Genomic DNA, 57,671 nt, shown 5'->3' with positions numbered 1-57,671 from the left:
CGTCGACCGGGCCGGTGCCCTCGCCGGACTCGTCGTCGATCCGCGGGACGTCGACGTCGGAGGACCCGGCGCCCAGCGCGGGCGGGAACCACAGGTCGAACAGCGCGTCGAAGGTGTCGCGCTGCCCGGAGCGGCGCAGCAGCGCCGCGGCGAGCCCTTCCCGCAGCTGGTCGCGGTGCAGAAGGTCCAGGGCGCCGAGCACGCGGGCCGCGTCGACGGTCTCCCCCGGGCCGACCGCGACGTGGTGGCGGCGCAGTGCGGAGACGAAGTCGACGAGGTGCCCGGGCAGGCCGTGCTCCGGGGCGAGCGCGGCGGCGGGCGGGATCGTCACCCGTCCATCATGCGCGACGCGCGCGTGATCAGCGAGAGTGGTCGGCCAGCCCGCCACTGTCGGAACATGCGCCGACGCTCCGGCCGAGCCGCCGAGCCACGACCGGAGCGCCGGGGTGCACCGCGGTCCCACACCGCGGGAGCTTCCGCCTAGAAGGCGGGGTCGATCGGCACCGGCTGCGGGGTGAAGGGGCGGTCGCCCTCGACCAGGCGCAGAGCGCCACCCAGACCGCCGGGGCCGTTGGCGTAGTCGAGCATCTTCCGCAGGTCGCTGATGCCGTTCGTGCCGGGCGCCGGGGCCAGGTTCAGGGTCGAGAGCACACCGAGGGCGCGGCCGTCGGCGGTCAGGTAGCCCGAGCCCGAGTCACCGGGCACGCCCGGCGGGACGGTGATCACGGTGTGCGTCCAGCCGCCACCCGCGGTGCCGGTGGAGGTGCCGGTCTTGGGCCGCAGTGCACGCACGCCCTGGCGCAGCGAGGAGTTGCCGTAGCCGTAGACGACCCCGCCGGTGGCGACGCCGTCGGCCACCCCGGTCGGGCCGCCGTAGAACGGCACCGCGGGGCTCGTGCGCGCGGCGTCGTCCGGGGCGAGCTCGACCAGCGCGAAGTCGTTGAACAGGCAGGTGTCCGGGTCGGTCTCGCCCCGCTCCTGCATGCTCAGCCACGAGGAGTACGCGAGCCGGCCCGGTGCGGTGGCGCCCTCGACCTCGACCGGGGTGCCGAGCGGCAACGAGTCCGCCTCGCACCCGTCCACGTCGGTGGAGCTGCCGGTGCCCGCACAGTGTGCGGCCTGCCCGAGGTAGGTCGCGGACCCGTCGGTGAACACGAAGTTCGCGGTGCACTGGGCCCCTTCGGGCCCGGTGCGGGTCATGACACCCGGGTGCACGTCGATGTCCGGTGCCCCGTCCTGCGCCGACGCGGTGCCGGCGGTGGCGAGCCCGACCGCGAGCGCGGCACCGGCGGCCAGTCCGGCGCGCAGGAGACGGCGGGCGGTACGGGACGGTTCCGGGAGGGCGGTCATCGGTGGGCCTCCGGTCGCTGGGGAGCGTGTATCCGGCACAACTCGCGCCACCCGTCCCGGTTACGCCCGGCAGGCCGATCGATCCGATCTTCACTCCATAGGGGCGAAGACCTTGACGGCCGATCAGCGGTACGGGACTGGACCGTTCAGCGCAGGTGCACCGTTCAGTTCAGCCGGAGCTCGGCAGCGGCCTTGTCGGCGTCGGAGCGGTGCTTCAGGACGACACCGAGGGTGGCGCGGACGGCGTCGTCGTCGAGGGTGTCGAGGCCGAGCGCGAGCAGGGTCCGGCCCCAGTCGATCGTCTCGGCGACGCTCGGGGCCTTGCGCAGCTCCATCGCCCGCAGCACCCGCACGGTGCGCACCAGGGCGTCGGTGAGCTGCTCGGTCAGCTCCGGGACCCGGGTGAGCACGATCCGGCGCTCCAGGTCGGCGTCGGGGAAGTCCAGGTGCAGGAACAGGCAGCGGCGCTTGAGCGCCTCGGACAGCTCACGGGTGGAGTTCGAGGTCAGCAGCACGAACGGGCGCCGGTTCGCGGTGACGGTGCCCAGCTCGGGGATGGAGACCTGGAAGTCGGACAGGACCTCCAGCAGGAGGCCCTCGACCTCGACGTCGGCCTTGTCGATCTCGTCGATCAGCAGCACGGTCGGGTCGGTGCGCCGGATCGCGGTGAGCAGCGGACGCGGGAGCAGGAACTCCTCGGAGAACACGTCGTCGCGGGTGGCGTCCCAGTCCGCGCCGTCCTCGCCGCGCTGCCCGGCGGTGATCCGCAGCAGCTGCTTGGCGTGGTTCCACTCGTAGAGCGCCCGGGCCTCGTCGATGCCCTCGTAACACTGCAGGCGCACGAGCCCGGACCCCGTCGCCGCGGCGACGGCCTTGGCCAGCTCGGTCTTCCCGACCCCGGCGGGGCCCTCGACCAACAGCGGCTTGCCGAGCCGGTCGGCGAGGAACACCGTCGTCGCGACGGCGGTCGAGGCCAGGTAGCCGGCGTCGGCGAGCCGGGCGGTCACGTCCGCCACGGAGCCGAAGACCGGGCGGTGGGCAGGGCTGTCGGACGACACGCGATCATCCTGCACGCCCGGACCGCCACGCGTCGGACGGGTGGCCCGGCTCACACCCCGGCGGCCCGCGTCGGATCGTTGTCGGGGGTCGGGTCCACCATGGGTGCCGTGACCACCGCATCGAGCACCGACCTGCGCGAGCGCGCGGAGACCGTCCTGCAGCAGCTGGCCGGGCCGCAGGCCCGGCTGCGCGAGGACCAGTGGACCGCGATCGAGGCGCTGGTCGCCCAGCACCGCCGGGCCCTGGTCGTGCAGCGCACCGGCTGGGGCAAGTCCGCGGTCTACTTCGTGGCCACCGCGCTGCTGCGTGCCCACGGCGCCGGCCCGACGGTGATCGTGTCGCCGCTGCTGGCGCTCATGCGCAACCAGATCGACGCCGCGATCCGCTCCGGGATCGTGGCGGTCACGGTGAACTCGGCGAACGCCGACGAGTGGGACGCGGTCTACGCCGACATCGCGAACGGGGACGTCGACGTGCTGCTCGTGTCCCCCGAGCGGCTCAACAACCCCGACTTCCGCGACCGGGTGCTGCCGAAGCTGGCGGCGAGCGCCGGGATGCTGGTGGTCGACGAGGCGCACTGCGTGTCCGACTGGGGCCACGACTTCCGGCCGGACTACCGGCGGCTGCGCACGCTGATCGCCGAGCTGCCGTCGGGGATCCCGGTGCTGGCGACGACCGCGACGGCGAACGACCGGGTCGTCACCGACGTGTCCGAGCAGCTGGGGATCGGCCGGGAGGATCGGAACGGTGACCAGCAGGACACGCTGGTCCTGCGGGGGTCGCTGGACCGCGAGTCGCTCCGCCTGGCGGTGGTCCGGCTGCCGTCCCCGGCCCGGCGACTGGCGTGGCTCGCGGCGAAGCTCGACGAGATGCCGGGCGCCGGCATCATCTACACCCTCACCGTCCAGGCGGCGGACGACGTGGCCGAGTTCCTGCGCGAACGCGGGATCGCGGTGCGCTCCTACTCCGGGCGCACCGATCCCGAGGACCGCTTGGCCGCCGAGTCCGACCTGATGGAGAACCGGGTGAAGGCCCTGGTCGCGACCTCGGCCCTGGGCATGGGCTTCGACAAGCCCGACCTGGGGTTCGTCGTGCACCTCGGGGCGCCCGCCTCGCCGGTCGCCTACTACCAGCAGATCGGCCGCGCCGGTCGCGCGCTGGACCGGGCCGAGGTGGTGCTGCTGCCCGGCCGCGAGGACCGGGACATCTGGGCCTACTTCGCGTCGCTGGCGTTCCCGCCCGAGCCCCTGGTCCGCCAGACCCTCGCCGTGCTGTCGGACCGGCCCCAGTCCACCGCGTCGATCGAGACCCGCGTCGACCTGTCCCGCACCCGGCTGGAGATGCTGCTCAAGGTCCTCGACGCCGACGGCGCCGCGAAGCGCGTCAAGGGCGGCTGGATCGCCACCGGCCGGGAGTGGGTCTACGACACCGAGCGCCACGAGCGCGTGAACGCCGCCCGCCGTGCCGAGCAGCAGGCGATGCTCGACTACATCGCGACGACCGAGTGCCGGCTGGTGTTCCTGCGCCGCCAGCTCGACGACCCGGACCCGACGCCGTGCGGGCGCTGCGACACCTGCACCGGCACCGTCTGGTCCGACGAGGTGTCCGCCGACGGCGAGCAGGCCGCCACCGAGCGCCTGGCCCGGCCCGGGATCGAGGTGGCACCACGGAAGATGTGGCCGTCCGGGATGAAGGACATCGGGGTCCCGCTGTCGGGGAAGATCGCCGTGGGCGAGCAGGCCGCCACCGGCCGGGCGATCGGACGGCTGTCCGACATCGGGTGGGGCACGCGGCTGCGCGAGCTGGTCACCGGCGGCGACGACCCGGTTCCGGCCGACGTGCTCGACGCACTGGTCCGGGTGCTCGCCGGGTGGGGCTGGGAGCAGCGACCGGTGGGTGTGGTCGGGATCGGCTCGCGGACCCGCCCGCACCAGCTCGACCACCTCGCCCGACGGATCGCCGAGATCGGCAGGCTGCCGCTGCTCGGCACCCTCTCCCCCGTCGGCGAGCGTCCCGCGGCGGCGGAGAACTCGGCCCGGCGGCTGGCCGCGGTGTGGGAGGGGCTCGACGCCGCCACCGTGCCGGACCTGTCCGGGATCGACGGGCCGGTGCTGCTGGTCGACGACGTCGTCGACTCGGGCTGGACGATGACCGTCGCCGCGCGGGCGCTGCGGCGGGCCGGGGCGCCGGAGGTGCTGCCGCTCGTGCTGGCCGTCGCCGGGTGAGGTCTCCCGTGGAGGACGACGCCCACCGTCCCAGCCCTACCCGTCGGTAGGCTCGGGGCATGAACCCGCCCGACTTCGCACTCAAGGCCATGAACGCGGGCCATCGGCTGCTGATCCGGCTGACCGGCGGGAAGATCGGCCACTCGGCGATGGGGATGCCCGTCGTCGAGCTGACCACCCGTGGCCGACGCTCCGGTGAGCCGCGCACGGTGCTGCTCACGGCCCCGCTCCACGGCGACGGGAAGTACGTCGTCGTCGCCTCCCGGGGCGGCGACGACCGCCACCCCGCCTGGTTCCTCAACCTGCGTGCCGACCCGGACGTCGAGGTCGCCGTCCAGGGCGGCCCACGGGTGCCGATGCGCGCCCGGATCGCCGACCCGGCCGAGCGGGCGACGCTGTGGCCGCGGGTCACGGAGCGGTACCGCAACTACGCCGGCTACCAGCGCAGCACCAGCCGGGAGATCCCGCTGGTCCACCTGGAGCCGCGCGGCTGACCGGCCGCGCATCATCAGGGCAGATGATTCCGGGGGTCCGGATCACCTTCGTAGGGTCGGCACATGCCCGGTCCTGCCGTGCCCGTGGAGGCCGTCCCCCCGCAGGCGGCCCCACTGCAGCTCTCGGTCCTCGGCGGTGTGCGGGCGCGTCGTGACGGCGAGGACCTGGCTCTCGGTGGGCCGCGCCCGCGGGCCCTGCTCGCCGCACTCGTCGTCGCCGCCGGGCGTCCGGCCACCGAGGACCTGCTGATCGACGCCGTGTGGGACGGGGAGCCCGCCCCGGCCGCGAAGCAGGCGCTGCACACCTACGTCGCCCGGCTGCGGGCCGTCCTGGAGCCCGGACGTACGGCCCGCGGGGCCGCGACGGTGCTGGTCCGCGGCAGCGGCGGCTACTCCCTGGCCGTGCGACCCGAGCAGGTCGACGTGTGGGCGATGCGGGAGCTGGCCGCCCGCGGTGCCACCGCGCTGGCGCAGCGACGACCGCACGAGGCGGTGTCGGTGCTGGACCTCGCGCTCGCCACCGGCGACGGCACCCCCTTCGGCGACCTCGCCGACCGTGCCTTCCTCACGGCCGAGGTGGCCGCGCTGACCGAGCTGCGCGCCGGGATCCGCGAGGATCGGGCCGCCGCCGCACTCGCCACCGGCGAGGACCTGACGCTGCTCGACGAGCTGGCCGCGCTCACCACCGAGTTCCCGCTGCGCGAGCGCGCGTGGGAGCTGCGGGCCCGCGCGCTCTACCGGGCCGGGCGCCAGGCCGACGCGCTGGCCGTCCTGCGGACCGCGCGGGACCTGCTCGCCGAGGAGCTCGGCGTCGACCCGGGGCCCGGCCTCGCCGCGACCGAGCGGGCGGTGCTGGCCCAGGACCCCGGCCTGCTGCACCGGGCGCCCGCCGCCGACGCGCCGGCGCCCGCCGCCGGGGCCGCCCGCAGGCCGTTGCCGTCGCCGACGACGGCGCTGCTCGGACGCGACGACGACCTCGACCGGCTGCGCGCGGCCCTGGACGCCCACCGGCTGGTCACCGTCGTCGGGCCGGGCGGGGTCGGCAAGACCCGCCTCGCGCTGGCCCTCGCCGCCGACGCGGGCGGCCCGGTGTGGTGGGCCGAGCTCGCCGACCTCGCCCCGGGGATCCCCGGCGCGCTCCTCGCCCCGGTCGTCGCGGAGGCCGCCGGCGTGCTCACCGCGCAGGGCGCCGGCCAGCTCGCCGCGGCCCTGGCCGACACCTCCGGCCTGCTGGTGCTCGACAATTGCGAGCACGTCCTCGACGCGGTCGCCGAGCTGCTCACGACGCTGCTGCCCGCCTGCCCCGGGGTGCGGGTGGTCACGACCAGCCGCGAGCCCGTCGACCTGCCGGGGGAACAGCTGCGGGAACTCGCGCCGCTGTCCCCCGCCGCGGCCGAGCAGCTGTTCCTGGACCGCGCGTCGGCCGCGGCACCCGGCGCCACACCGACCGGCGACGACCGGGCGCTCGTCGCCGAGGTCTGCGCCCGGCTCGACCGGCTCCCGCTGGCCGTCGAGCTGGCCGCCGCACGCAGCCGCACCCTGTCGGTCGGGGAGATCGCGGACGCCCTCGACGACCGGTTCTCCCTGCTCGTGGGGGCCGGCCGGGGCACCCCCGCCCGGCACCGCAGCCTGGAGCGCACGATCGCGCTGTCGGTCGACGACCTCGGCCCGGCCGACCGTCGACTGTTCGCCACGCTGTCGGTGTTCACCGGCGGGTTCGACGCGGCCGCGGCCGCCGCCGTCGCCGGGGCGCCGGTCCGCGACGGGCTGGCCACCCTCGTCGCGAAGTCCCTGGTCGGCGTCGCCGCCGGTGCGCCGGGACCGCGCCGGTTCGCGCTGCTGGAGACCCTGCGGGCCTTCGGCGACACCCTGCTCGACGACGCCGGGCGGGCCGCTGCCCGCATCGCGCACCGGCGCTGGGTCCTCGACATCGTGACCGAGGCCGACGCCGCGTGGCTCGGCCACGACGCGGCCCGCTGGTTCGGGCGGGTCCGCGCCGAGCAGCCGAACGTCCGGGCCACCTTCGGCACCGCGCTGGCCGACGGCGGCACCGCCGCCGTCGACGACGCGCTGCGCCTGGCCGGGGCGCTGGGCTGGTACTGGTACCGCTTCGGCCGGATCGCCGAGGGCATCGGATGGGTCACCGCGGCGCTGGCGGCGGCCGGGCCGGACGCCGACCCGGAGGCCGTCGGGCTGGCGCACGTCGCCTCCGGACCCCTGCGCTACCTGGCCGGGGACCCGGCGGGCGCGGCCGCCGACGTCGCGGCCGGGCTGGAGCGGATGGACCCGGCCCGGCACCCGACCAAGGTCGCCCGCGGGCTCGCGTTCCGCGCCTACCTGGCGGCGGCGACCGACCCGGCGGCCGCGCAGGCCCTGCTGGGCGAGGCGCTCGCGGTGTCGCGCGCCGCCGGGGACGGCCCCGGTGAGTCCGAGACGCTGATGGCCGCCGGGCACCTCGCGCGGCTCGGCGGGGACACCGCGACGGCGCTGGACGTGCTGCGGTCGGCGGTGGCCGTCGCGCGGCGGGCCGGGCACGGGTTCGCCGACGGGTCCTCGCGCTGGCACCTGGTGAAGACCCTGCTCGACCGCGGTGACGCGGCCGCCGCCCTGGACGAGGCGGAGTCGCTGGTGCGGTTCCTCGGCGGCGAGCCCGACGTGACGTCCTGGCTGGTCGCGACGCACACCCTCGCAGGCGCGCTGGGGCAGTCCGGGGACGGCGTACGGGGTGCCCGGCTGCTCGGGGCGGTGTCCGCGATCGGCGGCGAGGTCGGCTACCGGCCCGAGGAGATGGACCCGCAGGACTCCGAGCGCGACGTCGCCCTGGTCCGGGTCGCGCTCGGCAGGTCCGCCGAGCGGTACGCGACCGCGTTCACCGAGGGCGTCGCGGGTGGGCGGGCGACGGTCGCCGCGGTCCTCGACGAGCTCGGCGACGGCGACGGCGCCGCCCGGGCCGTGGGCCGCAGCGCCTGAGCCGGCCCCGAGGACGAGGCCGCCCTCTCCCCCGGAGCCCGCCGCGGGGGCCGCCTGGCGCACCCCTGCAAGGCCGCTGCAAGTGAACTGCCAGTGGTCCACCGCAGAGTTCGGCGGTGTTCGCCCCACCGGCCACCCGGGCCGCCGGGGCCACCACCCGAGGAGACACCGTGAACGCCGCCCTGCGCACCCTCGCCCGGCTCGGCCTCGCCGACGCCGCGACGACCACCGTCCTGTTCGGCACCACGGCCTGCAGCCTCGCCTCCGTCCCGGCGGACAGCGTCGAGCAGCAGATCGTCAGCACGCTGGGCGCACAGGGCGTCGCCATCGACAACGGGAGGGCCGACTGCGCCGGCGACCTCGACGCGACCGTCGGAGCCACCCGGACCTGCGAGTTCCACTCCGGCGGCCAGCCGGTGGGTGCGGTCGTCACGGTCACCGCGGTCGACGGCGACGACGTGTCCTTCGACATCACCACCGAGCCCCGCCCGGTGCCGAGGGCGCTGCTGCAGGACACCGTCGGCTCGCTCGTCGCGCAGAACGCCGGCGTCCCGATCGACGCCACCACCTGCGACGGCGACCTCGCCCCCACCACCGGCCAGGCCGTGGGCTGCCGGGTCACCTCCGGCCAGGACTCGATCGACGTCCGCGCCACCGTGACCGAGATCCAGGGTGGCCTGGTCAACTTCGACGTCGAGCAGGTCTGAGCCGTGCGCTCACCCGGTCGGCCCACGCCGGGGCCCGCTCAGCCCCCGGCGTGGGCCGGACCCCAGCGCAGGGTCAGCCGGGTACCCGCACCGTCCACCAGCACCTCGCCCGGCCCGGCCCCGGGCGCTCCGGCGGCGCCGGTGGCGCTGTCGGCGCCGTCCCGGGGATCGGCGAGCGACGGGACGACCGCCTCGATGCGCAGGTCCGCCGCGTGCGGCCGGCCCGCGTCGACCCACCCCGCGATCAGCCCGGCCAGCCGCTCGGCGGCGAGGTCACCGTCCGGCCCGCAGGCCCGCACCGTCGCCTCCGGGGCCGCCAGCAGCACCGCGCACCCGTCGCCGGCGACCAGGCCCAGCGTCGCGCGGACGCCACCGAGGTCGAACAACGCCGGCGCGGCCCCGCCCTCGTCCGGGCCGAACAGCCGCACCACCCCCCGGGTCGGCGACCGCGGCCCACAGCCCGAGCCCGTCCCACAGGTCCGCCACCGTGCCCGCCGCGGCGACGGGCCGGTCGGTGCCCTCGCCGGTGGTCGCGCGGGCCAGTGCCCGCGGGTCCGGGTCGTCGGCGTCGTCGGAGCCGCAGGCGGGCTGCACCCGCCACCGTCCGTCGGGCAGCGAGACCTCGGCCCCCTGGTCCGCGCCCTCCCCGCGCAGCCGGACGAACGCGCAGCTGCGCACCGAGCTCGACCGCAGCCGTCCCGGGGCAGTGTGGACGAACGCCACCGACAGCTGGCTGCCGCGGACTGTGAGCGGCAGGAGCAGCCGTCCGCCGGGCGCGAGCTGGGCGACCCACTCCGGCCGGACGCCGGTGGAGCCGACCGTCAGCTCGATGCGGTCGTAGGGCGCCCCGGGCGAGTACCCGAGCGCCCCGTCCCCGGCGACGACGTCGACGCCGTCGAACCCGGCGGTGTCCAGGTTCGCCCGGGCCCCGGCGACCAGGTCGTCGTCGATGTCGAGGGTGGTCACGGCTCCGTCCGGGCCGACCAGCTCCGCCAGCAGCGCCGCGTTCCAGCCGGCCCCCGCACCGACCTCCAGCACCCGGTGCCCCGGCGCGGCCCCCAGCTGTTCCAGCATGATCGCGACCATCGACGGCTGGGAGACCGAGCTGACCGTCACGCCGTCGTCGACCTTGATCGGGACGGCGACGTCGGCGTAGGCCTCGCCGGGGTCGAGGGCGGGCAGGAACAGGTGGCGCGGCACCGTCTCCAGTGCCGCGCGGACCGCGGGGGTGCGCACCCGGCCGGCGCTGACCAGGGACGCGACCAGCGCGGAACGGGCGCGGTCGGCCGACATGCGGGCATTGTGCCCCTGCCGCCGCCTAGAGCAGAACGAGGTCGTCCGCGTGGACGAGTTCGCGCCGCTGTTCGGGGGGCAGCTCGCGGCTCCGGCGGCCGATCATGTGCGGCAGCTCGGTCGCGTCGTAGGACACCACGCCGCGGGCGATCGGGCGGCCGTACGGGGCGCGGAGCTCGACCACGTCCCCCGCGACGAAGTCGCCGGAGACCCCGTGGACACCCGCCGCGAGCAGCGAGCGACGCCGCTTCCGGACGGCCTCGACCGCGCCGTCGTCGAGGTCGAGGGCCCCCCGGACGTCGGCGGCGTGCCGCAGCCAGAACCGGCGGGCGCTCATCCGGGTACCGGCGGCGCGGAACACGGTGCCGGCCTTCGGCCCGTCGTCGGTGCAGGCCAGGGCGTCGGCGATCCGGTCGGCGGCGGTCAGGAGCACCGGGATCCCGGCGGCCGACGCCATCGCGGCCGCCTCGACCTTGGTGGCCATGCCGCCGGTGCCCAGCCCTGACCCGGGACGGGTCACGCTGACCCCGGCGAGCTCGGCCGGGTCGTCGACCTCGGGGATCAGCGACGTGCCGGGGTCGCGCGGGTGGCCGTCGTAGAGGCCGTCGACGTCGGAGAGCAGCACGAGCGCGTCGGCGCCGACGATGTGCGCGACGAGTGCGGCGAGCCGGTCGTTGTCGCCCACCCGGATCTCGGCGGTGGCGACGGTGTCGTTCTCGTTGACCACCGGCAGCGACCCGAGCTGCAGCAGCCGCTCCAGCGTGCGCTGGGCGTTGCGGTAGTTCGAGCGGCGGATCATGTCGTCGGCGGTGAGCAGGACCTGCCCGATGCCCTGCCCGTGCCGGGCGAACGACGCCGAGTAGGCGTGGGCGAGCAGCAGCTGCCCGACCGACGCGGCGGCCTGCTGGGTCGCGAGGTCCCGCGGCCGCCTGCGCAGCTGCAGCGGCGCGAGCCCGGCCGCGATCGCCCCCGAGGAGACGAGCACCACCTGCGTGCCGGCGGCGCGGCGCCCCATCAGGGCGTCGACCAGCGCGTCGAGCCGGGCCGGGTCGAGCCCGCCGGTCAGGCTCGTCAGCGACGACGACCCGACCTTCACCACGATCCGCTTCGCGGCACCCAGCGTGGCGCGCGTGCTCACGCCGGTCTCACTCCTCGATCTCGTGGTCCGACGAGTAGCGGGCGCCCGCGGCGAGCTCGGCGTCGGACAGGTGCGCCCGGCGCGCCACCCGGGCGCGCTTGCGCTCGGCGGCGCCGACCCGCTCGTTGCCCTCCAGCCGGATGTCGGTGCCGCGCCCGGTGAGCAGGGCGGCGACGCCGGCCGGGGTGGACGGCTCCCAGTCGAAGGTGACCTGGCCGATGGTGACCGGGCAGCCGGGGACGGCTCCGGCCTTGGCCAGCGCCTCCTCCACGCCGAGCCGGGCGAGCCGGTCGGCGAGGTAGCCGACGGCCTCGTCGTTCTCGAACGCGGTCTGGCGGATCCACCGCTCGGGGCGTTCCCCGCGCACGATGAACCCGCCGTCGAGCTCCGGGTCGGGTGTGATGGTGAAGCCGGTGTCGTCGACGGCGCGCGGGCGCAGCACGATCCGGCTCGGCTCGGCCTCCGGGCGCGCGGCGCGGGCCGCGGCGACCCGCTCGGCCATCGCGAAGCTCAGCTCCCGCAGCCCGGCGCGGGACGCGGTGGAGATCGCGTACACCGGCCAGCCGAAGCGCTCGGTCAGGTCGTCGCGGACCATGTCGACCAGGTCGGCGGCGTCCGGGACGTCGATCTTGTTGAGCGCGACCAGACGCGGCCGCTGGTCGATCCGCTCCCCCAGCGCGCTGGTGCCGAGCGCCTCGGCGTAGTGCGCCAGCTCGGTCTCCAGCGCCTCGATGTCGGACACCGGGTCGCGCTCGGTCTCGAAGGTCGCGCAGTCCACGACGTGCACCAGCACCGAGCAGCGCTCGATGTGACGCAGGAACTCCAGACCGAGGCCACGGCCCTCGGCGGCGCCGGGGATGAGGCCAGGGACGTCGGCGACGGTGAAGGTGTCGTCGCCGGCACTGACCACGCCGAGCTGCGGCACGAGGGTGGTGAACGGGTAGTCGGCGATCTTCGGACGGGCCGCGGACAGCGCCGCGACCAGCGAGGACTTGCCCGCGCTGGGGAACCCGACGAGGCCGACGTCGGCGAGGCTGCGCAGCTCCAGGGTCAGTTCGACCTCGTCGCCGGGCTCGCCGAGCAGCGCGAACCCGGGGGCCTTGCGGGCGGCGGAGGCCAGCGCGGCGTTGCCGAGCCCGCCCCGTCCGCCCTCGGCGGCGACGAACCGGGTGCCGACGCCGACCAGATCGGCGACGACCTCGCCATCGGCGTCGAGCACGACGGTGCCGTCGGGCACCCGCAGCTCCAGGTCCGGGGCGTTGGCGCCCTGCTTGAACGCCCCCTGCCCCTGGGTGCCGTTCTTCGCCTCCGCGCGGGGGCGGTGGTGGTAGTCGAGCAGCGTGTGCACGCCCGCGTCGACGACGAGCACGACCGAGCCGCCCCGGCCGCCGTTGCCGCCGTCGGGGCCGCCGAGCGGCTTGAACTTCTCGCGGTGTAGCGAGGCGCAGCCGTTGCCCCCGGCACCCGCGGTCGCGTGCAGCACGACGCGGTCCACGAACCGGGACATGACGGTGCTCCTGTCGGTGTCGTACCGCGGCGGGGCCGCGGTGGGTGGTGACACGACGAACGGCGGGCCCCCGTTACCGGGGTGACCCGCCGTCGGCGTCGCTGTGCTGGCGGGTCGCTCAGACCTCGGCCGGCACGATGTTCACGGTCTTGCGGCCGCGCTTGGAACCGAACTCGACGGTCCCGGCGGCGAGGGCGAACAGCGTGTCGTCCTTGCCGCGCCCGACGTTGACACCCGGGTGGGTGGCGGTGCCGCGCTGACGGATGAGGATCTCGCCGGCCTTGACCGACTGGCCGCCGAAACGCTTCACACCCAGGTACTGGGCGTTGGAGTCGCGACCGTTACGGGAGCTGGACGCACCCTTCTTGTGTGCCATGACCCGGGCTCCTTACTTGCCGATCGCGGTGACCTGGACCTTCGTCAGGGGCTGACGGTGCCCCTGACGCTTGTGGTACCCGGTCTTGTTCTTGAACTTGTGGATCCGGATCTTCGGACCCTTGGTGTGCTCGACGACGGTGGCCGTCACCGCGGAGGTGAGGCCGCTGGCGTCGGTGGTCACCTGGTCGCCGTCGACGAGCAGCACGGCGGGCAGAATGATCTCGGCGCCGGGCTCACCGTCGAGCTTCTCGACGGTGACCACGTCGTCGACGGCCACCTTGTACTGCTTGCCGCCGGTCTTGACGATCGCGTACATCGCTGACGCACGACTCCTGAACATCGGGGGCGCATCTGGTGCGCTCGGGCTGTGACAGCTCGCGCCGGTCCCGGCGCGCACACCACGGCCCCCGTGCCGAACACTGTCGTGTGCAGAGGCGTGGCTTCTGTCGGTCAAGGTTACGCGACCCCGTCGGAGCGCTCTCCGGCGGGGTCACTGTCACCCTCCGTCCTGGGGCGGACCCGCCGGGCGGGAGGCCGCCCGGCGCGAACGGCGGGTACGGGTGACCACCGCGGCGGGCTCCGGCTGCGCGGCGACGGCCGGGACGGCCGCCGTTCCCGCGTCGGCCGGTGTCGCCGTGGCGGCCTGCGGAGTGGACTCCTCCGGCGTGGAGGCGGTCGTGATGACCACCGGCTCACCACCGCGGACCGGGCCGGCGGACCGGCTGGCCCGGCGACGGCGCGGTGCGGGTGCCTCGGGCTCCGGGGCGGACCCCGTCGCCGTCGGCTCCGGGGCCACGTCCCGGGCCGGGGCCGCGGCCTGCGGGGCACCGGTGGGTTCGGCGACCACGGGGGCCGCCGAACCGGTCAGTTCCCCGCGCGGCTCGGCGACGACGGTCTCGTCGTCGGCCGGTGCGGGTGCGGGCGCGGCGTCGACGGTGGTGGTGTCGGCCGTGGCCGGCACGGAGACCCCGGTGGCTCCGGCGGCCGCGCCGTCGTCGCCCTTCGGGGTGCTTCCCGCGGCGACGGCCGCGACCGCCGCGGCGGCGTCGACGCGCCCGGTGTCGCCGGAGTCGTCCCGGGCACGGTCCCGGTCCCCGACGCGCCCGTCCGGACGGTCGGAGCCGTTGCGGTGGCCGGAGCCGTTGCGGTCGGCCTCCTGGCGCGCGGTGTCGTGGCGCGCGGTGTCCTGGCGACCCGGGTCCTGGCGGCCGGAGCCACCGTCACCCGGTTCGCCCTGGCCGGAGTCCCCGTTGCCGTTGCCGCCCCGACGCCGCTTGCGGCGTCCGCCGCCCTCGGAGTCGGCGTGGCCACCGTTCCCGGAGCCGCTGCCGTGCCCGTTGCCCGAGCCGTTCCCGTTCCCGTTGCCGTTCCCGGAGCCGTGCCCGTTCCCGGAACCGTTGCCGTGCTGGGCGCCGTTGCCGGAGCGGCCGTGCTGGTGGTCCGGCCCGGTGTCGGTCGAGACGATGACGCCCCGCCCGCGGCAGTGCTCGCAGGTGGTGGAGAAGTGCTCCAGCAGCCCGCCGCCGACCCGCTTGCGGGTCATCTGGACCAGGCCGAGCGAGGTCACCTCGGCGACCTGGTGACGGGTGCGGTCCCGGGCGAGGCACTCGGTGAGGCGGCGCAGGACCAGGTCCCGGTTCGCCTCGAGCACCATGTCGATGAAGTCGACGACGATGATCCCGCCGATGTCGCGCAGCCGCAGCTGGCGGACGACCTCCTCGGCCGCCTCCAGGTTGTTGCGGGTGACGGTCTCCTCGAGGTTGCCGCCGGAGCCGGTGAACTTGCCGGTGTTGACGTCGACGACGGTCATCGCCTCGGTCCGGTCGATCACCAGCGTGCCGCCCGAGGGCAGCCAGACCTTGCGGTCCAGCGCCTTGAGCAGCTGCTCGTCGATCCGGTACTCGGTGAAGACGTCGGACGGCCCGGTGTGGCGGTGCATCCGGTCGGCGAGCTCGGGCGCGACGTGCTCGACGTAGCCGGACACGGTGTCCCAGGCGTCGGCGCCGGACACGATCAGCTTCGAGAAGTCCTCGTTGAACTGGTCGCGCACGACCTTGACCAGCATGTCCGGCTCCTCGTAGAGGAGCGTCGGCGCCTTGGGCGCGCCGGGGCCGGTCTTGTTCGCCTTCTCCTTGACGACCTCCCACTGCGCCTGCAGCCGGCGGACGTCGCGTTCCAGTGCCTCGTGCGAGACGCCCTCGGAGGCGGTCCGGATGATCACACCGGCGTCGGCCGGGACGATCTCCTTCAGCATCTCCTTGAGGCGCTTGCGCTCGGTGTCGGGCAGCTTGCGGGAGATCCCCGCGGCGCCACCGGAGGGGACGTAGACCAGGAAGCGACCGGCGAGGGAGATCTGCGTGGTCAGCCGGGCACCCTTGTGACCGACCGGGTCCTTGGTGACCTGCACCAGGACCTGGTCGCCCGAGGAGAGCGCCTGCTCGATCTTGCGCGCCTTGCCGTTGAGTCCGGCGGCGTCCCAGTCGACCTCGCCGGCGTAGAGCACGGCGTTGCGGCCGCGCCCGATGTCGACGAACGCCGCCTCCATCGACGGCAGCACGTTCTGCACGCGGCCGAGGTAGACGTTGCCGACCATCGAGCTGCCGGAGTTGCCACCGGTGATGAAGTGCTCGACCAGGATGCCGTCCTCGAGCACGCCGATCTCGGTGCGGTCGGCGCGCTGACGGATCACCATCTGGCGGTCGACCGACTCGCGCCGGGCCAGGAACTCCGACTCGGACAGGATCGGCGGGCGGCGACGGCCCGCGTCGCGGCCGTCCCGGCGGCGCTGGCGCTTGGCCTCGAGCCGCGTGGAGCCGCGCACGCCCTGGACCTGGTCGTCGGAGGACGATCCGGAGTCCTGGCGGGACTCGCTGCGGGCCTCGCGGACCCGGGTGACGGTGTTGGGCGGGTCGTCCTCGGAACGGTCCTCGACCTCGGAGCCCCCGCGACGACGACGGCGCCGCCGCCGGCGCGAGCCGCCCGAGGACTGGTCCTCGGAGTCGTCCGAGTCGTCCGAGGAGTCGGAGTCCTCGGAGCCGGCCCCGGTGGACCCGGAGTCCGCCCCGGAGTCCTCGGAGCCGGGGTCCTCGGAGTCGTCGGAGTCGTCGCCGCCGTCCTCGCTGAAGTCCTCGCCGCCCTTACCGCGGCCACGGCCACGGCGGCCCCGGCGGCGACGACGGCGGTTGCCGTTCTCGTCGTCACCGTCGTCGTCGGAGTCGGGCCGGTCCTCGGCCCGGTCGTTGGCCCGGTCGTCGGCGGGGTCCCCGGCCGGGACGTCGACACGGGCCGGGTCGCCGGTGCTGTCGGTGCCGGCACTGTCGGTGCCGGTCGTGCCGTCGGTAGCGGCGGCGTCGGCCGGGGCGGCATCGCGGTCCTTGCGGCGACGGCCCTTCCGTCCCTTGCGAGGGGCGCCGTCGCCGGGGCCGTCCTCGGCCTGCTCGGCCGCGGTGTCGCGGCCCGCGGGCTCCGGGGTCGCGGCGGGAGCGGCACCCGGGGCGGCCGGGGCCTGGAACATCGGGACCGCGAAGACCGGGGCGAGCGCCGGTGCGGCCGCGCCACGAGCCCGGGCGGCGCCGGTCGTGAACGGGTCGGCGGGGGCCGCGGCGACCTCCGGGCCGGCGTCGGTGCCGCTGTCGGTGTCGCTGTCTCTGTCGGTGGCGCTGCCGGCACCGAGGTCGAGTGCGGCGAGCACCTCGGTGACCACCGGGTCGGGCGCGTCGGTGACGGCCGGCTCCGGGGCGCGGTCGGCCGACGCCGCGGCGGGCTCGGTGCCCGGACGCAGGGCGGCGACGACCTGTTCGGCCGTCGCCCGGGTGATGCTGGACTGGACGCTGCGGACCTCCTGGCCGAGCCCGGACAGGGCGGCGAGGACGTCTCGGCTCGCGGTCCCCAGCAGCTTGGCCAGGGCGTGGACCCGCATCTTCTCCGGCAGCTCGGAGAGCCCGCCGGTGTCACCGGCGGGCGTGTCGTTCACGGACATTCAGCTCCTTCGCCCCCGGGCGCCTCGCGTCGGAGGCGGCCACGCAGGGACCTTGCGCGTACGTTCCGCAGCACGCGCGGGTTGCGCGGTGCGGCACATCTGGTGTCGCTCCCCGATCTCCGGGGATGGTGCTCGACGCCGGACCGGAGGCGGTGCGCCGTCCGGGTCAGGAAGCGTCCGGCCGGGCCCGGGTCACCGGGACCGCACCGAGCGGATCCACCAGGTCGCCCGCGTCGTCGAGCAGGCCCTGCGCCAACCGGGTGGCCGTCACCGGTACCGGCGGCGCCAGGTCTGCGACGACGGTGAGCGCGCCCAGTACGTCATCGGGTCGAACGGTCGGTGTCGTCAGCCGTACGACCGCCGTCAGTATCGCACAGTCGGTGACCGGGGACGGCGAACCCGCCGACCGGGACGGGTCACGATCGCCCTCCGGGTCGTTCACCTGCGGTTCGACGAGCAGAGTGACGACGGCCGCACGCACGTCGATCTCCTTGCGGCCGGACGGGGTCAGCCGGGTCACCACGACCGACTCCTGCGCGGTGAACGCCTCGACCGCGGCCCGCACCTCCTCGACGGCGATGCCGCGGACCTCCAGCCGCCAGCGGGCGGCGTCGATCCGGTCGGCCAGCGCCGGCGGGACCGCGGTCGCGGCCGCGACGACGTCGAGCCCGTCGGGCAGCGCCTGGTCCATCGCCGCGCGGACCAGCTCCGGGTCGACCTCGCGGGTCAGGCCCATCTCGACGTACTCGGCCTCGCTGGCCGCACCGGTCGGGGCGGCCCCGACCCAGGACAGCCGCGGATGCGGGCTGAAGCCGTGCGAGTGCGCGACCGGGACGCCGGCCCGGCGGACGGCGCGCTCGAAGCTGCGGGCGACGTCGCGGTGCGACAGGAACCGCAGCCGGCCGCGCTTGGCGAAGCGCAGGCGGACCCGCTGCACCGTCGGGGGTGCCGGGTTCGCCGCCGCTCCTGCCTTCACGCGTGCCACGGCTCGGAGTCTAGAGACCGGGCCCGGTCTCTAGGAGTCTAGAGACCGGGCCCGGTCCGGTCAGCCGCGGTGCGGCGGGTGCGGCCGGTCGGCGCGGACCGGGAAGGCGCCGGTGTAGCCCATCCGCTCCTGTGCGGCCTCGCGGACCCGGGTCCGCACCCGGAACCAGCCGATCGTCAGCAGCACCGCCAGCACCGGGATGGAGGCGACGGTGAAGGTCCCGACCGGGTAGTCGAAGCCCATCAGCACCAGCACCCCGAGCAGGAAGACCAGGACCGCGTAGCCGGTCCACGGCGAGCCGGGCAGCCGGAACGAGGGCCGGGTGAGGATGCCGGACTCGGTCATCCGCACGAACCGGATCTGGCAGAGCACGATCGTGGCCCAGCTGGCGAGGATGCCCAGCGAGGCGATGTTCAGCACGATCTCGAAGGCCTGCTCGGGGACCACCGCGTTCAGCCCGACGCCGAGCAGGGTGATCACCGCGGTCAGGCCGATGCCGCCGTAGGGCACTCCCGACTTGTTCATCCGGCCGGTGAAGCCCGGCGCCGACCCGTTCATCGCCATCGAGCGCAGGATGCGACCGGTCGAGTACAGCCCCGCGTTCAGGCTGGACAGCGCGGCGGTCAGGACCACCAGGTTCATCACGGTGCCGGCACCGGGCACGCCGATCGAGTCGAAGAACGTGACGAACGGGCTGACGCCCTCGCGGTAGGCGGTGTAGGGCAGGAGCAGGCCGAGCAGCACCAGCGAGCCGACGTAGAAGAGCGCGATGCGCGCGATCACGGAGTTGATCGCTCGGGGCATCACCTTCTCCGGGTTCTCGGTCTCCCCCGCCGCGGTGCCGACCAGCTCGGTCGCGGCGTAGGCGAACACCACGCCCTGGGTGATGACCACCGCGGCGAGCAGGCCGTTGGGCAGCAGACCGCCGTTGTCGGTGATCACCGAGATGCCGGTCTCGGCGCCCTGGATCGGGAACCGTCCCGCGAGGAACACCGTGCCCACCACCAGGAAGGCCACCAGTGCGATCACCTTGACCAGCGCGAACCAGAACTCCAGCTCGCCGAACAGCTTCACCGAGACCAGGTTCGCCGCCAGCACCACGACCAGGGCGATCAGGGCGATCAGCCACTGCGGGGCGTCGGAGAAGGCGCCCCAGAACTTCATGTAGAGCGCGATCGCCGTCACGTCGACGATGGAGGTGAAGGCCCAGTTGAGGAAGTACAGCCAGCCGGCCACGTAGGCCGCCTTCTCGCCGTAGAACTCGGGGGCGTAGGAGACGAACGACCCCGACGACGGCCGGTGCAGCACGAGCTCACCGAGCGCCCGCAGGATCAGGAACACGAACACGCCGCAGACCGCGTAGACCAGCGCCAGCGCGGGGCCCGCCGAGGCGAGCCGGCCGCCCGCACCGAGGAACAGCCCGGTTCCGATCGCACCTCCGATGGCGATCATCTGGAGCTGCCGTTTCCCCAGGCCCTTGTGGTAGCCCTCCTCCTCGTGGGAGAAGTCCGGGCGGTTGCTGCCCGCCGGGTCGTGCGTCGTCGCCATGTGGTCCCCCCACGCCGGATCCGGACGCCGTCGCGCCCGGTTGCGGCCAGACCCTAGTTCGACGTTTCCCGTGAGATCACGTGCCCCTGTGACCGTCGCGTATCCGATCCGGACACCGCGGGACGGAGCCGACCGGACGGACGCGAACGCGGGGGTGGCCCCCTCAGTCGCCCAAGACCAGCAGGGTGTCGCCGGCCGGCCGGAACCCGGCACGTCGGTAGAACGCGGCGCTGCCCGCGGTCGGGGCCAGCATCAGCCGCCGGTACCCACGGGCCCTGGCGTGGGCGACGACCGCGGCGAGCAGCGCCCGCGGCACGCCGGCCTCGGTGAACGCGGCCAGGACGAAGGCGTTGCCGACCTGCCCGCTGCGCGTGCCGCGGCCACCGGGGCGGGGCATCTGCACGGTCTCCAGCACGTTGATCGACCCGACCGGTGTCCAGCCGGCACGGTCGCTGCCCGCCTCGGCCACCCAGAACGCGCGCCGCGGCTGCTCGACCCGCCACCAGGCGGCGAAGGACTCGGCGAACGAGGGGTCCTCGACCGGCCGCCCGGCGCGCTCCTCCAGCCAGAGCCGACGCAGCCGGCCGAGCGCGGCGACGTCGCGCTCGTCGGCGACCCGGACCCGCAGGCGTCTGCCGCCGTACTCCCAGGACGACCCGTCGGCGCCGGCGAGGGCCGGGTCCGGGATCGAGGACAAGCCGTTCTCAGTCACCCGGGCGTGCGTCCCCGAGCGACCCCGCGGCCGAGGCCGTCGGGTTGACCACGGTCAGCGGCAGCAGGGTGGTCCCGCTGGGGCCGACCTCGATGTCGGTGCCGGTGGACGGGCACACGCCGCAGTCGAAGCACGGCGTCCACCGGCAGTCGTCCTGCTCGCGGCCGGCCAGCGCGTCCTGCCAGTCCTCCCACAGCCAGTCCCGCTCCAGGCCGGAGTCGAGGTGGTCCCAGGGCAGGATCTCGTCGGCCCCGCGCTCGCGGACGGTGTACCAGTCCAGCGACACACCCTGCGGCTCCAGCGCCTCGGCGGCGGAGTCGACCCAGCGGCGGTAGGAGAAGTGCTCGGACCAGCCGTCGAACCGGCCGCCGTCGCGCCAGACCTTCTCGATGACGGCGCCGACCCGGCGGTCGCCGCGGGCGAGCAGTCCCTCGATCAGCGAGGGCTCGCCGTCGTGGTAGCGCATGCCGATGTTGCGCCCGATCCGCCGATCGGAGTTGACGGCCTCGCGCAGCTTGCGCAGCCGGGCGTCGACGACCTCCGGGGCGCACTGGGCGGCCCACTGGAACGGGGTGTGCGGCTTGGGCACGAACCCGCCGATGGAGATGGTGCAGCGGACGTCGTTGCGCCCGGACGCCTCGCGGCCCGCCTTGATCACGCGGTGCGCCATGCCCGCGATCTCCAGGACGTCCTCGTCGGTCTCGGTGGGCAGCCCGCACATGAAGTACAGCTTCACCTGCCGCCAGCCCTGGGAGAACGCCTCGGCGCAGGTGCGGATCAGGTCGTCCTCGGAGACCATCTTGTTGATCACGCGGCGGATCCGCTCGGAGCCGCCCTCGGGGGCGAAGGTCAGCCCGGAGCGACGGCCGTTGCGGGAGATCTCGTTGGCCAGGTCGATGTTGAACGCGTCGACCCGGGTGCTCGGCAGCGACAGCGAGGTGTTGGTGCCCTCGTAGCGGTCGGCGAGGCCCTTGGTGATCTCGGCGATCTCGGAGTGGTCGGCGCTCGACAGCGACAGCAGACCGACCTCGTCGAAGCCCGAGGCCCGCACGGCGGCGTCGACCATCTCCCCGACGCCCTGCAGCGACCGCTCCCGCACCGGGCGGGTGATCATCCCCGCCTGGCAGAACCGGCAGCCGCGGGTGCAGCCGCGGAAGATCTCGACGCTGGCCCGCTCGTGGACGGTCTCGGCCAGCGGGACCAGCGGCTTCTTCGGGTACGGCCACTCGTCGAGCTCGATGGTGGTGCGCTTCTGGACGGTGGCGGGGACCCGCTCGTCGACCGGGGTGACCGCGGCGATGTGGCCGTCCTCGGCGTAGGTCACGTCGTAGAGGGAGGGCACGTAGCAGCCCGGCGTCGACGACAGCCGCAGCAGCAGCTCCCGGCGCCCGCCCGGGCGCCCCTGCGCCTTCCAGTCGCGCACGACGTCGGTGATGTCGCCGACGACCTCCTCGCCGTCACCGAGCGCGGCGACGTCGACGAAGTCCGCGACCGGCTCCGGGTTGAACGCCGCGTGCCCGCCGGCGACGACGACCGGGTGGGTCTCGTCGCGGTCGCGGGCGTGCAGCGGGATCGCCGCCAGGTCGAGCGTGGTGAGCAGGTTGGTGTAGCCGAGCTCGGTGGAGAAGGAGACGCCGAGGACGTCGAAGTCACCGACCGCGTGGTGGGCGTCGACGGTGAACGACGGCACCCCCGACTCGCGCATCAGGGCCTCGAGATCGGGCCAGACCGCGTAGCAGCGCTCGGCCAGCGCGTCGGCGCGCTCGTTGAGGACCTCGTACAGGATCTGGACGCCCTGGTTGGGCAGGCCGACCTCGTAGGCGTCCGGATAGAGCAGTGCCCAGCGGACGGCCGCGGAGTCCCACGGCTTGACCTGCGAGTTCCCCTCACCGCCGACGTACTGCACCGGCTTGGCGACGCGGGGCAGGATCGGCTCCAGGGCGGGGAAGACGGAGGTGGGTGCCACGCTGCACCAGGGTAGCCACCTCCGTTCGGGACGTACCGGCGGGTCGTGTCCGACCGGACACGGACCGTCGGCCGCCCGCACACCGGCTGAGGCGCGGGTCACGGCGGCCCACGGGGCGGGAGACCTACGCTCGCCTCCCGACCCTGTTCCCCACGTGTGTCGTCCCCGAGCTCCCAGGAGACCCCCGTGTCCGTGACCGACGCCGAGCTGCACGCCCGGTTCCGCCCGCTGTTCGACCGGATCGCCGCCGGTGCGGTCGAACGCGAGCTGAACCGGCGCCTGCCCGTGGCGGAGATCGCCGCCCTGCGCGACGCCGGGTTCGGCGCCGTCCGGCTGCCGGTGGAGGCCGGCGGCGCGGGCGCCTCGCTGCGCCAGCTGTTCGGGCTGCTCGTCGAGCTGGGTGCGGCGGACTCGAACATCCCGCAGGCTCTGCGGACCCACCTCCTGTTCACCGAGCTGTGGTCGGCAGGCGCCGCGGACGACCCGGTGTTGCGCGGGCGGGTGGAGCAGATCGCGGCCGGGCGGCTGGTCGGCAACGCCATCTCCGAGCGCGGCGGGGTGGTGCGCAACTCCGCCACCACGGTGCTCCGCCGCGACGGGGACAAGCTCCTGCTCGACGGCGAGAAGTTCTACTGCACCGGGACCCTCTACGCCGACCTGGTCGACGTGGTCGCCCTCGACGAGAACGGCGAGCGGGTGACCGTGCTGGTCGAGACGACCGCCCCGGGTGTCGAGCGGGTCGACGACTGGCGCGGCTTCGGGCAGAAGCTCACGGCCAGCGGCACCACCCGGTTCACCGCGGTGGAGGTCGACCCGGCCCAGGTGCGGCCCGCGCCGACCGACGTGCACCAGCCGGTCCGGCAGGCGTTCCTGCAGCTCGTCCAGCTCGCGGCACTGGCCGGGATCGCCCGGCGCGCCGCCGACGACGCCGCCGACTACGTGCGCGACCGGCGCCGCAACTGGCCCTACGGCAACGCCGACCTGCCCAAGGACGACCCGCTGGTGCAGCAGGTCGTCGGCAGGGTCGACGCGGCCGCGTTCACCGTCGCCGCCGTGGTCGACGCCGCGGCGGCCTCGCGGGAGCGGGCACTCACCGATCCCGGGCACGGCCCGAGGGCCGAGCTCGACGTGTACCGGGCCCAGTCGACCGTGCCCCAGCTGGTCCTGGACGCGACCTCGGAGCTGTTCGAGGTGGGCGGCGCCTCCACGGTCGACGTCGACCGGGCGCTGGACCGGCACTGGCGCAACGCCCGCACCCTCGCGGTGCACAACCCGATCGTCTACAAGCAGCAGGTGATCGGGGACTCGGTGCTGAACGGGACGGTGCCGGTGCTGTCGCTGTCCTCGGGTGTCGCGGGCTGAACGGGGCTCAGCGGCCGGCGCGGCGGGTGAGGGCGGCGCGCGTCGCGTCGTCCGCGGGCAGGAAGGTCTCCAGCGCCAGCTCGGCGAGGGTGACGTCGTGCGGTGCGCCGAAGGTCGAGATCACCGAGTGGAACGTCAACGTGCCGTCGTCGGTGTCGAGGACCAGCGGCAGCAGCACGTCCGAGCCCGGCGACGGCAGCGCGGTCTCCCCCGGTCCGGGGTAGCCCCGGCACTCGGCGAGCAGCGCGACGAGCCGCCGGTCCGCGGTCATCCGCACCTGCCGTTCGAGCCGGTGCAGCAGGTGCTCCCGCCACTGGGCCAGGTTGCGGATGCGCGGCGCGAGCCCGGCGGGGTGCAGGCATACCCGGTGCACGTTCGGCGGCGGCCCGAGCACCGCCGGGTCGAGGCTGGTGAGCAGCGCCGAGGCCGCGGTGTTGGCGAGCCGGACGTCGCCCCAGCGGTCCACGACGAGGGCCGGGTACGGATCGTGCCCGGCGACGAGCCGCGCCAGCGCGTCCCGCACGGGCGCGAGATCCGGGTCGTCGAGCGACCGCTCGGCGTAGGCGGGCGCGTAGCCGGCGGCCAGCAGCAACGCGTTCCGCTCCCGCAGCGGGATCTCCAACGCCTCGGCGAGTGCGCCCAGCAGCTCCCGGCTCGCGCCCGAACGCCCGGTCTCGACGAAGCTGAGGTGGCGCGCCGAGACCACCGCCGCCAGTGCCAGGTCGAGCTGGCTGCGCCGGCGGCGGCCCCGCCAGAACCGCAGCATCTCCCCCGGTCCGGCGGTGCGGGCGGGGCGCGCGTCGGTGTCGCTCACCGGCCCGACGCTAGCCCGGCCCGGACGCCGCGACGACTACCTGCGGGGTAGGTGGATCCGATTACCCCGCAGGTCATCGCGCCGCGGCGCCGGCGGCAGCAGGCTCGGTGCCGACCGGACCGCACCACCCAGGAGGTAGGGATGACCGACTTCACCACCCTCGCCGAGCGCTACGTCGCGACGTTCAACGAGGCCGACCCGGCGGCGCGGAAGGCCCGCGTCGCCGAGCTGTTCACCACCGACGTCCGCTACACCGACCCGCTCGCCGACGTCACCGGGCACGACGGCGTCGCCGGGTTCCTGGGCGCGGCCCGGGAGAAGCTGGCCGGGTTCGAGTTCCGGCTGGACGGCGAGGTCGACGCGCACCACGACCACGCGCGGTTCCGCTGGCAGGCGGCGCCGCCGGAGGTCTTCGCCTCGGGTGCCGAGCCCCCGGTGGTCGGGTTCGACGTCGTCGTGACCGACGGCGACGGCCGGATCGCGCAGGTGCACGGCTTCCTCGACGTCGTCCCGGACCTGTAGGGCCCGCACTGCGCCCACGACGGCGGCGGGCCGGGATCCGGTCCGCCGCCGCGGGACGAGCAGCGCGGCCGCGGTCAGCGCTTGCCGTTCGGCAGGGCCAGTCGGTTGATCGTGCCGAGCACCTGCATGTACTGCTTCCACAGCGGCCCGGTCGTGTACTCCAGCCCGTACTCCCGGCACAGCTCCCGGACCTCGGGGGCGATCTCGGCGTAGCGGTTGCTGGGCAGGTCGGGGAACAGGTGGTGCTCGATCTGGAAGCTCAGCTGCCCGGTCATCAGGTGGAAGAACCGGCCGCCGTCGAGGTTGGCCGAGCCCAGCAGCTGGCGGACGTACCACTCGCCGCGGCTCTCGTCCTCGAGCTGCTCCTCGGTGAACTGCACCGCCCCGGTCGGGAAGTGCCCGCAGAAGATCACCGCGTGCGACCACACATTGCGCACCAGGTTCGCGGTCACGTTGCCCGCGAGCACCGGCAGGAAGAACGGCCCGGCCAGCGCGGGGAACGCGACGTAGTCCTTCAGGATCTGGCGCCCGGTCTTGCGGCCGATCGACTTGACCTGCTCCCACACCCGGCTCAGCGGCTTCTGCCCCGCCACGACCTTCTCGACCTCGAGGTCGTGCAGCGCGACGCCGTACTCGAAGAACAGGCTGAGCAGGAAGTTGTAGAGCGGGTTCCCGAGGTAGTACGGCGTCCACCGCTGCTCCTCGGACAGGCGCAGGATCCCGTAGCCCACGTCGCGGTCCTTGCCGACGACGTTGGTGTAGGTGTGGTGCATGTAGTTGTGCGAGTGCTTCCACTCCGCCGAGGACGAGACGTTGTCCCACTCCCAGGTCGACGAGTGGATCTTCGGGTCACGCATCCAGTCCCACTGGCCGTGCATGACGTTGTGCCCGATCTCCATGTTCTCGAGGATCTTGGCGATCGAGAGCATGGCGGTGCCGGCGATCCAGGCCGGCGGCAGGACCCCGGCGAACAGCAGCGCACGACCGCCGATCTCCAGCGCCCGCTGCTTGCGGATGACGCCGCGGATGTACTCGGCGTCGGACGCGCCGCGCTCGGCGAGGACACGGTCGCGGATGGCGTCGAGCCGGCGGCCGAGCTCCTCGATCTGCTCGGCGGTCAGCTCGGTCGTGGCCTGCACGTCCTCGCGACGCGAGGAGGGCACGAGCTCCAGCACCGGACGCTGCGGGTGCTGCTCCCGGCCGGTCTCCTCCGGGCCGGGCTCGAGGTGCGCGGGGTTCTCCAGGACGGCGGTCATGAGGACCTCCTTCGGTCGGAGCGGAAGATCAAGGGCGGAAGGATCAGGGAAGGTCGATGCGGGCGGGCCCGCACGCGGAGTTGATGCAGGTCTGGACGAGGTCGCCGGGCTCGCCGTGCGCCTCGCCGGTGCGCAGGTCGCGCACCTTGCCCTCGCGCAGCGGCAGCACGCACCCGAAGCAGATGCCCATCCGGCAGCCGCTGGGCATGAGCCTCCCGGCCGCCTCCCCGGCCTCGAGGAGGCTCTGCCCCGGCTCGACGACGACGTCGCCGCCGAGGTCGACGGTGCCGCCGGTGCCCTCGGTGGCGCGGGCCGGCGGGGTGAAGCGCTCGGCCACGACGCCGTCCCAGGCGCCCTCCAGGGCGTCGAGCAGGCCGTCGGGGCCGCAGGCGTAGACGGTGCGGTCCGCCCGGTCGGCGACGACGGTGTCGATGACCGTGGGGTCGAGCCGCCCGGAGACGGCGCTGTGGCGCAGCACGACCCGCAGCGACGGGTGCCGCGCGGCCAGTCCGGCCAGCTCGGCGCGGAAGATCGTGTCCTCCGGCGTGCGGGCACCGTGCACCAGCACCACGTCGGGCATCGTCCCGGCGCGGTCGAGCGTGCGGAGCATGCCCATCACCGGCGTGATGCCGCTGCCCGCGGTGACGAACAGCAGCTTCTCCGGGAGCGGCTCGGGCAGGGTGAACTCGCCGGCGGCCTGCTCCAGCTCGACGATCGTGCCGATCGGCAGGTCGCGGACCAGGGTGGGCGACACGGCGCCGCCGTCGACCTCCTGCACGGTCACCGTGAGGTGCTCGGCGCCCTCCGGGGAGGTGAGCGAGTAGCTCCGGGTGAACCGGACGCCGTCGACGTCGACGCCGATGCCGACGTACTGGCCGGCGCGGTGCCCGGCCCAGGCCCACCCGGGTTCGATGGTCACCGAGACGGCCCGCCCGGTCTCGCGGCGACGGGCGACGACCCGGCCGCGCAGCGACGTCGTCGACCAGAGCGGGTCGACCAGGGCCAGGAAGTCCTCGGGCAGCAGCGGAGTCGTGAGAGCGCTCGCGGCGGCCAGCAGGCCCCGGCCCCGCGAGGTCGTGCCAGGAGCGGATCGGAACATGACATGCACTCTGCACCATCCGATGTCACATAGCAACCGCTCCCCTCTGATTCCCGTGTCACATGCTCGGCTGTTAATCTCCGTGTCATGGTCGAGGACCCGGAGACGGCGGACTGGCGCACCATCGACGAGCTGGCGCGGTCCAGCGGTGTCACGGTGCGCAACATCCGTGCCTACCAGTCCCGGGGGCTGCTGCCTCCGCCGCAGGTCAAGGCCCGCACGGGCTACTACGGCCCCGAGCACGCGGCACGTCTGGAGCTGATCCAGGACCTGCAGGACGAGGGCGTCAAGCTCGACACGATCAAGAAGCTGCTCGACACCACCGGTGGTTCCACCGAGCAGGTGGTGCAGTTCATCCGGACCGTGCGTGCGCTGTTCGCGCCCGAGGACCGGCAGATCGTGCAGCTCGCCGAGCTCGCCGAGCGGTACCAGAGCACCGACATCGCCGTCGCCAAGCGCGGGGTCAAGATGGGCCTGCTGCGCGAGCTGGGCGACGACACCTACGAGGAGATCAGCCCGCGGCTGATGAACGCCGCGGCCGAGCTGACCGGGCTCGGCATCCCGATCACCCGCTCGCTCGACGTCGTGGAGCAGCTGCGCAAGCACGCCGACGCCGTCGCGAAGCTCTACGTCGACCTGTTCCTCGGCGAGATCTGGCAGCCCTTCGACGCCGAGGGCCGCCCGGACGACCAGTGGCCGCGCGTCTACGAGACGATCGAGCGGATGCGCCGCATCTCCGGCGAGGTGATGATCGCCGTGCTGGAGCTGGCCGTGGCCGAGCGGGTCGACGTCACCTTCGGCCGCGACATCGTGCGCAACGTGAAGACCACCAGCGCGGGGCCGACGACGGCGACGTCCGAGGACACCGGCGGGTCGGGCGACTCCTGAGGACCGGCGGCACCGACCGACGACCGCGGAGCGCACGCAGCGCCCCGGGGGCGCCCGGAGCTCAGGACAGCAGGCCCGCGGCCCGCAGCGCGGCGCGGACGTCCTCGTGGTGCCACTCGTCCAGCGGCACCAGCGGCAGCCGGATCCCGCCGGGGATGAGCCCCAGCTCGGTCAGCGCCCACTTCACCGGGATGGGGTTCGGCTCGGAGAACAGCGCCGCGTGCAGACCCGCGAGGTCGGCGTCGAGCGCGGAGGCGGTCTCGGCGTCGCCGGCGACGGCGGCCTTGCACATGCGGGCCATCGTCTCCGGGGCGACGTTCGCGGTGACCGAGATGTCGCCGTGGAACCCGGCGAGCATCGACGCGCGGGCGGTGCCGTCGTCGCCGGAGTACAGCGCGAAGTCGTCCAGGCCCAGCGCGACGAGCTCACGGACCCGGTCCAGGTCGCCCTTGGCCTCCTTGAGGCCGACGATGTTCGGGATCTCCGCGAGCCGGGCCACCGTCGACGGCAGCATGTCGCAGGCCGTGCGGCCCGGGACGTTGTAGAGGTACTGCGGGATGTCGACGGTCTCGGCGATCCGCTTGAAGTGCTGGTAGAGACCCTCCTGCGGAGGCTTGTTGTAGTACGGCGTCACGAGCAGCGCCCCGTCGGCGCCCGCCGCCCGCGCGGCGCGGGTCAGGTGGATGGCCTCGTCGGTGGAGTTCGCGCCGGTGCCGGCGATGACCGGGACGCGGCCGTTCGCGACCTCGATGGTGCGCCGCATGACCTCGGTGTGCTCGAGCACCGACAGCGTCGACGACTCACCGGTCGTGCCGACCGAGACGATCGCGGCGGTGCCCGCGTCGATCTGCCGCTCGACGAGCTCGCCGAGGGCCGTGTGGTCGACCTCGCCGCTGTCGTGCATCGGGGTCACGATCGCGACGATGCTTCCGGTGATCAAGACGGGCCTCCCTGGTACCACTGCTCCTGCCGGTGCGACCGTAGCAAGCGGGACCGGTGACCCGGTGCGGCTTTCCTCTCAGCCCAGGGCGAGCCGGGCGGGCTGGACCGATCGCGTGATCCGGCGCACCGCCTGCACCGCGATCACCCCCGCGGCGACCGCCGCCACGACGGTCACGGCGATCGGCCGGTCGCCTGCCACGATGCCGAGCAGCGCCCAGCACAGCGCCCCGGCGAAGCCGGCGAACCCGGTGGTGGAGCCGACGACCGACAGCGCGACCGCGGTGAGGATCACCAGCAGCAGGATCGCCGCGACCTGCGGGAGCACCCCGTCCGACGGCAGCCCGACCGCGACGCCCGCCGCCATCAGGCCCAGCACCAGCGCGGCCGAGGACCAGCCGAGGTAGATCGCCAGCGGCAGTCGCGTCGCCAGCCGTTCCGGCCACCCGTCGGCGACGCTGCGGGACAGTCGTCCGTACACGACGGCGAGCGCGAGGACGAGCAGGACCAGCAGCGCCTCGGCGGTGACCACCCACCGGTTCGAGAAGGCCGCGATCCACAGCGGGTTGAGCACCGCGGTCGCCGCGACCCACCAGCCGATGCGGCGGTGCACCTCGCGGCCGCGCTGGCCGGGCAGCAGGGCGTAGCCGGCGTAGACCAGCACGCCCAGGTAGATCGGGCCCCAGATGGCGAACGCCCAGCCCGCGGCCAGCAGCGGGGTGTCGTAGTCGCGCGCGACGGCGCCGATCGCCGACCCCCCGAACGCCGACACGAGCACCTGCAGGATCGCCAGGACCGCCACGACCACCCCACGGACCAGATCCGCGGTCGTCGGGCGGGGGGTCAGCACGGTCATGCCCACATGGTGGACCGCGGCGGGGGCCTCTGCCATCCGGCTGTCGGGGGGAATCGATCACTCCCGCGGGCCGGGTCAGGCGAGCGGGAGGAAGAACAGGTGCACGTCGCGCGCGTCCTCCGGGGAGAGCCGCACCCCGTTCGGCAGCCTGCCGTACTCGACGAAGCCGCGTGCGGCGTAGAACGCGGGCAGCGGGGTGCCGCCGCGGGCGCCGAGGGTCAGCATCGCCAGGCCCGTCTCACGGGCGTGGGCGACGGCCGCTCCGAGCAGGACCGTGCCGAGACCACGTCCCTGCAGGTCCGGGCGGACCATGAGGCGTTGCACGTCGGCGCGGTGCGCGGCGATGCCGGTGTTCGGGACCAGGATGACCGTGCCCATCGGGGCGGTCTCCTCCCCCAGCACGAACATCCGGGAGGCACCGGAGCGGACGGCGTCGACGGTCTGCACCGCCAGTGCGCGGATCTCGTCCGGGTCGGCGCCGGGCACGAAGTCCACGGCGCCGCCGGCCTCGGTCACGGCGATCCAGAGATCACCGAGCGCGGCGGCGGCGCCGGGGTGGGGCTCGACGACCCGGCGGACGGCCGGGACGCCTGCGGTCACAGGTTCGGGAACCAGAGCTTGATCTCCCGGTCGGCCGACTCCGGGGAGTCCGAGCCGTGCACGAGGTTGGAACCGGTCTCCAGGGCGAGGTCGCCGCGGATGCTGCCGGGGGTGGCCTTCTCCACCGGGTCGGTGCCGCCGGCGATCTGCCGCCAGGCGGCGATGGCACGGGGGCCCTCGACGACCGCGGCCAGGACCGGGCCGGAGGTGATGAACGACAGCAGCTCCTCGAAGAAGGGCTTGCCGTCGTGCTCGGCGTAGTGCTGGGCGGCCAGCTCACGGTCCACCGTGCGCAGGTCGAGGGCGACCAGATCGAGGCCCTTGCGCTCGATGCGCGAGACGACCTCGCCGACGAGCTTGCGCGCGACGCCGTCGGGCTTGACCAGGACGAGAGTGCGTTCAGTCACGTGCGACAGGGTAGCGACGACCCGACCGGGGCCCGTCACCCACCGTCACTCGCCTGCTGCGACGGCAACGTCCCCGCCGCCATCCGCCGGGCCACCTCGCGCCGCATCCACACCAGCACCGCCCAGACGACGATGAACACCGCCGCGATCACCACCAGCGACGGCAGGAACACCAGCGCCGCGACGAGCAGGGCCGCCTGCAGCACCAGCGCGGCGGTGAGACCCCACGGCCGTCGCTGCACCCCCGACGCCAGGATCATCGCGACGGCGATGCCCGCCACCACGCCGAAGCCGAGCGCGGTCGATCCGGTGCCGAAGCGCGGGAGCACCAGCAGCGCCAGGAGGACGACGATCGCCTCCAGGATCAGCGTCGCGGCGAACACCCCGCGGGCGCCCTTCATCGGGTCGGTGGGCGGCGGCCGCACACCCTCGGGCACGCCCGGGACGTCGCTCACTCCGGCTCCTTCCCGAACAGTGCCCGCGCCTCGCCGACGGTGACGACCGACCCGGTGACGACGACGCCGACCCCGGACCCGCCCGCCTCCTCGGCGATCTCCCGGGCCTGCTCGAGCGCCTCGGCCAGCGACGGCTCGACGCTGACCCGCTCGGAGCCGAACACCTCGGCCGCGAGCGCGCCGAGCGCGTCGGGGTCCATCGCGCGCGGCGAGGAGTTGGTGGTGACGACGACCTCGTGCAGCGCGGGCTGCAGGCCCTCCAGGATGCCGCGGGCGTCCTTGCCCTCCAGCACCCCGATCACGCCGACCAGCCGGGTGAAGCGGAACTCGGTGCCGAGCGCGCCAGCGAGTGCCTGCGCCCCGGCGGGGTTGTGCGCGGCGTCGAGCAGCACGGTCGGCCGGTCCGGCCCGCCCTCGACGGGTTCGAGCCGTCCGGGTGAGCGGACGGAGGCGAACGCGGCGCGGACCGCGTCGGGGTCGAGGGGCTGCGCGGTGCCGGCGCCGACGAGCGCCTCGGCCGCGGCCAGCGCGACCGCCGCGTTCGACGCCTGGTGCTCGCCGTGCAGCGGCAGGAAGATCTCGTCGTAGCGGCCGGACAGACCCTGCAGCTCCAGACGCTGCCCGCCGACGGCGATCTCCCGCTCCACGACGCCGAACTCGGCGCCCTCCCGCGCGACCTGCGCGCCGACCTCGGCGCAGCGCTCCAGCAGGATCTCGGCGACCTTCCGGTCCTGGGCGGCGAGGACGGCGACCGAGCCCTCCTTGATGATCCCGGCCTTCTCGCGAGCGATGTCGGTGATGTCGTCGCCGAGGTACTCGGCGTGGTCGAGCCCCACCGGCAGGACGACGGCGACGTGCGCGTCGGCGACGTTGGTGGCGTCCCAGCGCCCGCCGAGCCCGACCTCGATCACCGCGGCCTCGACCGGGGCGTCGGAGAAGGCGGCGAAGGCCATCCCGGTGAGCACCTCGAACTTGCTGAGCGCGGGCCCGTCGCCGCGCTTGGCGTCGACGAGCTCGACCAGCGGCTCCACTTCGCGGTAGGCGGCGACGTAGCGCTCGGGGGTGACCGGCCGGTTGTCGAGGTTGATCCGCTCGGTGGCGCGCTGCAGGTGCGGGCTGGTGTAGCGCCCGGTCCGCAGCCCGATCTCGGTGAGCAGCGCGTCGACCATCCGGGAGGTGGAGGTCTTGCCGTTGGTGCCGGTCAGATGCACGATCGGGTAGCCGCGCTGCGGGTCACCGAGGGCGTCGCACAGGGCCTGCATCCGGTCCAGCGACGGCTCCATCACCGACTCGGGCCAGCGCCGGTCGAGCGCCGCGTCGACAGCGAGGAACTCGGCGTAGCCGGCGACGGTGGACTGGGCCGGGACGACGTCGGGGTCCCCGCTGCCGCGGATCTCGTCGAGGACGGCCGCGATCACCGCCTCCTGGGCGTCCACCGGGGCGTCGCGGTCGTCGTCCGCGCCCCGTGCGGCGGCGTCCGACCGGTCCTCGCCGTCGTCGGCCTCGTCCCCGTCGTTCGCGTCGTCGGTGTCGGCGGCCCGGTCGGTGTCGCCGTCCGGGTCGCGGTCGTCCTCGGTGTCGCGGCCGAAGCCGCCCTCGGCCCACCGGTCCCCGCCGTAGGTCGGCGAGTCCTCCTCGGTGAAGTCGTTCCCGAGGTCGTGACCGTAGTCGTCGTTCTCCCTCGCCACGGCGGGATCAGGCCTCCGGGAGCGCGGCGAGCCGCGCGGTGATGCGGTCGATGTCGGCGACGGCGGTCGCGTGTCGGGCACGGATCCCGTCGACGACCTCGGCCGGCGCCTTCTCGGTGAACTTCGGGTTGCCCAGCTTCTTGTCCGCCTGGTCGCGCTCCTTCTCCGCGGCGGCGAGGTCGCGGCCGAGCCGGGCCCGCTCGGCGGCGACGTCGATCGCCCCCGAGGTGTCCAGCTCGACGGTGACCGGGCCGCCCGAGGTGGCGACCTCCAGGCTCGCGGTCGTGGAGAAGCCGTCACCGGCCGGGTCGAGGCGGGTGAGGAACCGCAGCGCGCGCTCGTGCGCGGCCAGCCCGGCGTCGCCGAGACCGGTCAGGCGGGCGGCGACGGCCTTGCGGTCGGGCAGCCCCTGCTCGGTGCGGAACCGGCGGACCTCGGTGATGACCTTCTGCGCGGCGGTGACCCGGGCCGTGGCGGCCGGGTCGACCGGCGCACCGGTGTCCCCGGCCGTCGGCCAGGCCGCGGTCACGACGGTCTCGCCGCCGGTCAGCGCGGTCCACAGCGCCTCGGTGACGAACGGCGCGATCGGGTGCAGCATCCGCAGCAGCGCGTCGAGGACGTGCCCGAGGATCGCCCGGGTGCCCGGCTCGGTGGCCGGGTCGTCGAGCTGGGTCTTGCACAGCTCGACGTACCAGTCGGCAAGCTCGTCCCACGCGAAGTGGTAGAGCCCCTCGGTCGCCTTCGCGAACTGGTAGCCGTCGAGCAGCTCGTCGGTCTGCGCACGGACCTCGGCCAGGCGGCCCAGGATCCAGCGGTCGGCGTCGGTGCGGTCGGCCTCGGCGGGCAGCGGCAGGGCCGGGTCCGCCCCCTTGGACAGGGCGAACCGGGTGATGTTCCAGAGCTTGGTCGTGAAGTTCCGGGACCCGGCGACCCACTCCTCCGACAGCGACATGTCGGTGCCCGGGTTGGAGCCGCGGGCGATGGTGAAGCGCAGCGCGTCCGCGCCGTAGGTATCGATCAGCGCGAGCGGGTCGATGACGTTGCCCTTGGACTTCGACATCTTCTTGCCGTGCTCGTCGCGGATGAGCCCGTGCAGGTAGACGTCGCGGAACGGGGCCTTCCCCATCACGTAGGTCCCGAACATCATCATCCGGACGACCCAGAAGAACAGGATGTCGTAGCCGGTGACCAGGACCGAGTTCGGGTAGTACTTCGCCAGGTCCGGGGTCTCCTCCGGCCAGCCGAGCGTGGAGAACGGCCACAGCCCGGAGGAGAACCAGGTGTCGAGGACGTCGGGGTCCTGGCGCCAGCCCTCGCCGGACGGCGGCTGCTCGTCCGGCCCGACGCAGACGACCTCGCCGGCCGGGCCGTACCAGACCGGGATGCGGTGTCCCCACCACAGCTGCCGGCTGATCGTCCAGTCGTGCATGTTGTCGACCCAGTCGAAGTACCGCTTGGCCTGCTCCTTCGGGTGCAGGACGGTCTCGCCGGAGCGGACGGCGTCCCCTGCCGAGCGGGCGAGCGGCTCGACCTTGACGAACCACTGCAGGCTCAGCCGCGGCTCGATCGGGACGCCGGTGCGCGAGCAGTGCCCGACCGAGTGCAGGTACGGCCGCTTCTCGGCGACGATGCGCCCCTGCGCGCGCAGCTCCTCGCGGATCGCGGCGCGCGCCTCGAACCGGTCCATGCCGTCAAAGCGGGTGCCGGTCCCGGCGATGGTGCCGGTCTCGTCCATGATCGTCGGCATCGGCAGGTCGTGGCGGCGGCCGACCTCGAAGTCGTTCGGGTCGTGCGCCGGGGTGATCTTGACGGCGCCGGAGCCGAACTCCGGGTCGACGTAGTCGTCGGCGACGACCGGGATCATCCGCCCGGTGATCGGCATCTCGATCTCGGTGCCGACCAGGTGCCGGTAGCGCTCGTCGTCGGGGTGGACGGCGACCGCGGTGTCACCCAGCATCGTCTCGATCCGGGTGGTCGCGACGACGACCGAGGCGTCGCCGTCGCCGTAGCGCATCGAGACGAGCTCGCCCTCGGTCTCGATGTGGTCGACCTCGATGTCGGAGATCGCCGAGCGCAGCGCCGGGGACCAGTTGACCAGGCGCTCGGCCCGGTAGATCAGCCCGTCGTCGAACATCTTCTTGAAGACGGTGGCGACCGCGCGGGACAGGCCCTCGTCGAGGGTGAAGCGCTCGCGGGACCAGTCGACGCCGTCGCCCAGGCGCTCCATCTGCCCGAGGATCGAGCCGCCGGACTCGGCCTTCCACTGCCAGACCTTCTCGACGAACGCCGCACGGCCGATCGCGTGCCGGTCCGGCTCCCCCGCGGCGGCCATCCGCCGCTCGACGACCGACTGGGTCGCGATCCCGGCGTGGTCCATGCCGGGCAGCCACAGCGCGTCGCGCCCCTGCATCCGGGCGCGCCGGGTCAGGACGTCGATGAGCGTGTGGTCCATCGCGTGGCCCAGGTGCAGGCTGCCGGTGACGTTCGGCGGCGGGATGACGATGCAGAACGGGTCGGCGTCCGACGACGGGTCGGCCCGGAAGTACCCGGCGTCGACCCAGCGGCGGTACATGTCGCCCTCTACCTCGCCCGGGGTCCACTTGGCGGGCAGGTCGGCGGTACGCGCTGGCAGGGTCTCGGTCACATGTCAAGTCTACGAGTCGACGGCGACCCGGTTCCCGGCCCCCGGACCGCCGCGCTCAGGACCGGAAGTGTGCCTTGGGGATGACCCCGTGCACCCCGACCGTCCGGTCCACCACCTGCGAGACCGCGAAGTCGGCGGCCGCGGAGAGGTAGGCGTACGCCGTCGCCCGGTCCATGCCCCGGTCGTCCTGCAGGAAGTCGAGTGCGTTGACCACGGCCCGGCGCATCGCGACGTCGAGGTCGGTCCCCTGGCCGCCGGTGCTCCCGTCCGGGTCGGAGAGCCCGATGGGCACCCAGGCGTCCGGGGTCTCGCCGAACGGGTAGCCGAAGGCCACCGAGGGGGCCGTGCCCTCCCCCGGCCGGCAGACGGTGAGCCGGAACGTGGCACGCAGTGAGCCCTCCAGCGCGGTCAGCGCGACCTCCCCGTCGCCCATCGCGAGGTGCGGGTCGCCGACGTGGAACAGCGCCCCCTCCGCGCGGACCGGCAGGTAGAACGCCGAGTCCGGGCCGAGCAGCCGGATGTCGATGTTGCCGCCGCCCAGGGTCGGCGGGATCGAGTTCAGCTCGGGGGCGTTCTCGGCGTCCGCCGCGGCGTGGGCCACCCCCATGGTGCCCATGAACGGGCGCAGCCCGAAAGACACCTCCTGGCCCTCGCCGAAGGGCAGGTAGGCCTCCGGGCCGTCCGCGCCGTCGCGGACGGCGGTGAAGACCGAGACGTTGCCGTAACGCGCGGGGTCGCCGGTCGCACGTCCGTCGGCGGCCGGTGGCGGCATCACCTCGTCGAGGGTGATCCCGGCGGGCGGCGCGCCGGACGCGGTGCGGCCGAGCGCCCCCTTCCCGTGCCTGCTGGAGACCACGCCGTAGGGCACCCGGGGCACCGCGGACAGGGTCTCGACCTTGAGGACGTCGCCGGGGCGCGCGCCCTCGACGAACACCGGGCCGGTGATGACGTGCGGGCCGTCGGCGTCGAAGTCGCGCGGGGTGCGGCGGTAGTCCCTGGCGACCGCGACGGCGTCGGACAGCACGCCGTCGGCCGGGACCCCGTGGCGCCCGAACCAGGCGACCGGGTCCCGGCCCTGGTCCTCCAGGATGCCCTCGTGGGAGACGGTGTCGATGGTGACCGTCTGCCCCGACCGCATCGTGAGCACCGGGGCGGCCCCGATCGCCGGGACGTAGCCCCAGCGCACGTCCGCCGGGTCGGACCCGAGGTAGTGGTCGCCGGGGATGTCGCCCACGCCGGGCTGCAGCGGCCCGTCCGGCAGGGTCGCGGTCACCGGGGCGGGGGCCACGGAGGCACTGCAGCCGACCAGTCCCCCGGCGGCGGTCACGGCCGCGGCCGCACGGAGGAAGTCGCGCCGGCCGAGCGCGGCGAGCAGCGGGCGGGGATCGGGGGGAGCCATGTCCACACCCTCACCCGCGTCCGTTACGTCCGGATCACCGCGCGTTTACGCCCGACCCGTGGGCAGCAGCAGGCACCAGGGCCGCGGCCATCCCAGCACCGCCGCGACGGCCGTCGGGTCCGCCCGGCGGAGCAGGCCCGGATCGAGGGCCCGCACCCGGCCGGAGCCGGGCTCGTAGACGCGCCACCGGCCGTCGTCGTCGACGCCCAGGACCAGCACCCAGTGCCGCGGCAGCCACCGGGACCCGACCAGCAGCGGGACCGGGCCGACGGCGGCGGGCACCGCGGCGAGTGCGTCGCGTGTCGCCGGGCGGATCCGGAACGGTCCGGCGGCGGGCGCGTGCCGGCGCAGCCACGCCCGCATCCCCCACGGCGTGGTCCCCAGCGCACGCGGCCAGAGCCGGTTGGCCTGGCGGTGCGCGGTCCGCTGCGCGGCGGCGAACCGGCCCGCCACCGCGCCGGGCCACCCCGAGCCGGTCAGCGCCGCGGTCACGACCAGCACCGACGGCCCGCAGGTGACGCCGTCGACCTGGCCGCCGAACAGGGTTCCGACGGCCGGGTACCGCAGCGCCTCGTCGTCCACACCCCGGAGCCTGCCCGCCCCGGGCGCGGACGGCATCACGGCGCACCGTGGCGGCGGTCCAGCCGCACCGAGACCAGGGCCAGGACGACCGCACCGACCACCAGCACCGCGCCGACCAGCGGCGGGGCGGTCAGTCCGAGGCCCCCGGCGATCGCGAGCCCGCCCAGCGCCGGGCCGAGCGCGTTGCCGACGTTGAACGCCGAGGTGTTGGTCGCGCTCGCCAGCGTCGGCGCGGCCCCGGCCAGCGCGAAGACCCGGGCGTTCAGCGGGGCCGACGCGACGAAGGCGACGAACCCCAGCCCGACCGCGATCGCCGGTGCTGCTCCGGGCAGCGTCGCCGTGGTCCCCAGCAGTGCGAGCAGGGTCGCGGCACCGCACAGCGCCCCGAACAGCGTCGGCCACGGATGACGGTCGGCCAGGCGACCCCCGAGCAGGATCCCCCCGATCGAGCCCAGCCCGGCGCCGAACTGCACGACGGGCACCCACCCCGGGGCGAGCCCGGCCACGAACACGAGCAGCGCCGCGAGGTAGGCGAGCATCGAGATCATGCCCGCCTGGTAGAGCGCGGTCGTGCCCAGCGCGACCCACAGCCGGAGCCTGCGGAAGGCGACGAGCTCGGCGGACAGTCGTCGCGGCGGCTCCCCGCCCCTGCCGCGCGGGACCAGCGCCGCCACCCCGGCCACCCCGAGCAGGGCCAGCGCCGCGATCGCCCAGAACGTCGCGCGCCAGCCGAACTGCTGACCGAGCACGGTGCCCAGCGGGATGCCGACGACGTTCGACACCGTCACCCCCGCCAGCAGCCGGGACAGCGCCCGCGCGCGGTCACCCGGCCCGACCGAGGACACGGTCACCACCGCCGCGACCGCCCAGAACCCGCCGGTGGCCACCGCCGTCAGCACCCGGACCGCCATGAGCAGGGGGTAGCCGGTGCACAGCGCCCCCACGACGTGCAGCACGGCCACGGCGAGCAGCATCGCGACGAGCGTCGTGCGCCGGGGCAGCCGCAGCGTCGCCACCGCCGCGGCCGGGGCCCCGACGACCATCCCGACCGCGAACCCGGAGATCAGGTACCCGGCCGCGGGGATGTCGACGCCGAGGTCCGCGGCCACCTCGGGCAGCAGGCCGGTGAGGACGAACTCGCTGGTCCCGAGGACGAACACGCAGAGCGCGAGGACCGTGACCACCCGCGGTACGGGGCGGCGGTGGACCCCGGCCGTCGTCGTGCTCGCCATGCCCGCACCCCAGCACGGTGACGACGCCACCGTCATCCGGTTTCCGGGCCTAGGCTCGCCCACATGACCGTTCTGACCCCCGAGGTCGTCGAGTTCCTCACCCACGGCACCCGCACCGGCATGCTCGGCTGGACGGCGAAGGACGGGCGTCCGCTCGTCGCGCCGGTCTGGTTCCTCGTCGAGGACGACGCGATCGTGTTCAACACCGGCGCCGACTCCGCGAAGGGCAGGGCGATCGTCCGCGACCCGCGCGTCGTGCTCACCGCCGACCTGCCCGAGCCGCCGTACGCCTTCGTGCAGGTGCAGGGTGTGGCCGAGACGAGCGGGGACCCCGACGAGCTCCTGCGCACCGCCACCGCGCTGGGCGGGCGCTACATGGGCGCGGACCGGGCCGAGGAGTTCGGCCGGCGCAACGGCGTGCCGGGCGAGCTCCTCGTCCGGATCCGCCCGACGAAGGTGATCGCGCACCTCGACATGACCGCCTGAGCTTGACCTGAAGCCGGGTTCAGCCCGCAGTGTCCACCTCCGGGCGATGACTTCCGGGAACCGCACCGGTCCGTCCCCCGAGAGGACGGTGGACCATGACGCAGCTCGACCTCCGGCACGGCGCCCAACGGGTCTTCGCACACCTGCTGGTGGGCACCCTGGTGGTGTCGGTCGTGAACTTCACGGTGTGGTTCGCCGTGACGTTCTGGGTGTTCCTGGAGACGGGGTCGGTCGCGGCGACCGGCATCATCGCCGGGATCTTCCTGGTGGCGACGGCGCTGACCGGCATCCCGTTCGGCGGGGTCGTCGACCGGTTCGGCACGCGCGCGGTCATGCAGGTCTCGGCTGCGGTGTCGGCCGTGGTCTACGCGCTGTGCCTGGCGCTGCTCCTGCTCGCGCCCGCCGACGCCTTCCGCGATCCCACGAGCCCGCTGCTGTGGACGCTGGTCGTCGCGCTGATGCTGGGGGTGATCGCCGGGAACCTGCGCACCATCGCGCTGCCGACGCTGGTCACCCTGCTCGTCCCGGCCCCGGTCCGGGACCGTGCCAACGGACTGGTCGGCACCGCGACCGGGGTGTCCTTCCTGGTCACCTCGGTCGCGTCCGGGCTGCTCGTCGCGGTCGACGGGATGCGCACGGTGCTCGTCGCCGCGCTCGTCGTGCTCGTCGCGTCGCTGCTGCACCTGGCCCGGGTCCGGATCCCGGCCGTGCCCGCACCGGCCGGTCCGGCCGTCGCCGTGACCGTCGACGAGCGGGGCGGGCTCGACCTGCGCGGCACCGTCCGGCTCGTCGCGAGCGTGCCGGGGCTGCCCGCATTGATCGCGTTCTCCTGCGTGAACAACCTGCTCGGCGGGGCGTTCATGGCGCTGATGGACCCCTACGGCCTGTCCATGATGTCGGTCGCGGCCTGGGGGCTGCTGTGGGGCGTGCTGTCCGCCGGGGTGATCGTCGGCGGGCTGCTCGTCGCCCGGATCGGGCTGGGCAGCCGCCCGGTCCGGACCCTGCTGCTGGTCAACACCGTGCTGTGGGCCGCGACGATGCTGTTCCCGCTGCACGCCTCGATCGTCCTGCTGGCCCTGGGCATGGCGGTGTTCATGCTGCTCATGCCGTTCGCCGAGGCCGCCGAGCAGACCGTGCTGCAGCGAGTCGTGCCCTACGGGCGGCAGGGCCGGGTCTTCGGGTTCGCGCAGAGCGTGGAGCAGGCCGCGTCGCCGCTGACCGCGTTCCTGCTGGCGCCGTTCACCGAGCTGGTGGTCGTGCCGTTCATGAGCGACGGCGGCGCCGGTGCGGCCGCGATCGGGTCGTGGTTCGGCACCGGCACCGCGCGTGCGATCGCCCTGGTGTTCGTCCTCTGCGGCGCCCTCGGCGTGGTCCTGACCCTCGCCGCCCTGGCGAGCCGCCCCTACCGGCGGCTCTCCGCCGCCTACTCCGCAGCACCCGCCACGGACCCGGACACCACCTCCGGCACCGGTGCGCGCACGGCCGGGGCCCCGGCCACCCCCGTCGCGGTCCCGACGGCCCCGGCCGTCCTGGCCGCGACGACCACCGCCCCCGCACCCGCCGTCGCGGACCGGCGGCCCACGGACCCGGACGCCGCCCCTCCGGCGTGACCCGACGCCCCGCAACCACACCCCTTGGCCGGCGTCCACACCCGTTGCAACGGGTGTGGACGCCGGCCAGCGGGTGTGAACGCGGCCGACCGGCCGGGGACCCGGCGGTCGCTGCCGGTCGAGGGCCGGAGGCCGCCGGGCGCGGCGGAGTACCGGACCGCGAGGGCGCCCCGGGGTGGCGAGCATCGTCGGGCGCGCCGGGGTGCCGGGCGCCGCCGAGGCGGCCGGAGGGGCCTCGCGCACCCCGCTCGTGGCTGACGCACCCCCCGCGACGGGTGCGTCGACCTCGGGTGGGGTGCGGGGGGCTCTCTGATCGGGGTGCGGCGCCGTCCGCCGGCGAGCGGCCGGTCATCGGGCCACGGCAGGCCCCCGGGGACGGCGGGGACCCGGGGCACGGCAGCGACCGGGCCACGACGGCGACCGCCCCGGCCCGTCCTCGCCCCTCCGGCCGTCCCGCCCCTCCGGCTGCCCCGGCCCGTCCCGCCCACCTCTCCGGCACCGGCCGACCACCGGTCACCGGTCCCCCGGCGGCGGGGTCAGGTCCGGCGGAGCGTGGTCGTCCAGAGGGAGGCGCCGGCCTGGTCCCGCAGGTGGACCTCCAGGGTCGCGCCGTCCGGGGCGACGTCGAGCTCCCCGAAGTGCTGGAACCCCTCCAGCGGGCTCGCGCCCTGCCGGGACGGGCCGCGCACGAACTCCGCCCGCGGGCCGAACGTCGGGTCGAGCTCGTTCGGGCCGAAGGCCCCGGCGTGCAGCGGGCCCGACACGAACTCCCAGAACGGGTCGAAGTCGGTGAACGCGGCGCGCTCGGGGGCGTAGTGGTGGGCGGCGGTGTAGTGCACGTCGGCGGTCACCCACACGACGTTGCGGACCTTCCGCCGGCGGATCCCGGCGAGCACCCCGGCGATCTCCGACTCGCGCCCGCTCGGCGGTCCGGGCACGCCGTTGGCGACGGCCTCCCAGGCGGTGTCGCCGTCGGGCACCAGCACCCCGATCGGCATGTCCGAGGCGACGATCTTCCAGGTCGCCCGGGACGACGCGAGCGCGTCGACGAGCCAGCGGGCCTGGGCCTGCCCCAGGATCCGCTCGCCACGGCCGGTGTTGGCGGAGTTCGCGCTGCGGTAGGTGCGCATGTCCAGCACGAACACCTCGATGTGCGGGCCGAACGGCACCCGCCGGTACACCCGTCCGTCGACGGCGGTGCGCGGGTCGACCGGCTGCCACTCGTGGAACGCGCGGAACCCGCGGGCCGCGAGCACGTCCACCCGTTTCTCGGTGTAGCGCTCCCCCACCTCACCGGTGAGGATCTCGCCGGGGTACCAGTTGTTGGTGACCTCGTGGTCGTCCCACTGCACGATCTGGCCGACCGAGGCGGCGAAGCGGCGCAGGTTGTCGTCGCGCAGGTTGTAGGCGAACTGGCCGCGGAACTCGGCGAGGGTCTCGGCGACCTTCGCCTTCGCCTCGGTCATCTCGTTGCGCCACACCCGGCCGTCGGGGAGCGTGACGGTCTCGGTGAGCGGGCCGTCGGCGTAGACGGTGTCGCCGGAGTGCAGGAACAGGTCGGGCTCGCGGTCGGCCATGGCGGAGAAGATCCGCATGCCGCCGGTGGCGCGGTCGATGCCCCAGCCCTGCCCGACGACGTCGCCGGACCACTGGATGCGCACCGGCTCGCCGCGGCCGGGGACCGCCCGGAAGGAGCCGGTCAGCGGGGCGCTCGCGGGGCCGCCGTCGAGCGGCTCGGCGACGACGCGGTAGTGCACCCGCCCCCGCGTCGCCGGGACACGCAGCTTTCCGGTGAGGTCGGTGGCCGGGGTCAGCACCGGGCCGGGGATCCGCAGTGCCCGCCGGAAGTCCGGCGAGCCCGCGACCTCGACGACCATCCGCGACGGCCGGTCGGCCCGCGTCCAGACGAGCCCGGAGCCTGGCCGGACGTCACCGGCCGCGACACCGTGGGTCAGCAGCGGCCGGCCGGAGCGGACCAGCGCGGGGGCGGCGGCACCCGTGCCCGGCAGGGCGAGGGCAGCGGCGCCGGCGAGACCACCGGCGGCCGCGGTGCGGAACAGGGAGCGTCGGGAAAGAGCCACGCCCGCCGTTCTAACCCGGACGGGTGAGGACGATCCGGACCGTCCGGGTGAACGGCGGGCGAAGTCTCAGCCGAACAGCGCGGGGATCTTCAGCACGAGCTCGTAGAGCCCGTAGGCGAACGGCACGCCGACCCACAACCAGGCCAGGACGGCGCCGACCCACTGCACCGGCCCCCAGGTCGACGACCCGCCGGTCTCGGCAACGCTGCTCACGCGGTCTCCTTCTGCTGTGTGGGGCCCTGGGCGGCCGCCGCCGTGGGCTCGTGGAACTTCCCGTCGACCGGCTTGATCAGCTCGTTGCAGACGAACGCGATGACCAGCAGGACGATCATGATGACGAACGCGGTCGTGTACCGGGCGGGGCCCTCGACGCCGGCGTCGATCCGCGCGTCGGCGATCGCGTTGACGATCAGCGGCCCGAGGACGCCCGCGGTGGACCACGCCGTCAGCAGCCGGCCGTGGATCGCGCCGACCTGGTAGGTGCCGAACAGGTCCCGCAGGTACGCCGGGACGGTGGCGAACCCGGCGCCGTAGAACGACAGGATCAGCACCGCTGCGACGATGAACAGCGCCCGCGACTGGTTCGGGATCAGCGTGATCAGCAGGTACAGCAGCGCGCCGACGCCCAGGTAGATGCGGTACATGTTCTTGCGGCCCAGCACGTCCGACAGCGACGACCAGGCGATGCGCCCGGCCGAGTTCGCCAGCGACAGGATCGCGACGAACCCGCCGGCCGCCGCGGCGAGGGTGGCCGTGGCGCCGTTCTCGGCGAAGAAGTCCTGGAAGATCGGTGAGGCCCGTTCCAGGATGCCGATGCCCGCGGTGACGTTGAAGCACAGCACCACCCACAGCAGCCAGAACTGCGGCGTGCGGATCGCGTTGTTCGCCGAGACGTTCCCGGTCGAGATCATCCCGCTCTTCCTGGCCGTCGACGGGTCCCAGCCCGGCGGCGTCCAGCCCTCGGCGGGCACCCGGATGAGGATCCAGCCGACCGACATGAAGACCAGGTAGATCAGGCCCATCGTGAGGAACGTGGACCCGATGCCGGAGGACGTGGCGTCGTCACCGGAGCCGCCGAACGCCGACAGCAGCGAGTTGGTGAGCGGGGTCGCGATGAGCGCGCCACCGCCGAAGCCCATGATCGCCAGGCCGGTGGACAGGCCGGGGCGGTCCGGGAACCACTTGATCAGCGTGGAGACCGGCGAGATGTAGCCGATGCCCAGGCCGATGCCGCCGACGAAGCCGTAGCCCAGCACGACCAGCCAGTACTGCTCGGCGTAGAGGCCGAGACCCGAGATGAGGAACCCGGCGACGAAGCAGCTCGACGCGACGACCATCGCCCAGCGCGGGCCGTTGCTGTCGACCTTCGTGCCGAACAGCGCCGAGGACAGCCCCAGCATGATGATGCCGAGGGTGAAGGGCAGCGCCGTGGCGACGCCCGACAGGTCGAGCGCGGTCGCCAGCGGGGTCTTGAAGACGCTCCAGGCGTAGACCTGGCCGATCGCCAGGTGGATGGACAGCGCCGCCGGTGGGACGAGCCAACGGCTCCACCCGGGTGGAGCGACGATGCGCTCGCGCGTGAGAAATCCGGACATCTCGCCCCTCCGTCGACTGTTGACGGAGCAACGCTAAGTAGTGCGGAAGGGTGCGGCAACCCGAGCCGGTCTCGATACGACAACGCCGGTCCCACCTGCTGGTGGGACCGGCGTCGGGTCGGTGCGTGCGGCGGCTCAGGCCGAGCGGTCGCGGCGCTCCCGGCGCTGCGGCTGGCGCGGGACGATCGTCGGGTTGACGTTGTCCTTCACCGTCTGGGCGGTCACGACGACCTTCGCCACGTCGTCGCGGCTGGGGATGTCGTACATCACCGGGAGGAGGACCTCCTCCATGATCGCCCGCAGGCCACGGGCGCCGGTGCCACGCAGGATCGCCTGGTCGGCCACGGCGTCGAGGGCGTCCTCGGCGAACTCCAGCGCCACGCCGTCCATCTCGAACAGCTTGCGGTACTGCTTCACCAGAGCGTTCCGCGGCTCGGTCAGGATCTTGACCAGGGCGTCCTTGTCGAGCGAGGTCACCGAGGCGACGATCGGGAGCCGGCCGATGAACTCGGGGATCAGGCCGAACTTGATCAGGTCCTCGGGGAGGGTCTCGGCGAAGCGCTCCGCGGAGTCCAGGTCCTTCTTCGAGCGGATGTCGGCGCCGAAGCCGATGCCGGACTGGCCAACCCGCTCGCCGATGATCCGCTCCAGCCCGGCGAAGGCGCCGGCCACGATGAACAGGACGTTCGTCGTGTCGATCTGGATGAACTCCTGGTGCGGGTGCTTGCGGCCGCCCTGCGGCGGGACGCTCGCGGTGGTGCCCTCGAGGATCTTCAGCAGCGCCTGCTGCACGCCCTCGCCGGACACGTCACGGGTGATCGACGGGTTCTCCGACTTCCGCGCGATCTTGTCGACCTCGTCGATGTAGATGATGCCGGTCTCGGCGCGCTTCACGTCGTAGTCGGCGGCCTGGATGAGCTTGAGCAGGATGTTCTCGACGTCCTCGCCCACGTAGCCGGCCTCGGTGAGGGCGGTCGCGTCGGCGATGGCGAACGGGACGTTGAGCATCTTGGCCAGCGTCTGCGCCAGGTAGGTCTTGCCGCAGCCGGTGGGGCCGAGCATCAGGATGTTCGACTTGGCGATCTCGATGCCGTCGGAGGCGTCGCCGCCCGCGGCCCGGCTGCGCTCGCCGGCCTGGATGCGCTTGTAGTGGTTGTAGACCGCCACCGACAGCGTGCGCTTGGTGGTGGCCTGACCGACGACGTACTGGTCGAGGAACTCGTGGATCTCGGTGGGCTTGGGCAGCTCGTCGAGCTTGACCTCACCGGCCTCGGCCAGCTCCTCCTCGATGATCTCGTTGCAGAGATCGATGCACTCGTCGCAGATGTAGACGCCGGGGCCGGCGATGAGCTTCTTGACCTGCTTCTGGCTCTTCCCGCAGAACGAGCACTTGAGCAGGTCCCCGCCGTCGCCGATGCGTGCCATAGGTGTCGATCCCCAGTCCTGGTCCGGCGTTCTCGCGTCGCGCCCGTCGCCCCGTGCCGGGTTGACGGTACCTGCCCGCGGCCCGCACGGGGACCGGAAGCGGTGTCCGGTTCCCCGGCGGGTCGCCGGGCGGTCACCGGCGGCCGGATCCGGCCGCCGGTGACCCGGGTGTCACTTGCCGCCGGCGGTACCGGACAGCTTGCGGCTCTGCACGATCTCGTCGACCAGGCCGTAGTCCTTGGCCTCCTCGGCCGTGAGGATCTTGTCCCGGTCGATGTCCTCGCGCACCTGCTCCGCGGTCCGGTTGGAGTGCCGTGCGATGACCTCCTCCATCCGCTTGCGGATGCGGGAGATCTCCGCCGCCTGGATCTCCAGGTCCGACACCTGGCCGTACACGCCCTGGGTGGCCGGCTGGTGGATCAGGATGCGGGCGTTCTCGACCGCCATGCGGCGGCCCGGGGTGCCGGCGCACAGCAGCACGGCCGCGGCCGACGCCGCCTGCCCGAGGCAGACGGTCTGGATGTCGGGCCGGATGAACTGCATCGTGTCGTAGATCGCCATCAGCGACGTGAACGACCCGCCCGGCGAGTTGATGTACAGCGAGATCTCGCGGTCCGGGTCGAGCGACTCGAGCACCAGCAGCTGAGCCATGGTGTCGTTCGCCGAGGTGTCGTTGATCTGCTCACCGAGGAAGATGATGCGCTCCTCGAAGAGCTTGTTGTACGGGTTCGACTCCTTGACCCCGTAGCTGGTGCGCTCCACGTACGACGGGAGCACGTACCGGGAACGGGCCGGGTCCGGCGCCCAGCCGCCGGGGCCGCGCAGGTCGGTCATCGACTCCGGGTGGCGCGGGTCGAAGGTGCTCACTGGGCGCTCCCGTTCTGCTCGCCGATCCGGCCCGCGTGCGTGACGACGTGGTCGACGAAGCCGTAGTCCTTGGCCTCCTGCGCGGAGAACCAGCGGTCGCGGTCGGAGTCACGCTCGATGGTCTCGACCGACTGACCGGTGTGCTGGGCGATCAGCTCCGCCATCTCCCGCTTGGTGCGGCGGAACTGCTCGGCCTGGATGGTGATGTCGGCTTCCGTGCCGCCGACGCCGGCGGACGGCTGGTGCATCATGATCCGCGCGTGCGGCAGCGCCGAGCGCTTGCCCGGGGTGCCCGCCGACAGCAGGAACTGCCCCATCGACGCGGCCATGCCCATCGCCGTGGTCGCCACGTCGCACGGGATCAGGTTCATCGTGTCGAAGATGGCCATGCCGTCGGTGACCGAGCCACCGGGCGAGTTGATGTAGAGCTCGATGTCCTTGTCCGGGTCCTCGGCCGCGAGCAGCAGCATCTGCGCCGCGATGCGGTTCGAGATCTCCGCGTCCACCTGCTGACCGAGCACGATGATGCGCTGCTGGAGCAGGCGGTCGTACACGGAGTCGGACAGCGACATAGCGCTGATGCCGGACCGCATCTGCGGCCCGGTGCCGCGGCCCGCGGACGGGCCGGTGTCCTGCTGGCTCACTTCACCCTGCTTTCCGAAGTCGGGCCCGCTCCCGCGGCGCGGACGCCGTGGGAGGGGGTCCCGGAGTCTTCCTCTGGATCGCTCTCGGTTCTCCGGTGTCGGGTCTTGCGAACCCGTTCACGGTCCGGTGGGGACCGGTTCGGGGCCGACCCTACGCGGAGCGGGGGCCCCGCGTAGGGAACGACGCCCGATGTTCGCCGACAGCGCACGGCACGTCGTGCGAGGCCGGGTGACGACGGCCGGTCAGGCCTTCGCGTCGGCCTTGTCGGAGGCCTTGTCGCTGGTGGTCTCCGCGGTGGTGTCGGCGGTGTCGGCGGCCTCGTCGGCGGTGTCGGCGGCACCGTCCACATCGGTCGCGGGGACCTCCTCGACGGTGGTCTCGTCCTCGTCCGGCCCGAGCAGGTCGGACAGGTCGACGACCTCGCCACCCGGGAGGGTGACGGTCGCCGCGCGCACGGCGGTGATCAGCGCCTTGGAGCGGCGCACGTCCTGGTAGATCACGCCGAGCTGGCCGGCCTGCTGGATCTGCTGGACGAACTGCTCGGGGGCCATGCCGTACTGCTGGGCCTGGTACATGATCCGCTCGGTGAGCTCCTGGTCCCCGACCGAGATCTCCTCGCGGTCGGCCAGGGTGTCGAGCACGAGGCGGTAGCGGACGGCCTTCTCGGCCTCCTCGCGCGTCTCGGTGTCGAACTGCTCGCGGGTCTTGTCCTGCGAGGAGAGGAACTCGCCGAACTTGTCCTCGTCGTGGTCGAAGGCGTGCACCGCGTCGTGGGTGCGGGTCTCGACCTCGGCCGCGACGACCGACTCCGGCAGCGGCACCTCGGTGTCCTCGACGAGCTTGTCCAGGAGACGGTCGCGGGCCTGCGCGGCCTGCTCCATCCGCTTGGACCGGCCCAGGCGCTCGCGCAGGTTCTCGGTCAGCTCGTCGAGGGTGTCGAACTCCGACGCCAGCTGGGCGAACTCGTCGTCGGCGTCGGGGAGGTTGCGCTCCTTGACGGTGGTCACCTTGACGGTGATGTCCGCGTCCTTGTCGGCGTGCTCGCCGGCGACCAGCTTCGAGGTGAAGGTCTTCTCCTCGCCGGCCGACATGCCCTCGAGGACCTCGTCGATGCCGTCGATGAGACCGCCCTGGCCGACCTCGTAGGAGAAGCCGGTCGTGGTGGCCTCCTCGATCGGCGTGCCGTCGACGGCGGCGGAGAGGTCGATCTGGACGTAGTCGCCCTTCTGCGACGGGCGGTCGACACCGGCCAGGGTGCCGAACCGGGCGCGCAGCTGGTCGAGCTGCTCGGTGACCTCGTCCTCGGTCACCTCGGTCTCGTCGACCTCGACGGTCAGGCCGTCCAGGTCGGGGAGGGTGATCTCGGGGCGGACGTCGACCTCGGCGGTGAACGCGATGCGCTCGCCGTCGGCGATCTCGGTGACCTCGATGTCGGGCCGGCCGATCGGCTTGACGTCCTCGGACGTCACCACGGCCTCCTGGTACTTCACCGGGATCGCGGCGTTCACGACCTCGTCGAGGACGGGGCCACGGCCGATCCGGGCCTCCAGGATGCGGGCCGGCGCCTTGCCCGGGCGGAAGCCGGGGATGCGGACCTGCTGGGCGATCTTCTTGTACGCGCGGTCGAAGTCCGGCTTGAGCTCGTCGAACGGCACCTCGACGTTGATCCGGACGCGCGTCGGGCTGAGGTGCTCGACGGTGCTCTTCACGGTGGAACTCCTTGGGGCGGTACGAGTGATGCATCGGGCCGCGGCTCGCGCGGCCCCCGGTCGGTGGCCCCGCCCGCCGGCGCCGGACGATCCCGGCTCTCGCGCCGGGCGTCCCGTGCCACCGGCCGCCGGGTACGTGGGACGCGCCCGGTGACGGCGGGGCTCGCGCGAGTCTAGGCGAGCCCGGTCACCGTGCGACGGCCCGGGCGCGGGTCACGGTGCGGCGGGGCCCTCGACACCGCCGGCCGCACCGACGTCGGCGACGGTCACGTCCACGGCCAGGGTGTCGTCACCGAGGACGGCGCGGACCCGGTCGGCGACCTCGTCGGCGACCTCCGCGAAGGGCCTGCCCAGCCGGAGGACGACGGCGATCTCGACCGGGTCGGCCAGCCGCACGCCCTGGACCCGGTGCCCGGGCAGGTACGACGCGATCGCGCCGAACGGGCCGCCGTCGAGGCGCAGCACCGAGGGGTGGGCCAGCACGGCGTCCGCGACGGCCTGCGGGCCGGGTCCTGCGGCGGGGTCGGTCACGGGGCCGGACCTTAGCGACAGACGACGGCGGCGGCACCCCGCTGTGGGGTGCCGCCGCCGTCGTGGTGCGCGGGTCAGCTCTTGAAGGTGTCCTTGAGCTTCTCGCCGGCCTGCTTCAGGTTGCCGGTGGCCCGGTCGGCCTTGCCCTCGGCCTGCAGGTCCTTGTCGTCGGTCGCCTCGCCGGTGGCCTCCTTGGCCTTGCCACCCAGCTCCTCGGCCTTGTTGCTGATCTTGTCTCCGAGACCCATGGAACTCACCTGCTTCCCGGTCGCGTGTCCGGCGGGCGGGGGTGCCCGCCGGTCGCTACCGTCCTCGACGAGTGGGGACTACCCCCACCTTCCACCGCTCACACCCCGACGGGGCCGTCCATGGTGAACGCGCAGGTCAGCGGCCCACCGGCCGCCCGACCACCGAGCCCTGACGTGCCGTCGGCACAGCCGGCACGGGTGCCGTCGCGGGCCGAGCTGGACGAGACCACGCTGGTCGTCCGGGCCCAGGACGGCGACGTCGGCGCGTTCGAGGAGCTGGCCCGCCGCCACCAGAACGCCCTGTTCCGGGTCGCGGTCCGGGTCGTCGGCGACGCCACCGACGCCGAGGACGCCCTGCAGGACGCGCTCATCGACGCCTGGCGGCGGATCGGCACCTTCCGCGGCGAGGCGGCCTTCTCCACCTGGATGTACCGGATCGTCACCCACCGCTGCACCGCACTGGTCCGGCGGCGACGACGGACCGACCCGCTCCCGACCGACGACGGTCCGGTCGCGCCGGCCGACGACCGCTCCCCCACCCCGGAGCGGGCCGCCGAGGTCGACGCGGAGATGGCGGCACTGTCGCGGGCGGTCGCGTCGCTGCCGGAGGATCAGCGCACGGCGTGGGTGCTGCGGGAGCTGGAGGGGCTGGGCTACAGCGAGATCTCCCAGATCACCGGGGCGGGCGAGACCGCCGTCCGCGGCCGGATCCACCGGGCACGCGGAGCACTGGCGGAGAGGATGCGGGCATGGCGGTAGGCAGGACCGGGGCGGACCGCGTCGAGCCGCTGGCCTGCGGCCGGGACGCCGCCGACGTCTGGGACCACGCGGAGGAGGGCGTGCTCGACGAGCACGAGCTGACCTGTCCGCACTGCGTGCGCGCACGCGCCGACCACGACCGGCTCGGCGGGCTGGTGGCGAGGATGGCGGCCGAGCCGCTGCGGCCGCCGCCGTCGGTGCTGGAACAGGTGATGGGCGCGGTCGTCGCGGACCTGCGCCCGCACGAGCTGCTCACCCTCGGCCCGGACGCGTGGCTCGGCAGGCCGACCGCCGAGGCGGCGCTGCGCCACGTCGTGGACACGATGGACGGGCTGCGGGCCCGCCGGTGCCGGATCGAGCAGCTCCGCGACCCGGACGGTTCCGCGGACGGCCCGCCCGCGGTGTGGGTGCGGGTGACGGTCGCCGCGCGGTTCGGCGTCGACCTCGCGTCGGTCACCGCCCGCGTCCGGCAGATGATGATCTCGGCCGGGGACCGCACGCTCGGCGTGCCGATCGCCGGGGTGGACATCCTCGTCGAGGACCTGTGGGAGGAGCCGGCATGAGCGGGCCGACGACGGTGTCCGTGTCCGACCTGGCCGTCGCGCGGGTGGCGGCGCGACGGGTCCGGCGGGTCCCGGGGGTCGTGGCGCTGATGGGAGACGTCGCGCACACCCTGCTGGGACTGGCCGCGGACTGGCTGCCCCGCGACCCGGTGCCCGAGGAGCTGCGGGTGCAGGGCCTGGTCGCGTCGGTGCACGGGCACGAGGCCGAGATCCGGGTGACGGTGGGCGTGCGGTTCGGCACGAACTGCGCCGAGCTGGCCGAACGGGTGCGCCGGGAGGTGGCCGAGGAGGTCGCGACGGTGTGCGGCCTCGACGCCCGGGTGCGGGTCACCGTCGCCGACATCGCGCTGCCGGCCTGAGCTCGGCGCGGCGCCGCCGTGGCGCGACAGCGCTGCCTGCGCTGCCTGCGGCCCGGAGCGCTGCCTTGTCCGGGGGCCGCGGTGCCAGGGCCGTGCCAGGGGGCGGTGCGGTGCCAGGGGGCGGTGCGGTGCCCGGGGACGGTGCCGTGTTCCGGTCAGGCGCGGCCGGCCAGCACGCAGTCGCCGCAGGTCCCGCCGCCGGGGGCGCGGACGTAGAGGCAGCAGGAGCGGCGCCGGAACGCCCACTCGGTGTCCGCGTCGGTCTCGTCGAGACGGAGCAGACGCCCGGTCGCCCCCGAGGGCAACGGCCCGCGCAGCACCGGGTGGTCGGCGAGCGCGTCGAGCAGGGCCAGGTACCGACGCCGGTCCGGGCGCCGCACGGCCTCCATGACCCGCGCCGCCCCGCCGATCGAGGACACCACGTTGCCGCGCAGCACCCGCGGCGACACCGCGGCGCGGACGGCGACGGCGGCGTACAGCGGCTCCAGATGGGCGTCGGCGAGCTCCCGGGCGAGCAGGTCCGCGGCGCCCGCCGGGTCGACGGCGACGTCCGGGGTGGCGATGCCGGTGGTCCCGGCGGGCAGGGCGGCCGCCCACGGGTCGGCTGCGCCCGGGTCCCGGCGCAGCTCCCCGAGCGACGGGAGGACACCGTGCAGGGCCACGGCCGCGAAGGGCATGGACACGATCCGCGCCGCGAGCCCCATCACCGCGACCGACGCCCCGACCCGCCGGTCCCCGCCGAGCGCGGTGGTGACCTCGTCGATCCGCCGACCGAGCGGGTCCGGGCCACCGGCCACGGGCGCGGCGTAGAGCGGGTCCCACCGGACGGTGCCGGACGCGGCGGGCGTCACCACCGCGAACCAGGGACCGATCGTGGCGACATCGGCGAGCACCGCGGCGACCCGTTCGTCGGACACCCGGTCGGGTGAGGACGGCGGCGGCCCGGCGGCGGGCGTGTGCGGCGACGCGTTCATCGCGCCCAGTCTCCCCCGGCTCCCGGGAAGCGGCGCGTAACGACCCGCTCCCGCACGGCGATCCCACGCAGTAGACGGCACTTCCCGACGGATGGTCACGATCGGCTCACCGTCCGGACACGGGACGGCAACGTTGACCTGCTCGCATGGTCAGCGATCCACATCACGGGACAGGTGGGCCGCTCTCAGTAGCGCACCACGGTTGCGACGTGCGACTCTGTGCACTCGCCAGACCGCACTCGCCGGGGTGTGCGGTCGAACCGTGCCGCAGGAACGGCCGGGTACTGGAAGTCAGCGCCCGGCCGCTCGGCGTGCCCGGAGGAAGATTCCGTCCGCCGGTCACCCACCCGGCGGCACGGTGCACCTGAACGGCCCTCGTCGCACGTCCCACTCGGGCTGCGCGCTGTACTCTGAAAACCCTTTTCGGACCGCAGCGAGCTTGCCTGTCCGGGTCGTCCGATGCGGGTGGCTCCAGGTGCACCGAGACGACAGGAGGAGCAGTTGGCCGCGATCAGTGACCAGACGCGTCGCCCCTCGCCCGGTGGGCTCTACGCCGCCGATCACGAGCACGACGCCTGCGGTGTGGCCATGTTGGCCGACGTCACCGGCAAGCGCAGCCACGCCATCGTGCAGAAGGCCATCGAGGCCCTGCTGCGACTGGAGCACCGCGGTGCACGTGGCGCCGAGTACAACACCGGTGACGGTGCCGGGATCCTGATCCAGGTCCCGGACGCGTTCTACCGCGAGGTCACCGACTTCGACCTGCCCGCGGAGGGCGCCTACGCCACCGGCATCGCGATGCTGCCGCGTGACGAGGCCGAGGCCGCCGCGGCGATCGAGCGGATCGACGCGCTCGCCGCCGAGGAGGACCTCACGGTCCTCGGGTGGCGCGAGCTCCCGACCGACCCCGACGCCGCGGACCTGGGCTCCATCGCCCGGAACGCCATGCCGGGCTTCCGGCAACTGTTCGTCGGTGGCGTGGAGCTGACCGGGGACGCCCCGGAGAGCGCGCCCGCCGGCATCGACCTGGAACGCCGTGCGTTCTGCTTCCGGAAGCGGGTCGAGCACGACACCGAGACCTACTTCCCCTCGCTGTCGCCGCGCACCGTCATCTACAAGGGCATGCTCGCCGAGCCGCAGGTCGCGGCGTTCTACCCCGACCTGAACGACGAGCGCGTGACCTCGGCGCTGGCGATCGTGCACTCGCGCTTCTCCACGAACACGTTCCCGGCGTGGCCGCTGGCGCACCCGTTCCGCTACGTGGCGCACAACGGTGAGATCAACACGCTGCGCGGCAACCGGAACTGGATGGCGGCCCGCGAGTCGCTGCTGGAGTCCGCGAACCTGCCCGGCGACCTGTCGCGGCTGACCCCGATCGTCACCCCGGACGCGTCGGACTCGGCCACCTTCGACGAGGTCCTGGAGCTGCTGCACCTGTCCGGTCGCAGCCTGCCGCACGCGGTGCTGATGATGATCCCGGAGGCCTGGGAGCACAACACCGAGCTGGACCCCGCCCGGCGGGCGTTCTACGAGTACCACTCCACCCTGATGGAGCCGTGGGACGGACCGGCCCTGGTGGCGTTCACCGACGGCACCCGGATCGGCGCGGTCCTCGACCGCAACGGCCTGCGCCCGGCCCGCTACTGGGTCACCGAGGACGGCCTGGTCGTGCTCGCGTCCGAGGTCGGAGTGCTGGACGTCGCGCCCGACAAGGTCGTCCGCAAGGGCCGCCTCGAGCCGGGCCGCATGTTCCTCATCGACACCGAGCTCGGCAAGATCGTCGACGACGACGAGGTGAAGGGCGCGCTGGCGGCCGAGCACCCGTACGCCGACTGGCTGCACGCCGGCCTGATCCGGCTCGACGAGCTTCCCGCCCGTACCCGCGAGTCCCCGACCCACGAGACGCTCAACCTGCGCCAGCAGGCGCTCGGCTACACCGAGGAGGAGCTCAACGTCCTGCTCCGCCCGATGGCGGTGTCCGGGGCCGAGCCGATCGGCTCGATGGGCAACGACGCGCCGCTCGCCGCGATCGCCGAGCGCCCGCGCCAGCTCTACGACTACTTCATCCAGCTGTTCGCCCAGGTCACCAACCCGCCGCTGGACGCGATCCGCGAGGAGCTCGTCACCTCGCTGTTCAGCCAGCTCGGGCCGGAGCAGAACCTGCTCGACGCGACGCCGGCGCACTGTCGGACCATCGTCGTGCCGTTCCCGGTGCTGACCAACGACGACCTGGCGAAGATCGTCCACATCAACGACGACGGGGAGTTCCCCGGCTTCGCCTCGCACGTCGTCCGCGGCACCTTCACCGCCCGCGACGGCGGCAAGGGCATGCTCTCGCGGCTGGCCGAGATCAAGCAGGAGGTGTCCCGCGCGATCGAGAACGGGGCCCGCCTGATCGTGCTGTCCCAGCGCGGGGTGGACGCCGAACACGCGCCGATCCCGTCGCTGCTGCTCACCGGCACCGTGCACCACCACCTGGTCCGGGAGCGCTCGCGTACCCGGGTCGGGCTGGTCGTGGAGTCCGCGGACGCCCGCGAGGTCCACCACATCGCGCTGCTGCTGGGCTACGGCGCCTCCGCGGTGAACCCGTACCTGGCGATGGCCACGGTCGAGGACCTCGCCGAGCGCGGCGACATCCCCGGCGTCGACGGCCCGACCGCGGCGAAGAACCTGGTCAAGGCGCTCGGCAAGGGTGTCCGCAAGACCATGTCGAAGATGGGCGTCTCGACGGTCGCGTCCTACACCGGTGCGCAGATCTTCGAGGCCGTCGGCCTGGGCTCCGAGGTCATCGACGCGGCCTTCCGCGGCACCGCGTCGCGGATCGGCGGCGTCGGCTTCGACGTCCTCGCCGAGGAGGTCCTGGCCCACCACCGGCGCGCCTACCCCGCCGACGACGTCCGTGCCTCGCACCGGGCGCTGCCGGTCGGCGGCGAGTACCAGTGGCGCCGCGAGGGCGAGCTGCACCTGTTCAACCCGCAGACCGTCTTCAAGCTGCAGCACTCCACCCGGGCCGGGAAGTACGAGGTCTTCAAGGAGTACACGAAGGCCGTCGACGACCAGGCGAAGCGGCTGATGACGCTGCGCGGCCTGTTCCGCTTCAAGGACGGGCGCGAGCCCGTGTCGATCGACGAGGTCGAGTCGATCGAGTCGATCATGACCCGGTTCGCGACCGGCGCGATCTCCTACGGCTCGATCTCCCAGGAGATGCACGAGACCCTGGCGATCGCGATGAACCGCATCGGCGGCCGGTCCAACACCGGTGAGGGCGGCGAGGACCCGGACCGCTTCACCCCGGACCCCAACGGCGACTCGCGGCGCAGTGCGGTCAAGCAGGCGGCGTCCGGCCGGTTCGGCGTCACCTCCGAGTACCTGGTCAACGCCGACGACATCCAGATCAAGATCGCCCAGGGCGCCAAGCCCGGTGAGGGCGGTCAGCTGCCCGGCAGCAAGGTCTACCCGTGGATCGCGACCACCCGGTACTCGACGCCGGGCGTCGGCCTCATCTCGCCGCCGCCGCACCACGACATCTACTCCATCGAGGACATCAAGCAGCTCATCCACGACCTGAAGAACGCCAACCCGCGGGCCCGCATCCACGTGAAGCTGGTGTCCCAGGTCGGCGTCGGGACCGTGGCGGCCGGTGTGTCCAAGGCGCACTCCGACGTCGTGCTCATCTCGGGCCACGACGGCGGCACCGGCGCCTCGCCGCTGTCCTCGATCAAGCACGCCGGCGGACCCTGGGAGCTCGGCCTGGCCGAGACCCAGCAGACGCTGATGGCCAACGGGCTGCGCGACCGGATCACGGTACAGGCCGACGGCCAGCTCAAGACCGGCCGTGACGTCGTCATCGCGGCGCTGCTCGGCGCCGAGGAGTACGGCTTCGCGACCGCCCCGCTGGTCGTGTCGGGCTGCATCATGATGCGCGTCTGTCACCTCGACACCTGTCCGGTCGGCGTCGCGACGCAGAACCCGGAGCTGCGCAAGAAGTTCAACGGCAAGGCCGAGTACGTCGTGAACTTCATGCGGTTCGTGGCGCAGGAGGTCCGCGAGATCCTCGCCGAGCTGGGCTTCCGCTCGCTCGACGAGGCGATCGGCCGGGCCGACGTGCTCGACGTCGACACCGCGGCCCAGCACTGGAAGTCCAAGCACCTGGACCTCTCGCCGATCTTCAAGATCGCCGACGTGCCGGACGACGCACCGCGCAAGCGGACCCGCGAGCAGGACCACGGCCTGGACAAGGCGCTGGACAACACCATGATCCAGCTGGCCGAGGGCGCGCTGCGCAACGGCGACCGGGTCCGGCTGGACCTGCCGGTGCGCAACGTCAACCGCACCGTCGGCACGATGCTCGGGTCCGAGCTGACCCGGGCACACGGCGGCAAGGGCCTGCCCGACGACACGATCGACATCACGCTGACCGGCTCGGCCGGCCAGAGCTTCGGTGCGTTCGTGCCCAAGGGCATCACGCTGCGGCTGGTCGGCGACACCAACGACTACTTCGGCAAGGGGCTGTCCGGTGGCCGGCTGACCCTGCGGCCGGACCCGTCGTCGCCGTTCCCCGCCGAGGAGAACGTCATCGCCGGCAACGTGATCGGCTACGGCGCGACCTCAGGCGAGATGTTCATCCGCGGTGTCGTCGGCGAGCGGTTCTGCGTCCGGAACTCGGGTGCGGTGGCCGTCGTCGAGGGCGTGGGTGACCACGGCTGCGAGTACATGACCGGTGGTCGGGTCGTCGTCCTCGGGCGGACCGGGCGGAACTTCGCCG

General features: G+C 73.9%; 50 protein-coding genes (2 of these 50 cut by a window edge). 13 read left to right on the top strand and 37 right to left on the bottom strand.

Going from position 1 to position 57,671, the window contains the following annotated elements; all coding sequences use genetic code 11:
* The 3 genes from KPL59_RS34635 to KPL59_RS34625 form a co-directional block, all read right to left on the bottom strand.
* Positions 1 to 331 carry the beginning of a VWA domain-containing protein gene (locus tag KPL59_RS34635; protein ID WP_226363300.1) on the bottom strand. Its footprint begins 1,112 nt before the window's first position, so only the first 331 of its 1,443 coding nucleotides appear in the window; it begins with the start codon at positions 329 to 331; the stop codon falls past the left edge of the window.
* Between the two features lie 149 nt (positions 332 to 480).
* A complete protein-coding gene (locus KPL59_RS34630) occupies positions 481 to 1,350 on the bottom strand; it encodes a serine protease (RefSeq protein WP_226352052.1) in 870 nt (289 codons plus the stop codon).
* A gap of 164 nt (positions 1,351 to 1,514) precedes the next feature.
* A complete protein-coding gene (locus tag KPL59_RS34625; RefSeq protein WP_075311319.1) occupies positions 1,515 to 2,408 on the bottom strand; it encodes a MoxR family ATPase in 894 nt (297 codons plus the stop codon).
* A gap of 108 nt (positions 2,409 to 2,516) precedes the next feature.
* Here KPL59_RS34625 and KPL59_RS34620 point away from each other — a divergent pair, with 108 nt between their 5' ends.
* From KPL59_RS34620 to KPL59_RS34605, 4 genes are all read left to right on the top strand, one after another.
* Positions 2,517 to 4,634, top strand: a complete 2,118-nt coding sequence (locus tag KPL59_RS34620) for an ATP-dependent DNA helicase RecQ (RefSeq protein ID WP_226363299.1) — start codon at positions 2,517 to 2,519, stop codon at positions 4,632 to 4,634.
* A gap of 59 nt (positions 4,635 to 4,693) precedes the next feature.
* Positions 4,694 to 5,128, top strand: coding sequence for a nitroreductase/quinone reductase family protein (locus tag KPL59_RS34615; RefSeq protein WP_226352054.1), 435 nt, complete (start codon positions 4,694 to 4,696; stop codon positions 5,126 to 5,128).
* A gap of 63 nt (positions 5,129 to 5,191) precedes the next feature.
* On the top strand, positions 5,192 to 8,098 hold the full coding sequence (locus KPL59_RS34610; RefSeq protein ID WP_226363298.1) for a BTAD domain-containing putative transcriptional regulator: 2,907 nt from the start codon (positions 5,192 to 5,194) through the stop codon (positions 8,096 to 8,098).
* Positions 8,099 to 8,268: 170 nt separating this feature from the next.
* Complete coding sequence (locus KPL59_RS34605) at positions 8,269 to 8,805, top strand: DUF4333 domain-containing protein (RefSeq protein ID WP_226363297.1); 537 nt, start codon at positions 8,269 to 8,271, stop codon at positions 8,803 to 8,805.
* A gap of 38 nt (positions 8,806 to 8,843) precedes the next feature.
* On the opposite strand, the gene KPL59_RS34600 is transcribed toward KPL59_RS34605, so the two are convergent.
* The 11 genes from KPL59_RS34600 to KPL59_RS34550 all read right to left on the bottom strand — a co-directional run bounded on the left by KPL59_RS34600 (position 8,844) and on the right by KPL59_RS34550 (position 22,311).
* Positions 8,844 to 9,131, bottom strand: coding sequence for a hypothetical protein (locus KPL59_RS34600; RefSeq protein ID WP_226363296.1), 288 nt, complete (start codon positions 9,129 to 9,131; stop codon positions 8,844 to 8,846).
* A complete protein-coding gene (locus KPL59_RS34595) occupies positions 9,079 to 10,098 on the bottom strand; it encodes a methyltransferase domain-containing protein (protein WP_226363295.1) in 1,020 nt (339 codons plus the stop codon). Before KPL59_RS34595 ends, KPL59_RS34600 begins: the two co-directional genes overlap by 53 nt.
* A 25-nt stretch (positions 10,099 to 10,123) precedes the next feature.
* Positions 10,124 to 11,236, bottom strand: a complete 1,113-nt coding sequence (gene proB, locus KPL59_RS34590; protein ID WP_226363294.1) for a glutamate 5-kinase — start codon at positions 11,234 to 11,236, stop codon at positions 10,124 to 10,126.
* Between the two features lie 7 nt (positions 11,237 to 11,243).
* A complete protein-coding gene (gene obgE / locus KPL59_RS34585; protein ID WP_226363293.1) occupies positions 11,244 to 12,743 on the bottom strand; it encodes a GTPase ObgE in 1,500 nt (499 codons plus the stop codon).
* Positions 12,744 to 12,861: 118 nt separating this feature from the next.
* Entirely contained in the window at positions 12,862 to 13,119 is a 258-nt protein-coding gene (rpmA, locus tag KPL59_RS34580) for a 50S ribosomal protein L27 (protein ID WP_020624745.1), read from the bottom strand.
* Positions 13,120 to 13,131: 12 nt separating this feature from the next.
* Positions 13,132 to 13,437, bottom strand: coding sequence for a 50S ribosomal protein L21 (gene rplU / locus KPL59_RS34575; protein WP_020624746.1), 306 nt, complete (start codon positions 13,435 to 13,437; stop codon positions 13,132 to 13,134).
* A 180-nt stretch (positions 13,438 to 13,617) separates the two neighbouring features.
* Positions 13,618 to 17,094, bottom strand: a complete 3,477-nt coding sequence (locus KPL59_RS34570) for a translation initiation factor IF-2 N-terminal domain-containing protein (protein ID WP_374111712.1) — start codon at positions 17,092 to 17,094, stop codon at positions 13,618 to 13,620.
* Positions 17,095 to 17,266: 172 nt separating this feature from the next.
* Complete coding sequence (locus tag KPL59_RS34565; RefSeq protein WP_226363314.1) at positions 17,267 to 18,076, bottom strand: TIGR03936 family radical SAM-associated protein; 810 nt, start codon at positions 18,074 to 18,076, stop codon at positions 17,267 to 17,269.
* Between the two features lie 69 nt (positions 18,077 to 18,145).
* Positions 18,146 to 19,633 carry an amino acid permease gene (locus KPL59_RS34560; RefSeq protein WP_374111711.1) on the bottom strand — a complete coding sequence of 496 codons (1,488 nt, stop codon included), beginning with the start codon at positions 19,631 to 19,633 and terminating at the stop codon, positions 18,146 to 18,148.
* 163 nt (positions 19,634 to 19,796) lie between these two features.
* The gene (locus KPL59_RS34555; protein ID WP_060712773.1) at positions 19,797 to 20,345 is read right to left on the bottom strand and encodes a GNAT family N-acetyltransferase; all 549 of its coding nucleotides are present in this window, start codon (positions 20,343 to 20,345) and stop codon (positions 19,797 to 19,799) included.
* Entirely contained in the window at positions 20,338 to 22,311 is a 1,974-nt protein-coding gene (locus KPL59_RS34550) for a TIGR03960 family B12-binding radical SAM protein (protein ID WP_020627653.1), read from the bottom strand. The genes KPL59_RS34555 and KPL59_RS34550 overlap by 8 nt, the downstream gene beginning before the upstream one ends.
* A gap of 186 nt (positions 22,312 to 22,497) precedes the next feature.
* Here KPL59_RS34550 and KPL59_RS34545 point away from each other — a divergent pair, with 186 nt between their 5' ends.
* The gene (locus tag KPL59_RS34545) at positions 22,498 to 23,673 is read left to right on the top strand and encodes an acyl-CoA dehydrogenase (protein WP_226363291.1); all 1,176 of its coding nucleotides are present in this window, start codon (positions 22,498 to 22,500) and stop codon (positions 23,671 to 23,673) included.
* Positions 23,674 to 23,680: 7 nt separating this feature from the next.
* Here KPL59_RS34545 and KPL59_RS34540 read toward each other — a convergent pair whose 3' ends face one another.
* On the bottom strand, positions 23,681 to 24,439 hold the full coding sequence (locus tag KPL59_RS34540; RefSeq protein WP_226363312.1) for a helix-turn-helix domain-containing protein: 759 nt from the start codon (positions 24,437 to 24,439) through the stop codon (positions 23,681 to 23,683).
* 189 nt (positions 24,440 to 24,628) lie between these two features.
* Here KPL59_RS34540 and KPL59_RS34535 point away from each other — a divergent pair, with 189 nt between their 5' ends.
* Positions 24,629 to 25,009 carry a nuclear transport factor 2 family protein gene (locus KPL59_RS34535; protein ID WP_020627656.1) on the top strand — a complete coding sequence of 127 codons (381 nt, stop codon included), beginning with the start codon at positions 24,629 to 24,631 and terminating at the stop codon, positions 25,007 to 25,009.
* Between the two features lie 74 nt (positions 25,010 to 25,083).
* On the opposite strand, the gene KPL59_RS34530 is transcribed toward KPL59_RS34535, so the two are convergent.
* Positions 25,084 to 26,265: an acyl-CoA desaturase gene (locus KPL59_RS34530; RefSeq protein WP_020627657.1), complete on the bottom strand. Its 1,182-nt coding sequence runs from the start codon at positions 26,263 to 26,265 to the stop codon at positions 25,084 to 25,086.
* Positions 26,266 to 26,308: 43 nt separating this feature from the next.
* On the bottom strand, positions 26,309 to 27,364 hold the full coding sequence (locus KPL59_RS34525) for a ferredoxin reductase (RefSeq protein ID WP_226363290.1): 1,056 nt from the start codon (positions 27,362 to 27,364) through the stop codon (positions 26,309 to 26,311).
* 87 nt (positions 27,365 to 27,451) lie between these two features.
* Between KPL59_RS34525 and KPL59_RS34520 the strand changes: the two genes are divergently transcribed.
* The gene (locus KPL59_RS34520) at positions 27,452 to 28,252 is read left to right on the top strand and encodes a MerR family transcriptional regulator (protein ID WP_226363289.1); all 801 of its coding nucleotides are present in this window, start codon (positions 27,452 to 27,454) and stop codon (positions 28,250 to 28,252) included.
* 61 nt (positions 28,253 to 28,313) lie between these two features.
* On the opposite strand, the gene dapA is transcribed toward KPL59_RS34520, so the two are convergent.
* The 10 genes from dapA to KPL59_RS34470 all read right to left on the bottom strand — a co-directional run bounded on the left by dapA (position 28,314) and on the right by KPL59_RS34470 (position 39,054).
* Entirely contained in the window at positions 28,314 to 29,192 is an 879-nt protein-coding gene (gene dapA, locus KPL59_RS34515; RefSeq protein WP_020627660.1) for a 4-hydroxy-tetrahydrodipicolinate synthase, read from the bottom strand.
* A gap of 78 nt (positions 29,193 to 29,270) precedes the next feature.
* Positions 29,271 to 30,047, bottom strand: a complete 777-nt coding sequence (locus KPL59_RS34510; protein WP_226363288.1) for a hypothetical protein — start codon at positions 30,045 to 30,047, stop codon at positions 29,271 to 29,273.
* A gap of 75 nt (positions 30,048 to 30,122) precedes the next feature.
* Positions 30,123 to 30,647: an N-acetyltransferase gene (locus KPL59_RS34505; RefSeq protein WP_226363287.1), complete on the bottom strand. Its 525-nt coding sequence runs from the start codon at positions 30,645 to 30,647 to the stop codon at positions 30,123 to 30,125.
* Entirely contained in the window at positions 30,644 to 31,054 is a 411-nt protein-coding gene (gene ndk, locus KPL59_RS34500) for a nucleoside-diphosphate kinase (RefSeq protein ID WP_043281923.1), read from the bottom strand. Before ndk ends, KPL59_RS34505 begins: the two co-directional genes overlap by 4 nt.
* 35 nt (positions 31,055 to 31,089) lie before the next feature.
* Positions 31,090 to 31,509 (bottom strand): DUF4233 domain-containing protein, encoded by a 420-nt coding sequence (locus KPL59_RS34495; protein WP_308188004.1) that lies wholly within the window; start codon positions 31,507 to 31,509, stop codon positions 31,090 to 31,092.
* Positions 31,506 to 33,197, bottom strand: a complete 1,692-nt coding sequence (locus KPL59_RS34490) for a folylpolyglutamate synthase/dihydrofolate synthase family protein (protein ID WP_020627667.1) — start codon at positions 33,195 to 33,197, stop codon at positions 31,506 to 31,508. The genes KPL59_RS34495 and KPL59_RS34490 overlap by 4 nt, the downstream gene beginning before the upstream one ends.
* Positions 33,198 to 33,204: 7 nt before the next feature.
* Positions 33,205 to 35,841 (bottom strand): valine--tRNA ligase, encoded by a 2,637-nt coding sequence (locus KPL59_RS34485; RefSeq protein ID WP_226363286.1) that lies wholly within the window; start codon positions 35,839 to 35,841, stop codon positions 33,205 to 33,207.
* Between the two features lie 55 nt (positions 35,842 to 35,896).
* The gene (locus KPL59_RS34480) at positions 35,897 to 37,240 is read right to left on the bottom strand and encodes an acetamidase/formamidase family protein (protein ID WP_226363285.1); all 1,344 of its coding nucleotides are present in this window, start codon (positions 37,238 to 37,240) and stop codon (positions 35,897 to 35,899) included.
* A gap of 45 nt (positions 37,241 to 37,285) precedes the next feature.
* Positions 37,286 to 37,858: a hypothetical protein gene (locus KPL59_RS34475; RefSeq protein WP_226358846.1), complete on the bottom strand. Its 573-nt coding sequence runs from the start codon at positions 37,856 to 37,858 to the stop codon at positions 37,286 to 37,288.
* On the bottom strand, positions 37,858 to 39,054 hold the full coding sequence (locus KPL59_RS34470; protein ID WP_226358845.1) for an MFS transporter: 1,197 nt from the start codon (positions 39,052 to 39,054) through the stop codon (positions 37,858 to 37,860). Before KPL59_RS34470 ends, KPL59_RS34475 begins: the two co-directional genes overlap by 1 nt.
* Positions 39,055 to 39,117: 63 nt before the next feature.
* Between KPL59_RS34470 and KPL59_RS34465 the strand changes: the two genes are divergently transcribed.
* Complete coding sequence (locus KPL59_RS34465) at positions 39,118 to 39,540, top strand: PPOX class F420-dependent oxidoreductase (protein ID WP_075311289.1); 423 nt, start codon at positions 39,118 to 39,120, stop codon at positions 39,538 to 39,540.
* Positions 39,541 to 39,635: 95 nt separating this feature from the next.
* Positions 39,636 to 41,150 (top strand): MFS transporter, encoded by a 1,515-nt coding sequence (locus KPL59_RS34460; protein ID WP_226363284.1) that lies wholly within the window; start codon positions 39,636 to 39,638, stop codon positions 41,148 to 41,150.
* 536 nt (positions 41,151 to 41,686) lie between these two features.
* On the opposite strand, the gene KPL59_RS34455 is transcribed toward KPL59_RS34460, so the two are convergent.
* From KPL59_RS34455 to KPL59_RS34415, 9 genes are all read right to left on the bottom strand, one after another.
* Complete coding sequence (locus KPL59_RS34455; RefSeq protein WP_226363283.1) at positions 41,687 to 43,231, bottom strand: alkaline phosphatase; 1,545 nt, start codon at positions 43,229 to 43,231, stop codon at positions 41,687 to 41,689.
* A 66-nt stretch (positions 43,232 to 43,297) separates the two neighbouring features.
* Entirely contained in the window at positions 43,298 to 43,444 is a 147-nt protein-coding gene (locus tag KPL59_RS34450) for a hypothetical protein (RefSeq protein ID WP_020625699.1), read from the bottom strand.
* A complete protein-coding gene (locus tag KPL59_RS34445; RefSeq protein ID WP_075311283.1) occupies positions 43,441 to 44,826 on the bottom strand; it encodes an OFA family MFS transporter in 1,386 nt (461 codons plus the stop codon). Before KPL59_RS34445 ends, KPL59_RS34450 begins: the two co-directional genes overlap by 4 nt.
* A 135-nt stretch (positions 44,827 to 44,961) precedes the next feature.
* The gene (clpX, locus tag KPL59_RS34440; RefSeq protein WP_226363282.1) at positions 44,962 to 46,251 is read right to left on the bottom strand and encodes an ATP-dependent Clp protease ATP-binding subunit ClpX; all 1,290 of its coding nucleotides are present in this window, start codon (positions 46,249 to 46,251) and stop codon (positions 44,962 to 44,964) included.
* Positions 46,252 to 46,422: 171 nt separating this feature from the next.
* On the bottom strand, positions 46,423 to 47,085 hold the full coding sequence (locus KPL59_RS34435) for an ATP-dependent Clp protease proteolytic subunit (RefSeq protein WP_051050275.1): 663 nt from the start codon (positions 47,083 to 47,085) through the stop codon (positions 46,423 to 46,425).
* Positions 47,086 to 47,114: 29 nt separating this feature from the next.
* Positions 47,115 to 47,711: an ATP-dependent Clp protease proteolytic subunit gene (locus tag KPL59_RS34430; protein WP_043280209.1), complete on the bottom strand. Its 597-nt coding sequence runs from the start codon at positions 47,709 to 47,711 to the stop codon at positions 47,115 to 47,117.
* A gap of 294 nt (positions 47,712 to 48,005) precedes the next feature.
* A complete protein-coding gene (tig, locus tag KPL59_RS34425; protein WP_226363281.1) occupies positions 48,006 to 49,472 on the bottom strand; it encodes a trigger factor in 1,467 nt (488 codons plus the stop codon).
* 213 nt (positions 49,473 to 49,685) lie between these two features.
* Positions 49,686 to 50,003, bottom strand: a complete 318-nt coding sequence (locus KPL59_RS34420; RefSeq protein WP_149666007.1) for a hypothetical protein — start codon at positions 50,001 to 50,003, stop codon at positions 49,686 to 49,688.
* Between the two features lie 74 nt (positions 50,004 to 50,077).
* A complete protein-coding gene (locus tag KPL59_RS34415) occupies positions 50,078 to 50,251 on the bottom strand; it encodes a CsbD family protein (RefSeq protein WP_226363280.1) in 174 nt (57 codons plus the stop codon).
* A 174-nt stretch (positions 50,252 to 50,425) separates the two neighbouring features.
* Here KPL59_RS34415 and KPL59_RS34410 point away from each other — a divergent pair, with 174 nt between their 5' ends.
* From KPL59_RS34410 to KPL59_RS34400, 3 genes are read left to right on the top strand one after another with little or no spacing between them, the layout of a single operon-like run.
* Positions 50,426 to 51,010, top strand: coding sequence for an RNA polymerase sigma factor (locus KPL59_RS34410; RefSeq protein WP_226363279.1), 585 nt, complete (start codon positions 50,426 to 50,428; stop codon positions 51,008 to 51,010).
* Entirely contained in the window at positions 51,001 to 51,573 is a 573-nt protein-coding gene (locus KPL59_RS34405; protein ID WP_020625708.1) for a hypothetical protein, read from the top strand. Before KPL59_RS34410 ends, KPL59_RS34405 begins: the two co-directional genes overlap by 10 nt.
* On the top strand, positions 51,570 to 51,932 hold the full coding sequence (locus tag KPL59_RS34400; RefSeq protein ID WP_226358836.1) for an Asp23/Gls24 family envelope stress response protein: 363 nt from the start codon (positions 51,570 to 51,572) through the stop codon (positions 51,930 to 51,932). The genes KPL59_RS34405 and KPL59_RS34400 overlap by 4 nt, the downstream gene beginning before the upstream one ends.
* 155 nt (positions 51,933 to 52,087) lie before the next feature.
* Here KPL59_RS34400 and KPL59_RS34395 read toward each other — a convergent pair whose 3' ends face one another.
* Positions 52,088 to 52,906 carry a (2Fe-2S)-binding protein gene (locus tag KPL59_RS34395; RefSeq protein ID WP_226363278.1) on the bottom strand — a complete coding sequence of 273 codons (819 nt, stop codon included), beginning with the start codon at positions 52,904 to 52,906 and terminating at the stop codon, positions 52,088 to 52,090.
* Positions 52,907 to 53,494: 588 nt separating this feature from the next.
* Between KPL59_RS34395 and gltB the strand changes: the two genes are divergently transcribed.
* Positions 53,495 to 57,671: the 5' portion of a glutamate synthase large subunit gene (gltB, locus tag KPL59_RS34390; RefSeq protein ID WP_374111714.1), read on the top strand. The gene runs 305 nt beyond the window's last position; the window shows 4,177 of its 4,482 coding nt (coding positions 1-4,177); the start codon lies at positions 53,495 to 53,497; its stop codon lies off the right edge, out of view.

The organism is Pseudonocardia sp. ICBG1142, assembly GCF_020496255.1.
Lineage (GTDB): Bacteria > Actinomycetota > Actinomycetes > Mycobacteriales > Pseudonocardiaceae > Pseudonocardia.
The sequence above is the reverse complement of the archived record's forward strand: the minus strand, read 5'-3'. Positions and strand labels throughout refer to the sequence as shown.

What these genes read in the sequence shown, in the direction of transcription:
- KPL59_RS34510 (WP_226363288.1), bottom strand. Translation starts at nt 30,047, where the DNA reads ATGACCGTGCTGACCCCCCGCCCGACGACCGCGGATCTGGTCCGTGGG.
- KPL59_RS34460 (WP_226363284.1), top strand. Translation starts at nt 39,636, where the DNA reads ATGACGCAGCTCGACCTCCGGCACGGCGCCCAACGGGTCTTCGCACAC.
- KPL59_RS34540 (WP_226363312.1), bottom strand. Translation starts at nt 24,439, where the DNA reads ATGCTGCGGTTCTGGCGGGGCCGCCGCCGGCGCAGCCAGCTCGACCTG.
- KPL59_RS34560 (WP_374111711.1), bottom strand. Translation starts at nt 19,633, where the DNA reads ATGGCGACGACGCACGACCCGGCGGGCAGCAACCGCCCGGACTTCTCC.
- KPL59_RS34525 (WP_226363290.1), bottom strand. Translation starts at nt 27,364, where the DNA reads ATGTTCCGATCCGCTCCTGGCACGACCTCGCGGGGCCGGGGCCTGCTG.
- KPL59_RS34535 (WP_020627656.1), top strand. Translation starts at nt 24,629, where the DNA reads ATGACCGACTTCACCACCCTCGCCGAGCGCTACGTCGCGACGTTCAAC.
- KPL59_RS34615 (WP_226352054.1), top strand. Translation starts at nt 4,694, where the DNA reads ATGAACCCGCCCGACTTCGCACTCAAGGCCATGAACGCGGGCCATCGG.
- KPL59_RS34630 (WP_226352052.1), bottom strand. Translation starts at nt 1,350, where the DNA reads ATGACCGCCCTCCCGGAACCGTCCCGTACCGCCCGCCGTCTCCTGCGC.
- KPL59_RS34530 (WP_020627657.1), bottom strand. Translation starts at nt 26,265, where the DNA reads ATGACCGCCGTCCTGGAGAACCCCGCGCACCTCGAGCCCGGCCCGGAG.
- KPL59_RS34520 (WP_226363289.1), top strand. Translation starts at nt 27,452, where the DNA reads ATGGTCGAGGACCCGGAGACGGCGGACTGGCGCACCATCGACGAGCTG.
- KPL59_RS34475 (WP_226358846.1), bottom strand. Translation starts at nt 37,858, where the DNA reads ATGCCGTCCGCGCCCGGGGCGGGCAGGCTCCGGGGTGTGGACGACGAG.
- KPL59_RS34610 (WP_226363298.1), top strand. Translation starts at nt 5,192, where the DNA reads ATGCCCGGTCCTGCCGTGCCCGTGGAGGCCGTCCCCCCGCAGGCGGCC.
- KPL59_RS34595 (WP_226363295.1), bottom strand. Translation starts at nt 10,098, where the DNA reads ATGTCGGCCGACCGCGCCCGTTCCGCGCTGGTCGCGTCCCTGGTCAGC.
- KPL59_RS34445 (WP_075311283.1), bottom strand. Translation starts at nt 44,826, where the DNA reads ATGTCCGGATTTCTCACGCGCGAGCGCATCGTCGCTCCACCCGGGTGG.
- rplU (WP_020624746.1), bottom strand. Translation starts at nt 13,437, where the DNA reads ATGTACGCGATCGTCAAGACCGGCGGCAAGCAGTACAAGGTGGCCGTC.
- rpmA (WP_020624745.1), bottom strand. Translation starts at nt 13,119, where the DNA reads ATGGCACACAAGAAGGGTGCGTCCAGCTCCCGTAACGGTCGCGACTCC.
- KPL59_RS34405 (WP_020625708.1), top strand. Translation starts at nt 51,001, where the DNA reads ATGGCGGTAGGCAGGACCGGGGCGGACCGCGTCGAGCCGCTGGCCTGC.
- KPL59_RS34430 (WP_043280209.1), bottom strand. Translation starts at nt 47,711, where the DNA reads ATGCGGTCCGGCATCAGCGCTATGTCGCTGTCCGACTCCGTGTACGAC.
- KPL59_RS34395 (WP_226363278.1), bottom strand. Translation starts at nt 52,906, where the DNA reads ATGAACGCGTCGCCGCACACGCCCGCCGCCGGGCCGCCGCCGTCCTCA.
- KPL59_RS34400 (WP_226358836.1), top strand. Translation starts at nt 51,570, where the DNA reads ATGAGCGGGCCGACGACGGTGTCCGTGTCCGACCTGGCCGTCGCGCGG.
- KPL59_RS34435 (WP_051050275.1), bottom strand. Translation starts at nt 47,085, where the DNA reads ATGACCGACCTGCGCGGCCCCGGCGGCTGGGCGCCGGACCCGGCCCGT.
- KPL59_RS34470 (WP_226358845.1), bottom strand. Translation starts at nt 39,054, where the DNA reads ATGGCGAGCACGACGACGGCCGGGGTCCACCGCCGCCCCGTACCGCGG.
- KPL59_RS34465 (WP_075311289.1), top strand. Translation starts at nt 39,118, where the DNA reads ATGACCGTTCTGACCCCCGAGGTCGTCGAGTTCCTCACCCACGGCACC.
- KPL59_RS34480 (WP_226363285.1), bottom strand. Translation starts at nt 37,240, where the DNA reads ATGGCTCCCCCCGATCCCCGCCCGCTGCTCGCCGCGCTCGGCCGGCGC.
- obgE (WP_226363293.1), bottom strand. Translation starts at nt 12,743, where the DNA reads ATGTCCCGGTTCGTGGACCGCGTCGTGCTGCACGCGACCGCGGGTGCC.
- KPL59_RS34415 (WP_226363280.1), bottom strand. Translation starts at nt 50,251, where the DNA reads ATGGGTCTCGGAGACAAGATCAGCAACAAGGCCGAGGAGCTGGGTGGC.
- clpX (WP_226363282.1), bottom strand. Translation starts at nt 46,251, where the DNA reads ATGGCACGCATCGGCGACGGCGGGGACCTGCTCAAGTGCTCGTTCTGC.